The 57671-nt window shown below is 62.3% G+C and carries 49 protein-coding genes and 1 tRNA gene (1 of these 50 cut by a window edge); 23 read left to right on the forward strand and 27 right to left on the reverse strand.

The features are described 5' to 3' along the window. From argF to arcA, 3 genes are all read right to left on the reverse strand, one after another. Window positions 1-587 carry the 5' portion of an ornithine carbamoyltransferase gene (gene argF / locus PG897_RS14810; RefSeq protein ID WP_005306471.1) on the reverse strand. 418 nt of this gene lie to the left of the window's left edge, so 587 of the gene's 1005 nt are visible here — the first part of the coding sequence; it begins with the start codon at window positions 585-587; the stop codon falls past the left edge of the window. A gap of 79 nt (window positions 588-666) precedes the next feature. Then, complete coding sequence (gene arcC / locus PG897_RS14815) at window positions 667-1593, reverse strand: carbamate kinase (RefSeq protein WP_010635806.1); 927 nt, start codon at window positions 1591-1593, stop codon at window positions 667-669. Between the two features lie 62 nt (window positions 1594-1655). Then, window positions 1656-2876: an arginine deiminase gene (gene arcA, locus PG897_RS14820; protein ID WP_005306475.1), complete on the reverse strand. Its 1221-nt coding sequence runs from the start codon at window positions 2874-2876 to the stop codon at window positions 1656-1658. A 746-nt stretch (window positions 2877-3622) separates the two neighbouring features. On the opposite strand from arcA, the gene PG897_RS14825 reads away from it, so the two are divergent. The 3 genes from PG897_RS14825 (at window position 3623) to PG897_RS14835 (ending at window position 4915) form a co-directional block, all read left to right on the forward strand. Next, window positions 3623-3799: a hypothetical protein gene (locus PG897_RS14825; RefSeq protein WP_010635804.1), complete on the forward strand. Its 177-nt coding sequence runs from the start codon at window positions 3623-3625 to the stop codon at window positions 3797-3799. Window positions 3800-3897: 98 nt separating this feature from the next. Further along, window positions 3898-4545, forward strand: a complete 648-nt coding sequence (locus PG897_RS14830) for an AAA family ATPase (RefSeq protein WP_005306480.1) — start codon at window positions 3898-3900, stop codon at window positions 4543-4545. 1 nt (window position 4546) lies between these two features. Then, the gene (locus PG897_RS14835; RefSeq protein WP_005306483.1) at window positions 4547-4915 is read left to right on the forward strand and encodes a hypothetical protein; all 369 of its coding nucleotides are present in this window, start codon (window positions 4547-4549) and stop codon (window positions 4913-4915) included. Between the two features lie 601 nt (window positions 4916-5516). On the opposite strand, the gene PG897_RS14840 is transcribed toward PG897_RS14835, so the two are convergent. From PG897_RS14840 to PG897_RS14865, 6 genes are all read right to left on the reverse strand, one after another. Next, complete coding sequence (locus PG897_RS14840) at window positions 5517-7250, reverse strand: methyl-accepting chemotaxis protein (RefSeq protein ID WP_043170610.1); 1734 nt, start codon at window positions 7248-7250, stop codon at window positions 5517-5519. 51 nt (window positions 7251-7301) lie between these two features. Further along, window positions 7302-8312 carry a galactose/methyl galactoside ABC transporter permease MglC gene (mglC, locus tag PG897_RS14845; protein WP_017779549.1) on the reverse strand — a complete coding sequence of 337 codons (1011 nt, stop codon included), beginning with the start codon at window positions 8310-8312 and terminating at the stop codon, window positions 7302-7304. A 16-nt stretch (window positions 8313-8328) separates the two neighbouring features. Next, the gene (gene mglA / locus PG897_RS14850) at window positions 8329-9849 is read right to left on the reverse strand and encodes a galactose/methyl galactoside ABC transporter ATP-binding protein MglA (RefSeq protein WP_017781206.1); all 1521 of its coding nucleotides are present in this window, start codon (window positions 9847-9849) and stop codon (window positions 8329-8331) included. Between the two features lie 52 nt (window positions 9850-9901). Further along, a complete protein-coding gene (mglB, locus tag PG897_RS14855) occupies window positions 9902-10888 on the reverse strand; it encodes a galactose/glucose ABC transporter substrate-binding protein MglB (protein ID WP_094698389.1) in 987 nt (328 codons plus the stop codon). Window positions 10889-11122: 234 nt separating this feature from the next. Then, window positions 11123-14200, reverse strand: a complete 3078-nt coding sequence (locus PG897_RS14860; RefSeq protein ID WP_201881027.1) for a beta-galactosidase — start codon at window positions 14198-14200, stop codon at window positions 11123-11125. A gap of 218 nt (window positions 14201-14418) precedes the next feature. Then, window positions 14419-15423: a substrate-binding domain-containing protein gene (locus PG897_RS14865; RefSeq protein ID WP_201881037.1), complete on the reverse strand. Its 1005-nt coding sequence runs from the start codon at window positions 15421-15423 to the stop codon at window positions 14419-14421. Between the two features lie 205 nt (window positions 15424-15628). Between PG897_RS14865 and galE the strand changes: the two genes are divergently transcribed. From galE to bacA, 6 genes are all read left to right on the forward strand, one after another. Further along, window positions 15629-16642 (forward strand): UDP-glucose 4-epimerase GalE, encoded by a 1014-nt coding sequence (gene galE / locus PG897_RS14870; RefSeq protein ID WP_201881039.1) that lies wholly within the window; start codon window positions 15629-15631, stop codon window positions 16640-16642. Between the two features lie 107 nt (window positions 16643-16749). Next, complete coding sequence (locus PG897_RS14875; protein ID WP_043170604.1) at window positions 16750-17796, forward strand: UDP-glucose--hexose-1-phosphate uridylyltransferase; 1047 nt, start codon at window positions 16750-16752, stop codon at window positions 17794-17796. Continuing rightward, a complete protein-coding gene (gene galK, locus PG897_RS14880; RefSeq protein WP_005306510.1) occupies window positions 17793-18941 on the forward strand; it encodes a galactokinase in 1149 nt (382 codons plus the stop codon). The genes PG897_RS14875 and galK overlap by 4 nt, the downstream gene beginning before the upstream one ends. 52 nt (window positions 18942-18993) lie before the next feature. Continuing rightward, entirely contained in the window at window positions 18994-19986 is a 993-nt protein-coding gene (galM, locus tag PG897_RS14885; RefSeq protein ID WP_201885275.1) for a galactose-1-epimerase, read from the forward strand. A gap of 98 nt (window positions 19987-20084) precedes the next feature. After that, the gene (locus tag PG897_RS14890) at window positions 20085-21095 is read left to right on the forward strand and encodes an aldo/keto reductase (protein WP_043170603.1); all 1011 of its coding nucleotides are present in this window, start codon (window positions 20085-20087) and stop codon (window positions 21093-21095) included. A 192-nt stretch (window positions 21096-21287) separates the two neighbouring features. Then, window positions 21288-22103, forward strand: coding sequence for an undecaprenyl-diphosphate phosphatase (gene bacA / locus PG897_RS14895; protein WP_017764837.1), 816 nt, complete (start codon window positions 21288-21290; stop codon window positions 22101-22103). A 61-nt stretch (window positions 22104-22164) separates the two neighbouring features. Here bacA and PG897_RS14900 read toward each other — a convergent pair whose 3' ends face one another. The 3 genes from PG897_RS14900 to PG897_RS14910 form a co-directional block, all read right to left on the reverse strand. Beyond that, the gene (locus PG897_RS14900; RefSeq protein ID WP_043170602.1) at window positions 22165-22830 is read right to left on the reverse strand and encodes a ChrR family anti-sigma-E factor; all 666 of its coding nucleotides are present in this window, start codon (window positions 22828-22830) and stop codon (window positions 22165-22167) included. Further along, window positions 22823-23392: a sigma-70 family RNA polymerase sigma factor gene (locus PG897_RS14905; RefSeq protein WP_043170601.1), complete on the reverse strand. Its 570-nt coding sequence runs from the start codon at window positions 23390-23392 to the stop codon at window positions 22823-22825. The genes PG897_RS14900 and PG897_RS14905 overlap by 8 nt, the downstream gene beginning before the upstream one ends. Window positions 23393-23525: 133 nt before the next feature. Continuing rightward, on the reverse strand, window positions 23526-24092 hold the full coding sequence (locus PG897_RS14910; RefSeq protein ID WP_005306528.1) for an LON peptidase substrate-binding domain-containing protein: 567 nt from the start codon (window positions 24090-24092) through the stop codon (window positions 23526-23528). A 313-nt stretch (window positions 24093-24405) separates the two neighbouring features. Between PG897_RS14910 and argS the strand changes: the two genes are divergently transcribed. From argS to hslU, 4 genes are all read left to right on the forward strand, one after another. After that, window positions 24406-26151, forward strand: coding sequence for an arginine--tRNA ligase (gene argS / locus PG897_RS14915; protein ID WP_043170599.1), 1746 nt, complete (start codon window positions 24406-24408; stop codon window positions 26149-26151). A gap of 3 nt (window positions 26152-26154) precedes the next feature. Continuing rightward, window positions 26155-26994 carry an SPOR domain-containing protein gene (locus PG897_RS14920; protein WP_043170598.1) on the forward strand — a complete coding sequence of 280 codons (840 nt, stop codon included), beginning with the start codon at window positions 26155-26157 and terminating at the stop codon, window positions 26992-26994. A gap of 186 nt (window positions 26995-27180) precedes the next feature. After that, on the forward strand, window positions 27181-27714 hold the full coding sequence (hslV, locus tag PG897_RS14925) for an ATP-dependent protease subunit HslV (protein WP_017779534.1): 534 nt from the start codon (window positions 27181-27183) through the stop codon (window positions 27712-27714). 66 nt (window positions 27715-27780) lie between these two features. Next, window positions 27781-29109, forward strand: a complete 1329-nt coding sequence (gene hslU / locus PG897_RS14930) for an HslU--HslV peptidase ATPase subunit (protein ID WP_201881041.1) — start codon at window positions 27781-27783, stop codon at window positions 29107-29109. An 88-nt stretch (window positions 29110-29197) separates the two neighbouring features. Here the strand turns inward: hslU and PG897_RS14935 are convergent, their stop codons facing one another. Beyond that, window positions 29198-30622, reverse strand: a complete 1425-nt coding sequence (locus tag PG897_RS14935) for an MFS transporter (protein ID WP_201881042.1) — start codon at window positions 30620-30622, stop codon at window positions 29198-29200. A gap of 168 nt (window positions 30623-30790) precedes the next feature. On the opposite strand from PG897_RS14935, the gene PG897_RS14940 reads away from it, so the two are divergent. The 6 genes from PG897_RS14940 (at window position 30791) to mgtE (ending at window position 38812) form a co-directional block, all read left to right on the forward strand. Further along, window positions 30791-31702 (forward strand): LysR family transcriptional regulator, encoded by a 912-nt coding sequence (locus PG897_RS14940; RefSeq protein ID WP_201881043.1) that lies wholly within the window; start codon window positions 30791-30793, stop codon window positions 31700-31702. A gap of 305 nt (window positions 31703-32007) precedes the next feature. Then, window positions 32008-34554, forward strand: coding sequence for a nitrite reductase large subunit NirB (nirB, locus tag PG897_RS14945; protein ID WP_201881044.1), 2547 nt, complete (start codon window positions 32008-32010; stop codon window positions 34552-34554). A 100-nt stretch (window positions 34555-34654) separates the two neighbouring features. Continuing rightward, window positions 34655-34972, forward strand: a complete 318-nt coding sequence (gene nirD, locus PG897_RS14950) for a nitrite reductase small subunit NirD (RefSeq protein WP_043170594.1) — start codon at window positions 34655-34657, stop codon at window positions 34970-34972. Window positions 34973-35023: 51 nt separating this feature from the next. Next, entirely contained in the window at window positions 35024-35836 is an 813-nt protein-coding gene (gene nirC / locus PG897_RS14955; RefSeq protein WP_043170593.1) for a nitrite transporter NirC, read from the forward strand. Window positions 35837-35848: 12 nt separating this feature from the next. After that, window positions 35849-37255 (forward strand): siroheme synthase CysG, encoded by a 1407-nt coding sequence (gene cysG / locus PG897_RS14960; RefSeq protein WP_043170592.1) that lies wholly within the window; start codon window positions 35849-35851, stop codon window positions 37253-37255. 132 nt (window positions 37256-37387) lie between these two features. Next, window positions 37388-38812, forward strand: a complete 1425-nt coding sequence (gene mgtE / locus PG897_RS14965) for a magnesium transporter (RefSeq protein WP_043170591.1) — start codon at window positions 37388-37390, stop codon at window positions 38810-38812. 57 nt (window positions 38813-38869) lie between these two features. Here the strand turns inward: mgtE and PG897_RS14970 are convergent, their stop codons facing one another. After that, on the reverse strand, window positions 38870-40723 hold the full coding sequence (locus PG897_RS14970) for a methyl-accepting chemotaxis protein (RefSeq protein WP_026139115.1): 1854 nt from the start codon (window positions 40721-40723) through the stop codon (window positions 38870-38872). Window positions 40724-40869: 146 nt separating this feature from the next. Here PG897_RS14970 and rraA point away from each other — a divergent pair, with 146 nt between their 5' ends. Further along, window positions 40870-41355 (forward strand): ribonuclease E activity regulator RraA, encoded by a 486-nt coding sequence (gene rraA, locus PG897_RS14975; RefSeq protein WP_005306574.1) that lies wholly within the window; start codon window positions 40870-40872, stop codon window positions 41353-41355. A 270-nt stretch (window positions 41356-41625) separates the two neighbouring features. On the opposite strand, the gene PG897_RS14980 is transcribed toward rraA, so the two are convergent. From PG897_RS14980 to PG897_RS14990, 3 genes are all read right to left on the reverse strand, one after another. Further along, window positions 41626-42300 (reverse strand): 7-cyano-7-deazaguanine/7-aminomethyl-7-deazaguanine transporter, encoded by a 675-nt coding sequence (locus PG897_RS14980; protein ID WP_043170590.1) that lies wholly within the window; start codon window positions 42298-42300, stop codon window positions 41626-41628. Between the two features lie 132 nt (window positions 42301-42432). Then, window positions 42433-42720, reverse strand: coding sequence for a DUF3630 family protein (locus PG897_RS14985; RefSeq protein ID WP_043170589.1), 288 nt, complete (start codon window positions 42718-42720; stop codon window positions 42433-42435). 10 nt (window positions 42721-42730) lie between these two features. Beyond that, the gene (locus PG897_RS14990) at window positions 42731-44158 is read right to left on the reverse strand and encodes a protein adenylyltransferase SelO (protein ID WP_043170588.1); all 1428 of its coding nucleotides are present in this window, start codon (window positions 44156-44158) and stop codon (window positions 42731-42733) included. A 103-nt stretch (window positions 44159-44261) separates the two neighbouring features. Between PG897_RS14990 and PG897_RS14995 the strand changes: the two genes are divergently transcribed. Next, window positions 44262-44561, forward strand: coding sequence for a c-type cytochrome (locus tag PG897_RS14995; RefSeq protein WP_017787071.1), 300 nt, complete (start codon window positions 44262-44264; stop codon window positions 44559-44561). 89 nt (window positions 44562-44650) lie between these two features. Here PG897_RS14995 and recQ read toward each other — a convergent pair whose 3' ends face one another. After that, the gene (gene recQ / locus PG897_RS15000) at window positions 44651-46486 is read right to left on the reverse strand and encodes an ATP-dependent DNA helicase RecQ (RefSeq protein ID WP_043170587.1); all 1836 of its coding nucleotides are present in this window, start codon (window positions 46484-46486) and stop codon (window positions 44651-44653) included. 133 nt (window positions 46487-46619) lie between these two features. Here recQ and PG897_RS15005 point away from each other — a divergent pair, with 133 nt between their 5' ends. Continuing rightward, the gene (locus PG897_RS15005; RefSeq protein ID WP_029306122.1) at window positions 46620-47084 is read left to right on the forward strand and encodes a thioesterase family protein; all 465 of its coding nucleotides are present in this window, start codon (window positions 46620-46622) and stop codon (window positions 47082-47084) included. 124 nt (window positions 47085-47208) lie between these two features. Then, window positions 47209-47736 carry an AbiTii domain-containing protein gene (locus PG897_RS15010; protein ID WP_005306599.1) on the forward strand — a complete coding sequence of 176 codons (528 nt, stop codon included), beginning with the start codon at window positions 47209-47211 and terminating at the stop codon, window positions 47734-47736. A gap of 284 nt (window positions 47737-48020) precedes the next feature. Here the strand turns inward: PG897_RS15010 and PG897_RS15015 are convergent. The 9 genes from PG897_RS15015 to PG897_RS15055 form a co-directional block, all read right to left on the reverse strand. Then, window positions 48021-48097 (reverse strand) — tRNA-Pro (locus PG897_RS15015). Window positions 48098-48252: 155 nt separating this feature from the next. Beyond that, entirely contained in the window at window positions 48253-48957 is a 705-nt protein-coding gene (locus PG897_RS15020; protein WP_043170586.1) for an MOSC domain-containing protein, read from the reverse strand. A 49-nt stretch (window positions 48958-49006) separates the two neighbouring features. Continuing rightward, the gene (locus tag PG897_RS15025) at window positions 49007-49852 is read right to left on the reverse strand and encodes an ABC transporter permease subunit (RefSeq protein WP_010635772.1); all 846 of its coding nucleotides are present in this window, start codon (window positions 49850-49852) and stop codon (window positions 49007-49009) included. Continuing rightward, window positions 49849-50754, reverse strand: coding sequence for an ABC transporter permease subunit (locus tag PG897_RS15030; RefSeq protein ID WP_010635771.1), 906 nt, complete (start codon window positions 50752-50754; stop codon window positions 49849-49851). Before PG897_RS15030 ends, PG897_RS15025 begins: the two co-directional genes overlap by 4 nt. Further along, window positions 50751-51905, reverse strand: a complete 1155-nt coding sequence (gene potA / locus PG897_RS15035; RefSeq protein WP_005306611.1) for a polyamine ABC transporter ATP-binding protein — start codon at window positions 51903-51905, stop codon at window positions 50751-50753. The genes PG897_RS15030 and potA overlap by 4 nt, the downstream gene beginning before the upstream one ends. 75 nt (window positions 51906-51980) lie before the next feature. Then, a complete protein-coding gene (locus PG897_RS15040; protein WP_442866313.1) occupies window positions 51981-53060 on the reverse strand; it encodes a polyamine ABC transporter substrate-binding protein in 1080 nt (359 codons plus the stop codon). 122 nt (window positions 53061-53182) lie between these two features. Next, a complete protein-coding gene (locus PG897_RS15045) occupies window positions 53183-54280 on the reverse strand; it encodes a polyamine ABC transporter substrate-binding protein (protein WP_017779519.1) in 1098 nt (365 codons plus the stop codon). Between the two features lie 54 nt (window positions 54281-54334). Further along, window positions 54335-55696 carry an aspartate aminotransferase family protein gene (locus PG897_RS15050; protein ID WP_201881051.1) on the reverse strand — a complete coding sequence of 454 codons (1362 nt, stop codon included), beginning with the start codon at window positions 55694-55696 and terminating at the stop codon, window positions 54335-54337. Window positions 55697-55871: 175 nt separating this feature from the next. Continuing rightward, window positions 55872-57203: a glutamine synthetase family protein gene (locus tag PG897_RS15055; RefSeq protein ID WP_005306624.1), complete on the reverse strand. Its 1332-nt coding sequence runs from the start codon at window positions 57201-57203 to the stop codon at window positions 55872-55874. Window positions 57204-57671: the final 468 nt, after the last annotated feature.

A 57671-nucleotide genomic window follows, 5' to 3' on the forward strand; every position in this document is an offset into this window, starting at 1 on the left:
TCCGGCCAGAAGGCTTTCGGTGCGACCAGGCGGATGTCCATGCCCATCTTGGCGGCACCGACCATCAGGGAGTTACCCATGTTGTTGCGGGCGTCACCCAGGTAGGCGAACTTGATTTGATCCAGGCGTTTGCCCTTGCCGTGCTCCAGCATGGTCATGAAGTCGGCCAAGATCTGGGTCGGGTGGAATTCGTTGGTCAGGCCGTTCCAGACCGGGACGCCGGCGTGGGCACCCAGCTCTTCGACGATCTCCTGGCCATAGCCACGGTATTCGATGCCGTCATACATGCGGCCCAGCACCCGGGCGGTGTCTTTCATGGACTCCTTGTGGCCGATCTGGGAACCGCTCGGGCCAAGGTAGGAGACCTGAGCGCCCTGGTCGAAGGCCGCCACTTCAAACGCACAACGGGTACGGGTAGAGGTCTTCTCGAAGATCAGGGCGATGTTCTTGCCGGTCAGGTGTTTGCGCTCATAGCCACCGTATTTGGCTTTCTTCAGGTCGATGGCCAGATCGATCATGTATTGGATTTCGCGCGGGGTGAAGTCCAGCAGTTTCAGGAAGTTACGGTTACGCAGATTAAAAGCCATGATGAGTTCTCTCTATATTTGTTTCAGACCAATTCAGGCAGTAGTGTTGACTACGCATTCTCAGTACATATGTCGGTAATTACGCATTCACGGTACGGGTGGCGACGATATTGGTGCCGGCTTCGCCCTTGAGGATGGCCAGGCCATCGTCCAGTGCACCTATGCCGACCATGCCGCCGGTCGCCTTGACGAATTCACAGGAGGCTTCGACCTTGGGCCCCATGGAGCCTGCGTCGAACTTGACCCCGGCCAGCTCGTCCGGGCTGGTGATCCGCAGCGGACGCTGGGTCGGTTTGCCCCAGTCCAGGTAGACGGCATCGGCATCGGTCAGGATCAGCAGGGCGTCGGCCTTGATCTGCTTGGCCAGGTAGGCGGCAGACATGTCCTTGTCGATGACGGCTTCGATGCCGGTCAGGCTCTGGCCATCCCAGGTCACCGGGATGCCGCCACCACCGGTACAGATGATGAGGTGGCCCTGGGCGATCAGGGTTTCGATGGCGTCACCTTCCACGATGCGCTGGGGCAGCGGAGACGGCACCACGCGGCGGAAGAATTTGCCGTCAGCCTTCACCACCCACTGCTTCTCTGCAGCCAGGGCGCGGGCCTCAGCCTCTTCGTAGACGGGACCGATGAATTTGGTCGGATTGACGAAGGCCGGATCTTGCGGGTCAACCTGCACCTGGGTCAGCAGGGCGGTGACGTTGCGGCTCGGCATCAGGTTCTTCAATTCCTGGATCAGCATGTAGCCGATCATGCCCTGGGACTCGGCACCCAGCACATCCAGCGGATAGGGGGATACCTTGGTGTAGGCACTGTTCTGCAGAGCCAGCAGGCCGACTTGCGGGCCGTTGCCGTGCACCAGCACCACGTTGTACTCCTGAGCGATCAGGGCGATGGTCTTGGCGGCGGTGGCGATGTTCTTGCGCTGGATATCTGCTTCGAGCGGCTCGCCACGACGGAGCAGAGCATTGCCACCCAGGGCGACGACGACAGTTGGTTTTTTCATGAGTGTTACTCTCGAGTTTGGTGCTGTGTGGCGCCAGTCTCTGCCGGCGCCACGCCGTCTTGTTAGATGCCGTCGCGTTCCATCGGGCAGCTCATGCAGCGGGCGCCGCCGCGGCCACGTCCCAGCTCTTCACCCGGGATGGGCAGCACAGTGATGCCGGCTTTGTCGTACTTCTCGTTGGTGTAGGTATTGCGCTCGTAACCCACCACCACGCCGGGGCGCACGGTCAGCACGTTGTTGGCATCGTTCCACTGCTCGCGCTCGGCCTCGAAGGTGTCACCACCTGTGGTGATGAGCTTGAGCTGATCGACACCCAGTGCCTTCTCGATGGCGGTGACGAAGTAACCCTCTTCCTTGATGTTCATGCCGGTGGCACCGCCCGGAGTCAGGCTCCAGCAGTTCACATCCTTGCGGATGACTTCCGGATAGACGGAGAAGGTGTCTATGTCCATGTGGGTCATGACGGTATCCAGGTGCATGCAGCTGCGGTGTTTCGGCAGTTGCATGGCGATGACCTGTTTGGCCTGGCCGTGCTTGAACAGGCCGCGAGCCAGGTGCTCGACCCCTTGCGGTGTGGTGCGCTCGGACATGCCGATGAGCACGGCGCCACGACCGATGACCAGTACGTCACCCCCTTCGATGGTGGAGTTGTCGTAGTCGCGATCTTCATCACCGAAGTACTTGATGAAGTCCTGACCGGCAAACTGCGGGTGCCAGCGATAGATGGCCTTCACGTGGTTGGTTTCGCGACGGCGGGCCGGTTTGGCCATCGGGTTGATGGAGACGCCGCCATAAACCCAACAGGAGGTGTCACGGGTAAAGAGGTGGTTGGGCAGCGGCTCGATGATGAAGTCGGTCGGTGCGTGCATGCCTACTACCATGTTGACGCCGCTGTAGGGCATCTCGGAGTAGGTCAGGCCACCGGAGAGAATGCGGGCCAGCTCGCGGTGCGGCATGTCAGCCAGGAAGCAGCGCACGTCGTTGGCAAAAGAGGAGCCGAGGCGATAGTCGGAGACCTGATGTTGCAGCAGCCAGGTTTTGGCTTCCGGCACGTCCAGGGTTTCCGCCAGCAGATTGGTCAGCAGGAAAACTTCGACATTCTGATCGCGCAGTACCTGAGCGAATTTGTCGTGCTCCTGACCGGCACGTTCAACGGACAGGACGTCATCGAACAACAGATCCTGGCAGTTGGAAGGAGTCAGACGCTTCAGACTGAGGTTGGGGCGGTGCAACATGACACGGCGCAATTGGCCAACTTCAGAACCTACATAAAATTTGCTCATGATTATATTCCGTCTAGCAGTGGTCCCTGCGAGTGATTGAATAGATTCCTTCTATTCATGCTCGTGGCTAAGGCGGGATATTCTTTATGTAGGGTAATCGGCTTGTGTTCTATCCTGCCCTTGCCTTTCGAGACCGAGGTTAGACCTGCCAATCACGATAAACTTAGACATTGATCACATTCACCCAGAACTGAATAAATTCACGGTTTATTCTTTGATAGGGGTAACAGAACTGACAATCTCCCATTCACCTCTCCCGTTTAAATACGCACTTTCTTCGGCACATATTTCATATTTCACCTTGTTTCATTCACGCCAAATATCTACAAAGGGATAAACACAAAAACAAAAAACCTTTAATTTCATGAAGATAAAAACACAACCAACACAGAATGAATTTTATATGCAGATATTTGAATTTTCCGCGCTCTTTACGAGGTGCTCGCAGCAAATAAAAAGTCACGGCCAGGCTCCGCGCTGAATAATCTGTTTGTTGTTCCAGATCATGGCATCGCGTCTGTTCCGCTTGCCGGGCCAGACTACAGGCAGTGTTGCCTCTTCACCTCTTATATGGATATGCACGAATTGCGCATCTTGGCCGGCCAATTTTCAACTGGCCGGCGCAGGGGCTTTTTCAAACTTTTTTCATTAGTAGAATTTATTTCAGCAGCTTGCGTCACAAGCCGGCTCGGCTTAACTCAGAAAGTGATCAGGATCACACCTGTTATGTCACCAAGGAGATAGCCATGAAGATGAAGTCACTGCTGCTGCTTTCCACTCTGCTGCTGCCCATGACCCCGGCACTGGTCCATGCGGAGGGTGCCCCTGCCATGCCATTGGTGGTGTGCCATGTCGATCAGGCCCCCCAGATGCTGGTACCCGCCTACGTGTGTCAGTGGCACGGCGGCAGTCAGCACTACTGAGCGAAACCCCGGGAGGAGGTCTTCTCCTCCTGGCTTGTCATGGCCCAACCCCCTCCTATACTCAATGCAGCTGTTTTTCATAGGGATAGGAGACGGTCATGATCCTGCTGGTCGGTGGTGAAAAAGGAGGGAGCGGCAAGAGTTGTCTGGCCCAGAATCTGGCGGTCTACCTCAGAACCCAGTTTCACGGCGAAGTGCTGTTGGTGGACTGCGATCCGCAGCGCACCACCTCGGACTGGATCCAGGAGCGCAACGACAATCCGGATCTGCCCCAGATAAACTGCGTCCAGCTCTACGGCAACATCCGCAACGATCTGCTCAGCCTGAAGAACCGCTATGACTACCTGATCGTCGACTGTGGCGGCCAGGACAACCGGGCACTGCGTTCCACCATGGCCGTCGCCACCCATGCTCTGATCCCGCTGCGTCCCAAGCGCCGCGATCTCAAGACTCTGCCGCACATGGAAGACCTCATCACCACCTGCAAGATGGTCAACCCGACCTTGCGGGCTGCCGTGGTACTGACCCAATGCCCCGCCCTGCCCAACCAGGCGAAGCGGATACTGGAAGCCAAGGAGGTCTGCTCTTCCTTCGGTGTCGACGTGCTCAATTCCATCACCTATGGCCGCAACGTCTACGACGACAGCGAGGAGAAGGGATTGTCGGTGATGGAGATAGAGCCGGATGGCAAGTCTGCCGAAGAGATCCGCGCCATCGCCAAGGAGTTTCTGGAGCTGGGGGTATGAGATGGGACTTGCCGACCTGAAGAAGAAACACAATCTGCATCACCAGAAGAAGTTCACCATAGACGAGTTCATCGAGGACGCGGATTTTTATGCCAAGGGCAAGCCCAAGGTCGTCAGCCTGGAGCTGACTCTGCATCGGGACGAGGCTCTGACCGCACTCGCCTTCATCGAGAGCGGTGAACATCTCAAACCCAGCTTCAAGAAAGCCACCTTCTCGCTCAGCACCACGGCCATCGATGAGCTTGGCAACCTGACCCAGCAGGACGGCATGAACAAATCTCTGCTGCTGCGGTTGTTTACCCACTACTTCTCCTCCCTGAGCCCGGAAGAACGCCAGACCATCTATGAGCGACTGCAGGCACACAACTGACGCTATCTTCCTTCAGCCATGCTTCGTTGCCAGCATGGCCCTTCTCTGCTCGCTTCCCCTTTCTGAATCCCAGTTGAACAAGGTGTAAGACATTCGCCATAGACGATGTAGGTAAAGCGCCAGAAAAGATCCCGCGATAGTCGGAAGATAAGATCGTAAAACATGAACGAAAAATACCTATACCAATGAAATTAAAGGATAAATATTGAAACAAGTTTCCTTCGTAACGAGATGCGTAAAAACGTTTTTCACTCTGCCGTTGTCCCGCCCCATGAAATCCTTATAGTTACTCCTGCACGGACGCAATGAAGTCGGTCAGGAAGACTGGCTGCCAGGGTTGGGCAAATGGACTCACCACAGGATGTGGTAAAGGACACCTCCCAGGACGGAGAAAGTGCGACGGGAACGGATGACTCGTCAGGCCATGATGGCTAAAGGACACCCCAAAGGATTGGGAAGGGGAAACCTAAAGGAAGAGGTATAGTCAGGGATTGCAGGGAGCAACTTCGTTCAAGGATATGAGCGATAAGACTATCGGGGGCGACGCAAGTCGCCCCCATCTTTTTTGGCCATTTTTACCCCGGCCTACCTTTCTATCTGCTCATTCCAGCCGGAAGTGCCCCACAATCTCCCGCAGCCTGTCATAGGTCTGCTGCATCGAGCCGGCACTGGCCACCGTCGCCTCGCCGTTGTGGGTCAGCTGGCGGATCACCTCGGCAATGGCGCTCATGTTGCGATTGATCTCCTCGGCTACCGCGCTCTGCTGCTCCGCAGCCGTGGCGATATGGCTGATGAGATCGTTGATCTCCACTACCTCGCCCGCCATCAGATCCAGTGACTCGTTGACCCGAGTGGTGTTCTCGGCGGCGCCCTGACAACTCTGCTTGGTATTGCTCATGGCATTCACCACGGTCCGGGTCCCCTGCTGCAGGCTGGCCAGCATGGTCTGGATCTCCGCCGTACTCTGCTGGGTACGGGCGGCGAGTGAACGCACCTCGTCAGCCACCACGGCAAAGCCACGCCCCTGCTCGCCGGCGCGGGCGGCCTCTATGGCAGCGTTGAGGGCCAGCAGGTTGGTCTGCTCGGCTATGCTGCCGATGACCCCGAGCACCGAGCCAATCTGCTGCACATCCTGCTGCATCGCCTCGATGGAGCGGGCGGTGGTTTCCACCTCATCTACCAGCGCCATCACGCTGGCCATGGCCTGATCGACCACCTGACGGGACTGGCTCGCCAGTTGCTGGCTCTGGCCGGTGAGCTGGGCCGTGCTGGCCGCGCTCTCCGAGACGGAGACCGCGGTGCGACTCATCTCGTTGATGGCGGTCACCACCTGCTCGGTCTCCCGCACATGATCCGCCAGCAGGGACTGGGCAGCACCGGTCTGGCTGGCCAACCCTTCGATACCGCTGTTGAGCTGGCCGCTGGCCTTCCTCACCTCGTTCATCATCTCCTGCAGCCGCTCGATAAAGCGGTTGATACCGGCCGAAATCTGGCCCAGATCATCGGTACTGGTTACCGCCAGCCGACGGGTCAGATCGCCGCTGCCACGGGAGAGCTCCAGCACCAGGTCCCGCAGCGAGAGAATCGGGCGATAGGCCACATTGAGCGCCAGCACGGCGAGCACCATCACCACCACGGCCACCCCGAGCAGCGCCATGATGATCTGGCCGTTGAGTGCCTGGGTCATGGTGTGGATGTAATCGAGATCGATGTAACCGGTCAGGGTCCAGCTGCTGCCGCGAATATCCAGCGAATTGGGGCGCGCTTCGCTCTCCCCCTGCGGCTTGCTGCTGTAGAGCTCATTGCCCTGCCCGTCAGCCAGCGAGAAGTAGCGCCCTTCGCCACTGACGCTGGCCAGCAGGTTCTTGAACTCGCTCATGTCGAGGTAATAAAGGTAGGCAGAGTCGGCACCGCGCGGCACCAGAATCGAGATGACGGGCTTGCCATCCACCTGCTGCAGCGGACTGACGGTGATCTGGTTGTTGGCGGCGGGGATAAGCTTGCGCAGGGCATCGACCTTACTGCTGTCGTTGATGACGCCGCTCACGTCGAACGCCATGTCGCCGATCACCTTGACGATGTTGTGAAAGCCGGTCTCTTCCAGCGTCTTCTTGACGTTGGTCACCCCGAAGTTGAGGTTGGCTGCCAGCAGGATTTTCTGATTGATGTCGCCGGCCAGCTTCTCTTTGACCAGGGAGATCTGTTCGTTGATGTTCTTGGTCGCCTGGGTGCGGATGTAGGCGCTGATGAAGTGATTGACGCTGAACCAGGCGGTACCGATGGTGACCAGGATGGCCAGCAGCAACAGGACGTAAATCTTGACCTTGAATGGCATGGGATCCCTCCAGAAGAGAGGGCCGGCACTGCCAACCCTCCCTGCCAATCGTTATTTCTTCTTGGCGTACTTCATGGAGTCCAGTGCCACCGCCAGAATGATGATGCCGCCCTTGATGATGAACTGCCAGTAAGGGCTGACGCCGATATAGGTCAAACCATAGTTGATCAGGGTAAAGATAAGCACGCCGGTGATCACCCCGGCCACGGTACCCACGCCACCCGCAAACGACACCCCGCCCACCACGCAGGCGGCGATGGCATCGAGCTCGTACATGAAGCCCAGGTTGTTGGTGGCGCTGCCGATCCGGCCCGCTTCCAGCATGCCGCCGAAGGCGTAGAAGACCCCCGCCAGCGCATAGATCATCACCAGATTGACCGCCACGTTGACGCCGGAGACCTTGGCCGCTTCCGGGTTGCCGCCGATGGCGAAGATGTTCTTGCCAAAGCGGGTCTTGTTCCACAGCACCCAGACGAACACGCTGGCGATGGCGGCGTAGAAGGTCAGATAGGATAGCTTGAAGCCACCCAGCTTGATGAACCCCTGCGCGAAGCTCGAGAAACGGGGGTCGAAGCCAGCCACCGGCGAAGCCCCTACCGAGTCAAAGTAGAGGGAGTTGATGCCGTAGACGATGATCATGGTGCCCAGGGTGGTAATGAACGGGGTGACGTTCAAATAGGCCACGATGAGGCCGTTGACCAAGCCAATCAGGGCTCCCACTGCGCACACCAGCAGGATCACCGCCGGAATGGGCACTTCGCCCAGGCTGGGAAACACCTTGTTGACGTTGGTCAGCGCCTGCAGCATGGTCGCCGCGATGAGCGCCGCCAGACCGACCTGACGACCGGCCGACAGATCCGTCCCCTGGGTGATGATGATGCCAGCCACCCCGAGCGCAATGATGACCCGCACCGAAGACTGGGTCAGGATGTTGCTGAAGTTGGTGAGACTCAGGAAGGAGGGTTCCTTGATCACGATGATCATGAGCAGCACCAGCAGCACCACGTAGATGCCGTTCTCCTTGAGCGCCCGCATCAGATTGAAATTTTTAGCCGACTCCATAAATGTCTTCCTGTCTCTAGAGGTACAGAGATGCCAGGCGCAGTATCTCGCTCTGGTCAGTTTCTTTGGTATTGACGATCCCGGCGACCCGGCCATTGCTCATCACCATGATGCGATCCGTGATGCCGAGCAGTTCGGGCATTTCCGACGAGATGATGATGATGCCCTTGTCCTTCTTCGCCAGCTCCAGGATGAGCTGATAGATCTCGAACTTGGCCCCCACGTCGATGCCGCGGGTCGGTTCGTCCAGCATCAGGATCTCCGGCTGGGTCAGCAGCCAGCGGCCGATGATCACCTTCTGCTGGTTGCCCCCCGAGAGGGAGCCGATCTGGGTCTGCTGGGTCGGCGTCTTGACCCGCATGGAGTCGATGACCCACTGGGTGTCGCTCTTCATCTTGTTGTCGCTGAGCAGCCCCATGGAGCCCTTGTAGTTGTCCATATTGGCGATCAGGGAGTTGAAGGCGATGTCGAGGCGCGAATAGATGCCGGTGGAGCGGCGCTCCTCGGTCACCAGCGCAAAGCCGTTGCGGATCGCCTCGTGGGCGTTGTGGTTGGCCACCTCTTTGCCGTGCAGCTTGATGGAACCCTCGCTGCGGTCGCGAATGCCGAACAGGGTCTCGACGATGTCGGTCCGCTTGGCCCCCACCAACCCGGCCACCCCGAGGATCTCCCCCTTGTGCAGGTTGAAGGTAATGTCCTGGATGGAGGGCTGATTCTTCGCCGTCAGGTGCTCGACCTCGAGGATCACCTCTTTCGGCTGGTTGGTCTTCTCCGGGAAGCGCTGGGTGAGCTCGCGACCGACCATCATGCCGATGATCTGATCCATGGTCATGCCCTTGAGCGGCTGGGTCGCCACCCACTGGCCATCCCGCAATATGGTGATCTCGTCACACAGCTGGAAGATCTCTTCCATCTTGTGTGAGATGTAGACGATGCCGCAGCCCTTCTCCTTGAGCTTGTTGATGATCTTGAAGAGGTGGCTCACCTCTTTCTCGGTCAGCGAGGAGGTGGGTTCGTCCATGATGACGATCTTGGCGTCATAGGAGAACGCCTTGGCGATCTCGATCATCTGCATCTGGGAGACGGAGAGGGTACCGACCTTGACCCGCGGGTCTATGTCGATGTCCAGCTCGTCGAAGATATGCTTGGTGTCCTGATACATCTTGCCATGGTCGACGAACAGCCCCTTGGTGGGATAGCGGCCGAGCCACATGTTGTCCATCACCGAGCGCTGCAATACCAGGTTCAGTTCCTGATGCACCATGGAGACACCGTTCTCCAGCGCCTCCTTGGAGGAGGTGAAGTTGATCTCCTGCCCCTTGAAGAAGATCTTGCCCTCATCCTTCTCGTAAATGCCGAACAAGCACTTGAGCAGCGTCGATTTTCCTGCCCCGTTCTCGCCCATCAACGCATGCACAGAATGAGGACGGACCCGTAAATTGACATTATCGAGTGCCTTGACGCCAGGAAAGCTCTTACTGACGCCAATCATCTCCAACAGCCATTCTGATTGTTGCTGTGTTGTCATATCAGCCATCACATCTGGTTGAAAAAAGGGCAAGGGATCTCCCTTGCCCTGGAGGAGGGAATTATTCGAATTTGGACAGGTTGTCTGCGTCTACGCCAACGTAGGGAACACGCACTACCTTGTTGACTATGTTCCAGCTGGTGCCTTCACCGGCCGGTTTGCCTTCAGCCAGGTTCTTGGTCAGCTCAAAAGTGGCCTTGGCCTGGTTGGCGGCATCGTTCAGCACGGTACCGGCCATGGCGCCGCTTTTGACCAGCGCCAGCGCTTCAGGCAGTGCATCCACGCCGAACACAGGGATGGCGGTCTTGCCCTGGGCCTTCAGCGACTCCACGGCACCCATCGCCATGCCATCGTTGTTGGCAATGACCACTTCGATCTTGTTGGCGTTCGGGCCGGAGATCCAGGCGTCCATCTTGTCCTTGGCCATGGCGGTATCCCACATACCAGTATCCATGTGCAGCTGCTCGGTCTTGATGCCGCCATCGTTCAGAGTCTTGATGACGTAGGTGGTACGGGCTTCGGCATCCGGGTGACCCGGCTCGCCCTTCAGCAGCACGTACTGGATGACGCCATCCTTGTTCAGATCCCAGGCCGGGTTGGCTTTCCAGTGCTTGGCGATCAGCTGACCCTGAATGATGCCAGACTCCTTGGAATCGGTACCCACGTAGTAGGCCTTGTCATAGCTGGCCAGATCGGCGGCATTAGGCTCCTTGTTGTAGAACACCACGGGCACGTCCTCGCCACGGGCTTTCTCGATCACGACCGGGGCCGCCGCCGGGTCAACCAGGTTGATGGCCAGCGCCTTCACCCCCTTGGCCAGCAGCACGTCGATCTGGTCGTTCTGCTTGGACTGGTCATTCTGGGAGTCGTTCATCAGCAGCTCCACCCCCGGATTGGCAGCCGCTTCCTTCTCGATTGCCTTGCGCACTACCGCCATGAAGTTGTCGTCGTATTTGTAGACGGTCACCCCGATACGGGTTTCGGCATGGGCGGTGGCTCCTGCCATCAAGCTCATCAGTACGGCGGCAATGGTCGTGATCTTTTTCATTGTTATGCTCCGATCTCTCTATCTGTTTTTGTAGGGAATGCTGTACACCAAGTGAACTGGCGCCAGCCTAATGTAATCAGTTTGTTGTATGTCGTTCTGTGATCATGACAACAAAATGAAAACGTTTACACTCTGTTACATAGCAACAAATCAATTAAAAATCATATAGTTATGTTTATCTGGTGACACTGAGGCTCTGAACGGGACTCTTTCTTGTTAAGCAATCGCTCAGATTCAGCGTAGAACACAGTTCCAATAGTAGCCGCCCGGCTGCAACCAATATTCCGGCCGCACGCTCTGGCTCCAGGAGTCATCGCCCCCAATCCCCATATGAAAACCATCCAGACAGAGATGGAGCCCGCCTGCGGCCACCAGATCGGTCTGGTGACGAGCCTGGGCCAACTGCTGCTGGCTGAAACGGCTCAGGCTGAAATGAAACAGTCCCTCGACCTCGACGGAGCCGCATCGCAGCTGACGGGTGTCACAGCACAGCCCGTTGTCGGTCGGGAACACATACGCGGTGTGCAGCGCATCGAGCGACGACTGCCAGCGACCGAGGTCGGCAGCCAGCAGGCGATCCGGATAGTTCTCGTGCGGACCACGCCCCAGCCAGCTCACCTCCTCCCCTGCCGCCAGCACCTCGTCGGTCAGCCAGAGCAGGGCGCCGATGCGCGGCAGGGAGGGCATCTCGGCTGCCACCTCCACCTCGATGGCGAGGAGCATGGCCCCATCCTGATCGAAGGAGTGGCGCCAGCAAGTCAGCAGCTTGAGCGCCTCGCCGACAAAGTAGCCGTGGCGTACCGTCACAACCCCTTGGTCAGGGCTCACTACCAGCTCGAGACAGCGATGCTGCAACTCATTGAGCCCGGCCAGCTGCCAACGGGCGATCCAGGCGTTGGGATCGGCGTGGTCCGCCTCGCTGGTGCCGATGTCGTTGTCGAGCGGCGCCCGATAGAAGTGATCGGCGATGGCCTCTTTCAGTTGCTCGCGCCCCAGCTTGCGCCAGCTGTGGACGCGGCCGCTGGCCTTGTCCAGCCGCCACTCGCTGTTGGCCGCCCGGATCTGCCAGCTATCCGCCAGCTCGATGAAGGTGGCCGGTGTGCGGGCGGCAGGCAGCGCCAATGGCGCAGGCAACATGCATTGCTGGCGCGCCACCTCGTGACCGGCCGCTGACCAGGGCGTGGCAGCGGGCTGCACGATGGCGAGATCCAGCCAGGCGAGCACCCCCGGCTCAAAGGCCGGCAACCGCTCCAGCAGGGTCAGCGTCACACTCCCCTGCGGCGCCAGGGTGAGTGGGCATTCACCCTGGCTCACCACCACGCCGTCTTCGCACAGCCGCCACTGCAGAGTTTCGTTGTCCGTCTCGCGAAACAGGTATTCGCTGCGGATCTCGACCGTCAGCGGCTGGCGGTGTTGCAAGGTCAGTACGAAGGGCTGTTGGGCCCGCTTGGCCTCGAACAGCGACGGATGGGGCGTGCGGTCGGGGAACAGCAGACCGTTGCAGCAGAACTGGCGATCATTCGGGGTATCGCCGAAATCACCGCCATAGGCCCAGAAGTGGCGGCCGTCATCGGTCAGCTTGTCCAGCCCCTGATCGACCCAATCCCAGACGAAGCCACCCTGCAACCGGGGATGATCGCGAAATGCCTGCCAGTAGTGGGCATAGCCCCCCAGGCTGTTACCCATGGCGTGGGCGTATTCACACAGGATCAGCGGGCGGGTCTCCCCCGGCAGGCCAATCCACTTGGCCAGCGCCCACTTGGGCACCGCCGGGAAGGGTTGATCCTGATGGGTGCGGGCATACATGGGGCAGATGATGTCGGTGGCCGGCGTATCGGCACCACCCCCTTCGTATTGCACCAGGCGGCTCGGATCCGCCCCCTTGACCCAGCCATACATGGCATCGTGGGCCGGGCCGTAGCCCGACTCGTTGCCAAGGGACCAGATGATGATGCTGGGGTGGTTGAAGTCGCGGGCCACCATGCGGGTCACCCGCTCCAGGAAGGCGTTGCTCCAGGCGGGATCCCGCGCCAAGCGCCCCATGGGGGTCATGCCGTGGGTCTCCAGGTTCGCCTCGTCCACCACATAGAGACCGAGCCGGTCGCACAGCCGATAAAGCTCGGGGTGATTGGGGTAGTGGGAGCAGCGCACCGCGTTGAAGTTGTGCTGCTTCATCAACAGCAGATCCTGCTCGATGGCGGCGGGGGTCACCACGTGACCCGTTGCGGGGTGGTGCTCGTGGCGGTTGGCGCCACGGATCAGCAGCGGCTGGCCGTTGACCCGCAGCAGGCCGCCACGGACCTCCACCGCCCGAAAGCCCACGTCACAGGCTTCGCTCTCGATGGGCTCCCCCCGCTCGTCCAGCAGGGTCAGGGTGAGGCGATAGAGGTGGGGGGTCTCGGCGCTCCACTTGCGTGGGGCCGCCACCTCGAGCCAGCACTCGGCGCGATCGTCATACGCCCCTTTCTCGTCAATGGTTTGCGTGCCGATCGGCTGGCACAGGGTCGCCACCCGATCACCGCCGTCATAGAGGTTGAGCTCCACCGACAGGCCGGTCCCATTGGCTACCTGCAATGCGATCTTGAGGCGGCCATCTCGGTAGCAGGCGTCGAGCTCGGGCGTTACCCGTATATCCATCAGATGACGAGCCGGTTTGTGCAGCAGGCTGACGGAGCGGAAAATACCGCTCATGCGCCACATGTCCTGATCTTCCAGATAGGAGCCGTCGGACCAGCGCAGCACCAGCACTGCCAGCCGGTTGTCGCCGGCCTGCAGGAAGGGGGTCAGATCGAACTCGGCGGGCAGCCGGCTGTCCTGGGAGTAACCGACCCAGCGACCGTTGCAGAAGAGGTGAAAAGCGCTGTCCACCCCGTCGAAGATGATCCGGGTCTGGCCGCTGGTGAGCCAGTCGGCTGGCACGCTGAATTCGCGGGAGTAGCAGCCGGTGGGATTCTCGGCGGGCACCCGGGGCGGATTACAGGGGAAGGGGTACTTGATGTTGGTGTAGATGGGCACGTCGGTCGCAGGCCGCAACCCTGGGTAGGCCGCAGCCAGCTGCCAGTTGCCCGGCACCTGGATGGGACAGGCATCGGCCAGATCCTGCGCCAGCCACTGCTCCGGCACCTGCTCGGGCGCCGTGAAGAAGGAGAAGCACCACTCCCCATCCAGCAGGGTGCGCGAAGGCGAGGCGAGATCATCGCGCGCCGCGGCCTCGTTGCGCCAGCTGAACAAGGGGGTATGGGCGGGCAGCCGATTCACTGCGGTAATCGCCTGGGTCTGCCAGTCCTGACGGGCCACTATCTCCCTGAGCATTCGTCTCTCTCCCTGCATGAACGCCGAAAACGTATGCAGTGTAGGGGAGATTTGCCCAGTGATCGGCGATCCCGCTCACACAGATGTAAACGATTACACTTAATTTGTTAAGTAAAACAGGGTAAAAATGCGCTAAATGCAGGTAAAAGACCAAGGCTCCGGATCGAGCGCCTTAAAAGCGGCAATCCGGAGCGATAAACGGAGGTAAATGAAAGGGATCAGCTTCGAACGGGCGCCACCGAGTGGCGGTTGATCAGGGTCGGGGTGTAAATGCGGCTCTGTACCACCTCGCTTTCCCCTGCTGCCAGCTGCAGGGCCAGCTTGGCCGCCTGGGCTGCCATCAGTTCAACCGGGTAGCGCATGGTGGAGAGCTTGGGGCGCAGGTATCTGGCATAGATGATGTCATCGAAGCCCACCACCGACACCTCCTCCGGCACCTTGAGGCCGTTGTCCGCCAGCACCGAGATGGCACCCGCCGCCATGGCATCGTTGTAGGCCATCACGGCCGTGATGGGCAGCCCCTTGGCCAGCAGGTTGAGCATGGCCCGCTCGCCGCCTTCCTCGTTGGGCATGCCGCTCTCCACCAGCTCGGGGTCGGCGCGCACGCCCGCCTCGGCCAGCGCATCCTGATAGCCCTGCAGCCGCAGGATGGCATCCTCGATGGCGTGATCGGAGCTCAGGAAGGCGATGTGACGGTGGCCCAGCTCCAGCAGATGCCGGGTCGCCGTGGCCGCCCCCTGCCGGTTGTTGAGGGCGATACAGCGCCCCTTGAGTGCCGGGATGTCGCGGTTGATCAGCACCATGCCGGGCACCCGCAGCGCATAGTCGATCAGCTCCTCGTCGCTCAGCGCCTTGCTGTGCACCACCAGCGCCTCGCAGCGCTTGCCGATCAGCAGCTCGATGGATTCGCGCTCCTGCCGTGCCGTGTGAAAACCATTACCCATCAACAGGTGCAGCCCCTGTTCCACCGCCACCGCGGCGACCCCCTTGACCAGGGCGCCGAAGAAGGGATCCGCCACATCGCCCACCAGCACTCCCATGGTGTCGCAGGTCTGGCTGACCAGCGCCCGTGCGTTGGCATTGGGGGTGTAGCCCAGTTCGGCCATGGCTTTCAACACCACCTCGCGGGAGGCGGCGCTGGCCTTGGGTGAGTTGTTCATCACCCGTGAAACCGTTGCCACCGATACGTTGGCCAAACGGGCGACATCCTTGATGGTACTCATGCTGTTTTCACTTATTTCACGGTTCGGGACTAGGCCATTATACCGAGCAATGTCACTGATAACAGGGGGAAAAACCATATTGCTGAAATGATGACCACCAAAACAAGTGTAATCGTTTACACATATTTGTTAGCCAGTTCACAGTTTGCCCGCCAGCCCCTCGGCTAGACTCCTTCACAGGCTTTTTTTGAGCGTGGAGATGAGGATGAAAGTACTGGTCACCGGCGGCTGCGGTTACATCGGCAGCCACACCTGCCTGGCACTGCAGGCGGCCGGCATGGAGCCCGTGGTGGTGGACAACCTCTGCAACAGCAAGGCCGGCGTGCTGGCCCGCATCGCCGCCATCAGCGGACGCGAGCCCCGCTTCTATCGGGGGGACATCCGTGACCCGCTCCTGCTGGATCGCATCTTCAGCGAGCAACGGATCGACGCCGTGATCCACTTCGCCGCCCTCAAGGCGGTTGGCGAGTCCACCCGCATCCCCCTCGACTACTACGAGAACAACCTGAACGGCCCCCTGGTATTGCTGCAGGCAATGAAGCGGGCCGGCGTCCACAACCTGGTGTTCAGCTCGTCGGCCACCGTCTACGGTGACCCCGCCAGCACGCCCATCCGGGAAGATTTCCCGCGCAGCGCCACCAATCCCTACGGCCGCTCCAAGCTGATCATCGAAGAGATCCTCGAGGATCTGCAGCGGGCCGAGCCGCACTGGAGCATGACCCTGCTGCGCTACTTCAACCCGGTCGGCGCCCACGAGTCGGGCACCATGGGGGAGGATCCCCAGGGGATCCCCAACAACCTGATGCCGTTTTTGACCCAGGTCGCCATCGGCCGGCGCGACTGCCTCTCGGTCTTTGGTAACGATTACCCCACCGTCGACGGCACCGGTGTGCGTGACTACATCCACGTGATGGATCTGGCCGAAGGGCACGTCAAGGCGTTGCAGCACTGCGCCAGCAAGGGCGGCGTGCACGTCTACAACCTGGGCACGGGCCAGGGCCAGAGCGTGCTGCAGATGGTCGCGGCGTTCGAGGCGGCCAGCGGTCGCCCCTTGCCCTATCGCATCGAACCAAGACGCCCAGGCGACATCGCCGAATGCTGGGCCGATCCCGCCAGGGCCGAGCGCGAGCTGGGCTGGCGTGCCCGGCGGGATCTGGCCGCCATGTGCGCCGACAGCTGGCGCTGGCAATCCGCCAACCCGCAGGGGTACGAGGCGTGATGCCCGTTTTGCTCCCTTCTCCCTTTGTGGGGGAAGGGTCACAGATGAGAGGCGCACCCGCCCTCATCCCTGCCCGCATTTTCTTTTATTGAGCTTGAGGAGTGATGATGTTCAACCCGGTTGATCACCCCCACCGTCGTTTCAACCCGCTGAGCGGCCAATACGTGCTGGTCTCCCCTCACAGGGCCAAGCGCCCCTGGCAGGGTCAGGTCGAGAAGGTGAGCCAGGCGCCGAGCCAGGCCCATGACCCCGACTGCTTCCTCTGTGCCGGCAACAAGCGCGTCACCGGCGACCAGAATCCCGACTATCGGGACACCTTCGTGTTTACCAACGACTTCGCCGCCCTGATGCAGGACACCCCGGCCGCCAGTGGCGAGCAGGATCCCCTGCTCAGACTGGAAGCCGCCCGTGGCACCAGCCGGGTCATCTGCTTCTCGCCGGATCACGGCAAGACCCTGCCCGAGCTGCCTCTGCCCGCCATCGAGCAGGTGATCACCACCTGGATGGAGCAGGTGACCGAGCTGTCGGCCCAGTGGGAGTGGGTGCAGGTGTTTGAAAACAAGGGCGCCGTCATGGGCTGCTCCAACCCGCATCCCCACGGTCAGCTGTGGGGGAGCGACTTCCTGCCCAATGAAATTGCCCGCGAAGAGCAGCACCAGCGCGCCTGGCTGGCGGAGCACGGCCGCCCGCTGCTGGTCGACTACGTGGAGCGGGAGCTGCAGGATCGCTCCCGCATCGTGGTGGAGACCGAACACTGGCTGGCGGTAGTGCCCTTCTGGGCGGCCTGGCCGTTCGAAACCCTGCTGCTGCCCAAGCGCCATGTCCCCTCTCTGCTCGAGCTCACCCCCGAGCTGCAACAGGATCTGGCCATCGCGCTCAAGGAGCTCACCAGCCGCTACGACAACCTGTTCGAGTGCAGCTTTCCCTACTCCATGGGCTGGCACTTTGCGCCGCCCCGCTCCGACTGCCCAGAGGCGTGGCAACTGCATGCCCACTTCTACCCGCCCCTGCTGCGCTCCGCCACGGTGCGCAAATTCATGGTGGGCTTCGAGATGCTGGCCGAGACCCAGCGCGACCTTACCCCGGAGCAAGCCGCGGAGCGCCTGCGTACCCTTTCTCCCGTTCATTACAAAGCCAATGAGGTGACCCCATGACCCCGAGCCAGCGCGTCAGCGCCGTGTTTGCCGAGCAGTTTGAGCAACAACCCGACCTGCTGGTGCGGGCCCCCGGCCGCGTCAACCTCATCGGCGAGCACACCGACTACAACGACGGCTTCGTGCTGCCCTGCGCCATCGACTACGAGACCTGCGTCGCCATCGGCCTGCGCGATGACAGCCTGGTGCACGTGGTCGCCGCCGACTACGGCAACCAGCGCGACCTGTTCGATCTCGGCCAGCCCATCAATCATCATGCCGACCAGCGCTGGAGCGACTACATCCGCGGGGTGGTGAAGTACCTGCAGGAGCGCGGCTATCCCCTGCGCGGCCTCAATCTGGTAGTCTCCGGCAACGTGCCGCAGGGGGCCGGCCTCTCCTCTTCCGCCTCGCTGGAGGTGGCCATTGGCCAGGCCTTCAAGGAGGCGCTGGGGCTCACCATCAGCCAGGCCGAGATTGCCCTCAACGGCCAGCAGGCGGAGAACCAGTTCGTCGGCTGCAACTGCGGCATCATGGACCAGATGATCTCCGCCAGCGGCAAACAGGATCACGCCCTGCTGCTCGACTGCCGCTCGCTGGAGACCCGCCTCATCCCCATGCCCACCGACCTGGCGGTGCTGATCGTCAACTCCAACGTCCGTCGCGGCCTGGTGGACAGCGAATACAACACCCGCCGCCAGCAGTGCGAAGCAGCCGCCCGTCACTACGGGGTCAAGGCGCTGCGCGATCTGGATCTGGCGGCGCTGGAAGCGGGCAAGGCCGGGCTGGATGAGGTCTGCTACCGCCGTGCCCGTCACGTAGTGGGCGACAACAGCCGCACCCTGGCCGCCGCCGATGCGTTGGCGCAGGGGGATCTGGTGCGCCTCGGTGAGCTGATGGCCGACTCCCACGCCGCCATGCGCGATGACTTCGAAATCACCGTGCCCGCCATCGACGGTCTGGTGGAGATCATCAAGGCCAGGATCGGCACTGAGGGCGGCGTGCGGATGACCGGCGGCGGCTTCGGTGGCTGCGTGGTCGCCCTGCTGCGCCCAGAGAAAGTGGCCGAGGTGATCGCCGCGGTCGATGCCGAGTACCCGGCCCGCTTCGGCCTCAAGGCCGACAGCTACGTCTGCCGCGCCAGCGCGGGGGCGGGAAAACTATGAGCCCATGTATGATGCAGGCCTGCCGGATCGGCAACACAGGTGCAGGCAGACTATGAACGACGCCATGATTCCGTTCGAGCTGGAAAACGAGGAGGGGCTGCGCCTGCGCGGCCTCGACTTCGGCGCCACCCTCACCTCCCTCACCCTGCCGGTGGCGGGTGGGCGCCGTGAAGTGCTGCTGGGCTGCGCCGATGAGGCCTATCCCGCTCAACAGGTGTGGCTGGGGGCGGTGGCGGGGCGCTTTGCCAACCGCATCGGCAACGCCGAGCTGCTGCGCGACGGCCAGCGCTGGCCGCTGGATGCCAACCAGCCGCCCCACTGCCTGCACGGCGGACGGGCGGGGTTTCATCGCCAGCACTGGCAGATCAAGGAGCGGGAGGCGGACCGGGTCAGACTGACCCTGCTCTCCCGTAGCGGGGATCAGGGCTTTCCTGGCAACCTGCGGGTCATGCTGGAGTACCGGCTGGAGCAGTGCGATCTGGTGGTGGATTGCGTCGCCAGCACGGATGCCGCGACCCCGGTCAGCCTCACCAGCCACACCTACTTCAATCTCGACGACAACCCGGACGGTGGCGATGTGCGCGACCACCTCATCCACCTCAACGCCGACCGTTTCCTGCCCACCGACCAAAGCGGTCTGCCGCTCGCGATCACACCGGTGGAGGGGCCGTTCGAGCTGCGCCGCGAACGCCTGATCGGACAAGATTGGCTGAGCCACCCCCAGCAGCAACAGGCCAAGGGGTATGACCACGCCTTTGTGCTCAACGGGCCAAGCGCCGAGTGGGCGGCGCGGGTGGTCTCGGGGGATCGTCAGCTGGCGATGGAGGTCTACACCAACCAGCCTTCGCTGCAGTTCTACAGCGGCAACTGGCTGGCCAATACGCCGGCACGCGATGGCCGGCTCCATCGGGATCACGCCGGCTTCTGTCTGGAGGCCCAGCAGCTACCGGACAGCCCCAACCGGCCCGAGCTGGGCGATCCCTGGCTGTTGCCGGGGCAGACCTATCGCCACCAGACCCGCTATCGCTTCATCGCTGCCAGCTGACCCCGGCCCCCTCTTCTCCCGCGCAGACATGCCGAGCGAAGAGGGCTCGGGGTCACCCCTCACATCCGCTCGCAAACAATCCCACGCAAGGAGTCGTTATGGATGATCACTACCTCGCCGCCCCCGACCGTTACCAGCGCCAGCCCTATCGACCCGCCGGTCGTCACGGCCTGCGCCTGCCCGGCATAGCTCTCGGCCTCTGGCACAACTTCGGCGCCGAGAGCGATCCCGCCACCGCGAAAGCCATGATGCACCAGGCGTTCGATCTGGGTATCACCCACTTCGATCTGGCCAACAACTACGGGCCGCCGCCGGGGTCGGCCGAGCAAACCTTCGGCAGGCTGCTCAAGGGGAGCCTGGCGCCCTATCGAGACGAGCTCATCATCGCCAGCAAGGCGGGATACATCATGTGGGATGGCCCCTATGGCGATGGCGGCAGCGCCAAATACCTGTTTGCCAGCCTGCACCAGAGCCTGCGCCGGCTCGGTCTCGACTACGTGGACATCTTCTATCACCACAGGCCGGACCCGCGCACCCCGCTGGAGGAGACCTGTCAGGCGCTGGCCTTGATGGTACGTCAGGGCAAGGCGCTCTACGTCGGCCTCTCCAACTACCCGGCCCTGCTCGCCGCGCAGGCCGCCGCCCGGCTGGCGGAGCTGGGCACCCCCTGTCTGGTCAACCAGCTCAAATACTCCCTCTTTCAGCGCGACATCGAGGCTAAAACCCTGCCGGTCTGCCGCGAGCACAGCATGGGGGTGGTCGCCTTCTCGCCGCTGGCGGGCGGACTGCTGAGCGATCGCTACCTGGCGGGCATTCCAGCGGATTCGCGCGCCGCCAGTGCCAGCCCCTTCCTCAAGCCCGAGCAGATCACCGCCGACAAGCTGGCCACCATCCGTGCCCTGCATGCGCTGGCGCAGCAGCGGGGCCAACCACTGTCGCAACTGGCGCTGCAGTGGGTCCTGCGCGACTCAGTGGTGAGCTGCGCCCTGATCGGTGCCAGCAGCCCGCAGCAGATTGTCAGCGCGGTGGAGGCCCAGGCCCAGCCCCCGCTGGATACGGCGCTGCTGCAGCAAATCGAGGGGATCTTGGCCGGTCAGGGCCCCGCCTGATCGGGGCCGCTGAGCGCCGAACGCCATGTAGGCCCGAATGAAAACCAATGACCTCGCCGTCGATCCCGCCGGCGGGGCCTGGCGCCAACACAATATTCACTGGTTGCCCGCCCGATTTTCCTCCATCATTGGTCGCCCCCGGCTCGGCTCGGGGCCGACTTCAACCGGACCAATAATCAAGAGATCTGAAACATGACAGAGTCTTACGCCCTGTTTGTCGCCTTCGTGCTGGGCATAGTGGAGGGCCTGACCGAGTTCCTCCCCGTCTCCTCCACCGGCCACATGATCATCGTCGGCCACTTGCTTGGCTTCGACGGCCCCAAGGCTGCCACCTTCGAAGTGGTGATCCAGATGGGTTCCATCCTGGCGGTGGTCGCCGTGTTCTGGCGCCGCCTGTTTGGGCTCATCGGCATCCACTTCGGCCAGAAGCCGGCGCAGGGACACGCCACCCTCTCGCTGGTGCACATCATCCTCGGCATGCTGCCCGCCGTGATCATCGGCCTCGCCATCCACAGCTGGATCAAGGCCCATCTGTTCGGCCCGCAGACCGTGATGTACGCCCTGGTGGCCGGCGGCATCCTGCTGATCATCGCCGAGAAGTTCCGCCCGGCGGTACGCTCCGAAACCCTGGACGACATCAGCTACAAGCAGGCGTTCGGCATCGGCCTGTTCCAGTGCCTGGCGCTCTGGCCCGGCTTCTCCCGCTCCGGCGCCACCATCAGCGGCGGCATGCTGATGGGGATCAGCCGTCAGGCGGCGGCCGAGTTCTCCTTCATTCTGGCGGTGCCCATGATGGTGGCGGCCAGCGGACTGGATCTCTACAAGAGTCGCGACTTCCTCTCCATGGCCGACTTCCCCATGTTCGCGGTGGGTTTCGTCACCGCCTTCGTGGTGGCCATGATCGCCATCAAGACTTTCCTGGCGCTGATCCGTCGCCTCGACTTCATCCCGTTCGCCATCTACCGCTTCGTGGTGGCCTTCGCCGTCTACCTGGTGTTCGTGGCCTGATCCGGTCAGCGCACCATGCAAAAAGGGACCCGAGGGTCCCTTTTTTTATTGCTTTGTCGGCTCAGTAGAGGCGATGGCTGATGCCGTTGAGCAGCCGCGACAGCCCCTTGGTGAACTGCACCGGCGCGTCCTGCACCGTGTAGCAGAGGCAGCCGTCCGGCGTGTGTGGACTGTGGGCGTGGCTGGCATCGCGCCAGATGAAGTCCCCCGCCTGATAGCGGGTGTCGCCATCTTCGATGGTGCCGGCCAGCAACAAGGTCAGCTCGTAACCCTTGTGAGTGTGCTCAGGGATGCTGCCACCCGCCTCTATGTGCAGCAGGCTGGCACGGGCTCCCTGCTCGTCGAGCGGCAGGCTCACCTGCCGGATGGCGCCGATGTGGCGCCAGCTGGGGGCGTGGTGACGGGCCAGCACCCGCGGCAACCGGTACGACTGGCCCGCCACCTGCAGCTCGGGCCGGGCCACCGCCGACTGACTCAATGCGGCCGCAGTGGCCACCGGCTGTTGCAGGATGCCGGCCAGCATAGCATCAAATGCCGCAGGCAGCGGCTCGCACTCTTCCGCCGGGGCCAGGTATTGCCGGGCCAGCTCCTCTTCGCAGGCCCGCAGCCGGGCCGCACAGTCGGGGCAGAGTTCGCAGTGGGCGGAGACGCCGACGGCCAGCGGCAGGGGCAGTTCATCGGCGGCAAAGGCACGCAACATGGCCTGAACGGGATGGGCTTTAATCATGGCCTTGCTCCACTTGTTCCTTCAATTTCTGTAACGCCAGTCTGAGGCGGGATTTGATGGTGCCGAGCGGCACGCCGAGCCGGTCCGCCAGCTCCTGCTGGGAGAGCTCCTGCAGGTAGATGCCGCGCACCACCAGCTGTTGCGGTTCCGGCAGGGTGCCGAGGTAGTGGGCCATCTGACGGGTCAGCACCGCATCTTCACCGCCACTCAGGTGCTCCTCTTCCGCCCTGTACTCCAGCATGGGCCACAGCTCCTCGGCGCAGAGCTCTTCCTTGCTGGCGCGGCGCCGGCGCAGCATGTCGAAGCCCTGGTTGCGCATGACGGTGTAGATCCAGGTGGTGGCGGCTCCCTTGTCGGGGTGGTAGAGACGGGCCTTCTGCCAGACCAGCAGCATGGTCTCCTGCACCAGCTCCATGGCGTTGGCCTCGCTGCCGAGGTGGCGCAGCCCGTAGCTGCGGATACGCGGCGCGAAGTGCTGGAACAGGGTGGCGAAGGCAGCCTTGTCGCCATGTTCGGCAACCCTGACGAGCAGGGACTTGAGATCGCCGGCTGGGTCATCCATGGGGGGCGATATCCTGTACGGAGTCGATTGTGATTGGCCAGTATATGCCATTGCGCCATGCCTTGAAGAGGGTGGTGAGTGCCAATACGTGCGGCGCGGCAAAAGGATCACCGGCACTGCCATCAAAAACGGCTCAGTGGCTGGCGACCAGCAATCCGCTCAGCAGGGAGAGCGCCGGCTGGTTGTCTTCCGCCGCCACCAGCCACTGCTTCTGTTCAACGGGGATGGGCAGCACTTCCAGCCAGCGCTGGGCCACCCAGCTGGCATCGTCCCAGTCCGGGTTGCGATAGAGGGCCGCGTACTCCGGATAGTCGTTGAACACCTCCTGCAGCGCCCTGGCCAACGAGTGCTGATCGGCATTGAGCCGGCCGGTGCGCCAGGGGGGCAGCACCTCCACCTCCCCGACCCGCAAGCCGTCCGACTCCTGCCACAGATCGGTGATCCTGACCCGCTCCATGCCGAGCACCGTGATGCCGAGCAGACCGTCCGGCAGCTGATCGAAATCGACTATCCGTACCCGGGTGGCGATGGGGTACATGTTGCGCAGCGCATCGGGCTGGCGAGGATCCAGCATGCAGATAGCAAAACCCTGCTCTCCCGCCTCGGCGATCATGCGCTGATATCTGGGCTCGAAGATGCGCAGCGGCATGATGCCACCGGGCAGCAGGTGGGCCGAGAGGGGAAACAGCGCCAGTTTCATCGACAGATTCCTCGGTAAAAGGTACCTGTTGATACGACCGGGGCGGCGGGGCAGATCATTCAGAACGAGTTGGAATAAAAAACCCCTTAACAATCAGGGGAAAATAGCCTGGACAAGCCGCTTCGATATGCAGTAGAAATGGATAAGCACCGTAATTTCCGTCCAATATTCTGGGATCTGGTGCCAAATGCAGTGAAATATCCGCCCGACCGCGAGCGGCGGGTCATCCCTATAGTTTTCTCGGGCCGATGCGGGTAAAATTCACGCCCTTATATATCAGTCATTTTTCGACGCGCAACCTTGGTGGTCAGTTATGAAAGAGCATATTCATCATCTACTTGAACAAACGGTAGCCAATCTCAAGTCAGCGGGCATCCTGCCGGCGGACCTGGAAGCCCGCGTGCAAGTAGACCGATGCAAGGAGAAGGCTCACGGTGACCTGGCCACCAACCTGGCCATGCTGCTGGCCAAACCGGCCCGCAAGAATCCCCGTGAGCTGGCCGCTGCCATCATCGAGCACCTGCCCGCCTCCGATCTGATCGCCAAGGTCGAGATCGCCGGCCCCGGCTTCATCAACTTCTTCTTCGACCCGAGCTGGCTGGCTGGTCAGGTAGAGGCCATGGTGACCTCCGCCAACGCCAACGTGAAGCTGCCAACCCCGCAGACAGTGGTGGTGGACTACTCCGCCCCCAACGTGGCCAAAGAGATGGCGGTGCACCACATCCGCAGCACAGTCCTCGGTGACGTGGCTGCCCGCGCCCTAGAGTTCCTCGGCCACAAGGTGGTGCGTGCCAACCACATCGGCGACTGGGGTACCCAGTTCGGCATGCTGATCGCCTATCTGGAGAAGATGGCCAACGAGCACGCCTCCGACATGGAGCTGCGCGATCTGGAAGCCTTCTACACCCAGGCCAAGCGTCACTACGACGAAGACGAAGCGTTCGCCGAGCGCGCGCGCAACTACGTGGTCAAGCTGCAGGGTGGTGACGAGTACTGCCGCACCATGTGGAAGAAGCTGGTCGACATGACCATGGAGCAGAACCAGCGCAACTACGACCGCCTGAATGTCTCCCTGACCAACAAGGACATCATGGGCGAGTCCATGTACAACGACATGCTGCCGGAAATCGTCGCCGATCTGAAAGCGCGCGGCCTGGCGGTCGAGAGTGAAGGCGCCACCGTCGTCTTCCTGGACGAGTTCAAGAACAAGGATGGCGAGCCCATGGGCGTCATCATCCAGAAGAGCGATGGCGGCTTCCTCTACACCACCACCGACATCGCCTGTGCCAAGTATCGTTACGAGACCCTGGGCGCCGACCGCGTGATGTACTTCATCGACTCCCGTCAGCACCAGCACTTGATGCAGGCCTGGACCATCACCCGCAAGGCGGGCTATGTGCCGGAATCCGTGCCCCTCGAGCACCACGCCTTCGGCATGATGCTGGGCAAGGATGGCCGTCCCTACAAGACCCGCTCCGGCGGCACCGTCAAGCTGGTTGATCTGCTGAATGAGGCGGAAGAGCGCGCCGCTGCCCTGCTGGAGAGCCGCAACAGCGACCTCTCCGCCGAGGAGAAGGCCCAGGTGGTGCACGCCATCGCCATGGGCGCGGTCAAGTATGCGGATCTCTCCAAGAACCGCACCACCGACTACATCTTCGACTGGGATCTGATGCTCTCCTTTGAAGGCAACACGGCGCCGTACCTGCAATACGCCTACACCCGTATCCAGTCCATCTTCCGCAAGGCCGGCGTCGATGCCGACACCCTGGGCGGCAAGGTGGTCCTGAGCGAGGAAGCGGAAGAGACTCTGGCCCAGAAGCTGATCCAGTTCTCCGACGCGGTCAACGGCGTGGCAGACAAGGGCATGCCGCACCTGCTCTGTACCTATCTGTACGAGCTGTCCGGCAACTTCATGACCTTCTACGAAGCCTGTCCGATCAACAAGGATGGCGTGGACGAGGCGACCCGTCAGAGCCGTCTGCTGCTGTGCGCCGCCACCGCCAAGGTCCTCAAGCTGGGCCTGGGCGTACTGGGCATCCACACCCTGGAGCGCATGTAATAGATGGCGACCCGGGATTATGTCGGCAGCCGCCCGCGACGTCGGGCGGGTGGTCGCAACACCAAGAAAGCGGCACCTCGCCGCTTTCCTGTTATCCCGGCCCTGCTGGCCGTGGTGTTGCTGGCGGGGTTCGGCGGTTTCCTCTACATGATCAGTGGCAAGGGCAACGACGCCCCCACCATTGAGGAGCAGGTGAAAGCCAACAAGCCCAAGGCCCAGAGCAACGGCCTGCCGCAGGAGAAATGGAGCTACATCGAACGGCTGGAGAACAAGCAGGTCGACATCGTCGAGCCGCCGCCCCAGCCGGGCGTGCTGCCGCCACCGCCGGCAGAAACCATGACCCTGCAGCCGGAGAAGCTGCCGCAGCCGGTGCCGACCAATATTCCCCAGCCCGGAACCCCCATCGGCCAGGTGCAGCCCTACAAGCCGCAACCGGTACAACCGGCCAAGCCGGCGACCGGCGCGCCGGTAGCCAGTGCCCAGGAGCAGGTGATCGACCGCAAGGCCGAACGGGATCGGATGGAGCGGGAGCTGCGCGCCGAACTGGAGCGGGAACGGGCCGAGGCCGCCAAGGCCAAGGCAGCGACTCCGCCTGCAACGGCCGACAACGAACGCTACATGATGCAGTGCGCCGCCCTGCGTTCGCAGGATTCCGCGGAATCCCTCAAGGCGCGCATCGCCTTCACCGCCGGGCTCTCCTCCAGCCTGCAGGTGGTGAACGGGGCCGGTGGCGCCGTCTACAAGGTGATGGTGGGCCCCTTCAGCGGCAAGGCGGCGGCCGATGCGGCCAACCGCAAGCTGCAGGGCTCTGGCATCAGCGGCTGCATCCCCAAGAAGGGGTGATCGCAGCGTCCATAAACAGGGCCTGGTGGCAACACCCGGCCCTGTTTCTTTTGGTGCCAGTCGCCACCACTCCCAGCCAACCCCGTTGGCCGCGCCAGAGCGCAGGCTTGAAAAGCCGGATTGCCATCCCCATCTCTCTTGCCATGCACAGTCAGGCCGTCATTCGGCTCAAGCGAGGTAAGTAAAGTGACTACCATAGTTTCAGTTCGCCGCAACGGTCAGGTCGTCATCGGTGGCGATGGCCAGGTTTCTCTTGGCAACACCGTCATGAAGGGCAACGCCCGCAAGGTTCATCGCCTCTACAACGGCAAGGTGCTGGCAGGTTTTGCCGGCGGCACCGCCGACGCCTTCACCCTGCTCGAGCGCTTTGAAGCCAAGCTGCAGGCCCATCAGGGCAACCTGGAGCGCGCCGCCGTGGCGCTGGCCAAAGACTGGCGCACCGATCGCGCCCTGCGCCGCCTCGAGGCGCTGCTGGCCGTCGCCGACGAGCACAAATCCTTCATCATCACCGGCAACGGTGACGTGGTGCAGCCGGAACACGATCTCATCGCCATCGGCAGCGGCGGCAACTTCGCCCAGTCCGCCGCCATCGCCCTGCTGGAGAACACCGAGCTGGATGCCAAGAGCATCGTCGAGAAGTCCCTCAAGATTGCGGGCGACATCTGTGTCTTCACCAACGGCAACCACACCATCGAAGTGCTGGACTACACCGCCAAATAAGGCCGCCAGCCAAACCCCATTTTCCAAGGGGTGGGCCCTGCCCGCCCCGGATACAGGAACACCATCATGTCCGAGATGACCCCGAGAGAAATCGTCCACGAGCTGGACAGACACATCATTGGTCAAGCCGACGCCAAGCGTGCGGTGGCCGTGGCCCTGCGCAACCGCTGGCGCCGGATGCAGCTCTCCGAGGAGATGCGCCACGAGGTGACCCCGAAGAATATCCTGATGATAGGCCCGACCGGTGTCGGCAAGACCGAGATCGCCCGCCGCCTGGCCAAGCTGGCCAATGCCCCCTTCATCAAGGTCGAAGCGACCAAGTTCACCGAAGTGGGCTACGTGGGCAAGGAAGTGGACAGCATCATCCGCGATCTGACCGACGTCGCCATCAAGCTGGTGCGCGAGACCGAGATGGAGAAGATGAAGTACCGCGCCGAGGAAGCCGCCGAGGAGCGCATCCTCGACGCCCTGCTGCCGAACCCGCGCAACAGCTGGGGCGAGGAGGAGAAGGCCGACAACTCCAACACCCGCCAGATCTTCCGCAAGAAGCTGCGGGAAGGTCAGCTGGATGACAAGGAGATCGAGCTGGATCTGGCCGCCACCCCCATGGGCGTGGAGATCATGACCCCGCCGGGCATGGAGGAGATGGCCAACCAGTTGCAGGGGCTGTTCCAGAACCTGGGTCAGAACCAGAAGAAGAAGCGCAAGGTCAAGGTCAAAGAGGCCATGAAGGCGCTGATCGAAGAGGAAGCGGCTCGCCTGGTCAACCCGGAAGAGCTGAAGCAGAAGGCCATCGCCTCCGTCGAGAACAACGGCATCGTCTTCCTCGACGAGATCGACAAGATCTGCAAGCGCGGCGAGAGCTCGGGCCCGGATGTCTCCCGCGAGGGGGTCCAGCGCGACTTGCTGCCGCTGGTCGAGGGCTGCACCGTCAACACCAAGCACGGCATGGTCAAGACCGACCATATCCTGTTTGTCGCCTCCGGCGCCTTCCAGATCGCCAAGCCGTCCGACCTCATCCCCGAGCTGCAGGGCCGTCTGCCGATCCGGGTCGAGCTGACCGCGCTGACCACCGAAGATTTCGAGCGCATCCTGACCGAGCCGAACGCCTCACTGACCGATCAGTACCAGGCGCTGATGGCCACCGAAGGGGTCAACATCGAGTTCACCCAGGACGGTATCCGCCGTCTGGCCGAAGCGGCCTGGCAGGTCAACGAGCGCACCGAGAACATCGGCGCCCGTCGTCTGCATACCGTGATGGAGCGCCTGATGGAAGATATCTCCTACGACGCCTCCGAGAAGTCCGGCGAGACCTTCGTCATCAACACCGACTACGTCAACGCCCACCTCGGCAAGCTGATTGAAGACGAGGACCTGAGCCGCTTTATCCTGTAACAGCTTGATCGAAGACGAGGATCCGAGCGGTTTAATATCCTGCTCAACCCCGTAGCAAGACGCCTCCCCTGTGGAGGCGTCTTCGCTTTCAGCGCTCTCTCAGCTCGCAGCCTTCCCGCGTCGCATTGCCCGGCACGTCGCGTTCACCTCTCCCCGCCAGCCAGAGTGCGCTCATCAGCAGCAGAGCCGTCAGGGCGAAGGTGGCCCGCATGGCGAACGCCAGCTCGCTCGCGCTGGCGACGGCCGGATTGCCGCCTCCCGCCAGGGCGGCAAACAGGGCCCCCAACCCCGCCGCCCCCGTCAGCTGGCCCAGATTGCGCGACAGGGTCAGCAACCCGGCCACGGCACCACGGGTCTGTTCGTCGGCGGCGCCGATCACTAGGCTGTTGTTGGCGGTCTGGAACAGGGCGTAGCCGGCAGTCAGCAGCAACACGGGCAGCAGGTATCCCATCGGGCCCCCGCCGCTGCCCAGGGTGGCCAGCAGCACCACCGCCGCGCTCATCACCAGCAAGCCCAGTCGCACCACTGTGATGGCGCCGACCCTATCCACCAGCCAACCGGCTGGCATCCCGCTCAGTGCCGCCAGCAGGGGTCCACCCGAGATAAGCAGCCCGCTGGTCAGCGGGCCGAGCCCGAATACCCCCTGCAGATAGAAGGGACCGATCAGCAGGGTCGCCACCATCACCCCGGCCACCAGCGCACTGGCCGCCAGAGCGCCGCGCAGCCGCCGGGTTCGCAGCAATGCCAACGGCAACAGAGGGGCGGGGGAGCCCAGTTCGCTGCGCACCAGCCAGGCGGCGGCCAGCAGCGCCCCGCCCCCAAGCCAGAGGGCCAGGATGCCTGTCGTAGTGAGCGCCAGCCCGTAGCCCAGCAGCGTCACCAGCAGCCACCCCAGGCTGGCCAGGTTGAGTCGTGCCCCCTGCCCGCTCGCCCCGTCATCGGGTAGACCGGCACGGGCACAGAGCAGCGCCAGCAGGCCAAGGGGTAGCAGCGCCAGGAAGGCAGCCTGCCAGCCCGCCACCTCCAGCAGCAGGCCGCCAAACGAGGGGCCCAGCGCCGTGCCACAGGCCGACAGGGTGCCGAGCAATCCCATGCTCCAGCCCCGTCTGGCCGGCGACACCAGCTGCCCCACCATGGCCAGCGAGAGCGTCAGCATGCAGGCCGCACTCGCCCCCTGCAGCGCCCGGGCGGCGATCAACCAGCCGATGGTCGGTGCCAGCGCGCAGAGCAGGGAGGCCAGCGCAAATCCCCCCATGCCCCAGAGCAGCAGCCGACGCCGGCCGAACCTGTCACCCAGCCGGCCGGCCACCACTGTCAGGCAGGTGAGCCCCAGCAGGTAAGCCACCAGCACCCATTGCAAGGTGGCGAAGGGCAGATGAAAGGCAGCCCCCAATGCCGGCAGCAAGATGCCGCCCATGCTGGCCGCCAGCATGGGCAACAGGGTGGCGAGGCCAAGCGCCAGCAGACCGAGACGAGGCGCCGCCAGGGGCGGGAAATGGGTTGATGTTGACATGAGCAGGGCTCCACATAGGGGTGATGACGACAAGGCTAGTGGGGCCGGTGAGCAGGCGGAAGACGCACCAGTTGCAGCTTATCAATGCAGCGGACGCCATATGAGGGTACCCGTTCTCGGGTATGATGAAGCTGGCCCCTCTGCTCCCACTCCGATGAAGGCATGCACATGAGCACTCCCGACCTCAACCTGCTGATCACCCTGGATGCCCTGCTGGACGAAGGTAGCGTGGCGGGCGCCGCCAGACGACTGGGCTTGAGCCCCTCTGCCATGAGCCGGGCCCTGGCAAGATTGCGGGAGACCACCGGCGACCCGCTGCTGGTACGGGCCGGCCGCGGCCTGGTGCCGACCCCTCGAGCCCAGTTGCTGCGCGAGCAGGTCGGCCGGCTGGTGCAGGAAGCAGAGAGCATGCTGAGCCCCCGACAGGAGGTCGACCCGGCGCGGCTGGAGCGCACCTTCACCCTGCGCGCCAGCGAGGGGCTGGTGGAACTGTTCGGCGCCGCCCTGCTGAGCCGGCTCGCCACCGAGGCGCCCGGAGTACGGCTCCACTTTCTGGCCAAGCCGGACAAGGAGAGCGGCCCCTTGCGCAGCGGCGAGCTGGATTTCGAGACCGGGGTCATCAGCGCCACCACGGCGCCCGAGCTGCGTACCCAGGCCCTGTTTCAGGACCACTTCGTCGCCGTAATGCGCCCCGGTCATCCACTGTGCGACGGCCTACTCACCGCCAGCCGCTACGCCGGGGCGCGCCACGTGCTGGTATCCCGCCGCGACCAACCCCACAGCCCGGTCGATGAGACGCTGGCCAAGCAGGGGCTCTCGCGCACCGTCGCCACCCTGGTGCCCGGCTTTGCCACCGCGCTGGCGCTGGTGCGCGGCAGCGATCTGGTGGCCACTGTGCCTGAGCGTCACTGCGCCGCCCTGCTGGGGGAGCTGGTAGTTCGTCCCCTGCCCTTCGCGCTGCCAGCGATCCGGGTCGCCCTGCTCTGGCACCCCAGGCTGGATGCCGACCCGGCCCACCGCTGGCTGCGCACCCTCATCCGCGATATCTGCGCCCAGGAGCCTTACCGCCCCCTTCCCTGACGCCCCCCGGTTCTGCTGGCAACCCATGGCTGCCGCCATCCCATGAAGGAATTTTTCACGCTTTTTGACGGTACGGGCATTTCTTTGCAGGGTCAGCCAGGCAGCCCCTGCAGCGGTGGCTCCGATCCCCACGCCATAACCAATTGCACCACTGGTATACCTATTTATGTATAGCTTTGAATTATCAGGAATTACCCCTGAGGGGATATATAAATAGACACTTGATTTGCATCAATCGCCCGCCCCTGCTGACTGGGTAGCCTAGCCTCAGAATGATGTTTTATTACTCCAAACTAGAGGCAATCATGAGCAAAGTCAGACTGGTCGTTGTGGGCAACGGCATGGTGGGGCACCGCTTCATCGAAGAGCTGATCGAGCGGGCCGACCCGGGCCGCTACGAGATCACCGTCTTCGGTGCAGAACCCCGTCCCGCCTACGATCGCGTCCATCTCTCCTCCTACTTCTCCCACCACACCAGCGAAGATCTCTCCCTCGTCAAACCCGGTTTCTACGACAAGCACGGCATTCGGTTGCTGCTTGGTGAAGCGGTGAAAAAAATCGACAGGGCCAACCGCGAAGTGCACTCCAACAAGGGCACTGTGGTCGGTTACGACAAGCTGGTGCTGGCCACCGGCTCCTACCCCTGGGTGCCGCCCATTCAGGGCAGTCAGCACCACGAGTGCTTCGTCTATCGCACCATCGAGGATCTGAAGGCCATCCGCAGCGCCGCCAAGAGTGGCAAGAGCGGGGTGGTGATCGGGGGCGGCCTGCTTGGCCTCGAAGCCGCCGGTGCCCTCAAGGCGCTGGGTCTCGAGACCCACGTGGTGGAGTTTGCCCCTGTACTGATGGCCGAGCAGCTCGACGGCCAGGGCGGCCAGCTGCTGCGCCGCAAGATCGAATCCATGGGCGTGCAGGTGCACACCAGCAAGAGCACCAGCGAGATCCTGATGCATGGCGGCGAACAGGCGAAACACCGCCTAGCCTTCGCCGACGGCAGCCAGCTTGAAGTGGACGTGGTGGTCTTCTCCACCGGCATCCGCCCGCAAGACACCCTCGGTCGCTACGGCGATTTGGCCATCGCCGAGCGCGGCGGCATCGTCATCGACGATCACTGCCTCACCTCCGACCCCGACATCTATGCCATCGGCGAGTGCGCCTCCTGGCAGGGCCGCTTCTTCGGCCTGGTGGCCCCGGGCTACAAGATGGCCCAGATCACCGTCGACCACCTGCTGGGCGGCGACAGCTGCTTCGAAGGGGCTGACATGAGCGCCAAGCTCAAGCTGCTCGGCGTCTCCGTCGGCTCCATCGGCGATGCCCACGGCCGCACCCCGGGCAGCCACAGCTATGTGTTCCAGGATGACCAGGCCGGCGTCTACAAGAAAATCGTGGTGAGCGAAGACAACAGCCGATTGCTCGGCGCCGTGCTGGTGGGTGACGTGGAGGATTACGGCAACCTGCTGCAGATGATGCTCAACGCTCTGCCCCTGCCGAGCCACCCGGACACCCTGATCCTGCCCGCCTATGCCGGTGCCAAGCCGACCCTGGGGGTGGATGCCCTGCCGGAAAGCGCCCAGATCTGCTCCTGCTTCGACGTCTCCAAGGGCGACATCGCCCAGGCCGTCGCCGAGGGCCACACCACCCTCGCCGCCATCAAGCAGCACACCAAGGCCGGTACCGGCTGCGGCGGCTGCGTGCCCCTCATCAGCCAGGTGCTCAACGCCGAGCTGGTGAAACAGGGCATCGAGGTCAACAACCACCTCTGCGCCCACTTCCCCCACTCCCGTCAGGAGCTGTTCCACCTGGTCAAGGTGGAGGGGATCAAGAGCTTCGACGAGCTGCTGGCCAAGCATGGCCAGGGTCATGGCTGCGAGGTGTGCAAACCGACCGTCGGCTCCATCCTCGCCTCCTGCTGGAACGACTACGTGCTGAGCCCGCTCAACACCCCGCTGCAGGATACCAATGACATCTTCCTCGGCAACATGCAAAAGGACGGTACCTACTCCGTCATCCCGCGCATGGCCGGCGGCGAGGTGACCCCGGAAGGCCTGCTGGCAGTGGCCGAAGTGGCCCGCGACTACAAGCTCTACACCAAGATCACCGGCGCCCAGCGCATCGGCCTGTTCGGGGCCCAGAAGGATGATCTGCCCGCCATCTGGCGCAAGCTGCTGGCAGCGGGCTTCGAGACCGGTCAGGCCTACGCCAAGGCGCTGCGCATGGCCAAGACCTGCGTCGGCAGCACCTGGTGCCGCTTCGGCGTGCAGGACAGCGTCGGCCTCGGGGTCTTCCTCGAGAACCGCTACAAGGGTATTCGCACCCCGCACAAGATGAAGTTCGGTGTCTCCGGCTGTACCCGTGAGTGTGCGGAAGCCCAGGGCAAGGACGTCGGCATCATCGCCACCGACGCGGGCTGGAACCTCTACGTGGGCGGCAACGGCGGCATGAAGCCGCGCCACGCCGACCTGCTGGCGTCTGACCTCGACCGCGAGACCCTGATCAAGCTGATCGACCGTTTCATGATGTTTTACGTCACCAGCGCCGACAAACTGCAGCGCACCTCGGTCTGGCTCGGCAATCTGGAAGGAGGCGTCGACTACCTGCGCGAGGTGATCGTCGACGACAAGCTGGGGCTGGCCGAGACCCTGGAGCGCGATATCCAGACCCTCATCGACAGTTACGAGTGCGAATGGTCGCGCACCCTCAACGAAGAGCAGGCGTTGCAGCGCTTCAGCCATTTCATCAACAGCGACAAGCGCGATCCGGACGTCCAGTTCGTCGCCGAGCGTGACCAGCACCGACCGGCGACCCCGGCCGAGCGCATCCCCGTCTACCAGATCGAGGTGGAGACCAAATGATGAAATTAGCCTGCCAACTCAACGACATCCTGCCGGGCTGCATGGACGTTTGCGCCCTGCTAGATAGCCAGTCCATCCAACTCGAGGTGGAGATTAAGCGATGAAACTTGCCTGCCAACTCAACGACATCCTGCCGGGCACCGGTGTCTGCGCCCTGCTGGAAGGGCGCCAGATCGCCCTGTTCCGCCCGAACGCGGCCGCCGAGGTGTTCGCCATCGACAACCGGGATCCCTTCTTCGCCGCCAACGTGCTGTCGCGGGGCATCCTCTGCGAACACGACGGCGAGCTCTGGGTGGCCAGCCCCCTCAAGAAGCAGCGCTTTCGCCTGAGCGATGGCCACTGCTTCGATAACCCGGCCATGTCGGTGCAGAGCTATTCCGTTGAAGTGCGCGACCAGCAGGTCTGGGTCGCCGTCTAACACCATGCATATCAGGGCTGCCCACGGGCGGCCCTCTTGAAGGAAACAACGATGTATACAGACACCATCAACAAGTGCGCCGCCAACGCGGCCCGCATCAACCGCTTCGAGCGCAGCGACAAGCTCGGCTTCTGGCTCAGCTCCGCCATGGCGGGGGCCTATGTGGGCCTGGGCATCATCCTCATCTTCACCCTCGGCAACCTGGTGGATCCCACCGTCCGTCCGCTGGTAATGGGGGCCACCTTCGGCATCGCCCTGACCCTGGTCATCATCGCCGGCTCCGAGCTCTACACCGGCCACACCATGTTCCTCACCTTCGGGGTGAAGACGGGCAAGATCACCATGGGTGACCTGCTGCGCATCCTGCCGCAGACCTGGGCGGGCAACCTGCTCGGCTCCATCGTCGTGGCGCTCATCTACTCCTACGGCGGCAGCCTGCTGCCGGATGCGGGCAGTCTGGCCCACAAGGTGGCGCTGGCCAAGACCCAGGCACCGGCCCTGACCCTGTTCATGAAAGGGATCCTCTGCAACTGGCTGGTCTGCCTCGCCATCTGGATGGCGCTGCGCACCGAAGGAGCCGCCCGCTTCATCGCCATCTGGTGGTGCCTGCTGGCCTTCATCGCCTCCGGCTACGAGCACTCCATCGCCAACATGACTCTGTTCGCCCTCTCCTGGTTCGGCGCCCACTCCGAGGCCTACACCCTGGGCGGTATCGGCCACAACCTGCTGTGGGTGACCCTGGGCAACACCGTCTCCGGCGTCCTCTTCATGGGTCTGGGCTACTGGTATGCCACCCCCAAGGCTGAACGCCCTGTCGCGGTGACCGACGCCACCAACACCGCCAGCCAGACCCGAACCGCCTGATCAGGAGGCCCCATGGACTACTTGCCCATTTTTTGCCGACTCGACAACAAACCCGTGCTGCTGGTCGGCGGCGGCGAGGTAGCGGAGCGCAAGGCGCGCCTGCTGCTGGATGCCGGTGCCCACCTCACCGTGGTCGCCCCCGAGCTCGACCCCGAGCTGGCGGAGCTGGCTGCCAACGGGAGCATCGAGTGGCTGGCCGGCGAGTTTGCGCCGGCGCACCTGACGGGCAAGTGGCTGGTGGTGGCCGCCACCGATCGGCGCGAGGTGAACGCCCTGGTCTACCAGAGCGCCAATCAGGCGCGGATCTTCGCCAACGTGGTGGATGACCCCAAGCGATCCAGCTTCATCATGCCATCCATCATCGATCGCTCGCCCCTGATGGTGGCCATCTCCTCCGGCGGCAAGGCGCCGGTGCTGGCCCGGCTGCTGCGGGAGAAACTCGAAGCCATGCTGCCCCAGCACCTGGGCGCCGTGGCGACCTTTGCCGGCAGCCTGCGGGATCGGGTCAAGGCGCGCTTTGCCACCATGGGGGAGCGGCGCCGATTCTGGGAGCGACTGCTCGGGGCCGATCGCCTCGGTCAGGCGCTGGCTCGGGGGGATAGCGCCTCTGCCCACCAGCTGGCCGATACCCTGTTTGCCGAGGAGAGCAAGGCTCACGGCGAGGTGGTGCTGGTCGGTGCCGGCCCCGGGGATCCGGGTCTGCTCACCCTGCACGCCCTGCGCCAGATGCAGCAGGCGGATGTGGTGGTCTATGACCGCCTGGTCTCCGACGAGGTGATGGCGCTGGTGCGCCGGGATGCCAAACGCATCTTCGTCGGCAAACAGGCAGGCAACCACTGCGTGCCCCAGGAGGGGATCAACCAGCTCTTGCTGGACGAGGCGAAGAAGGGGCAGCGGGTAGTGCGGCTGAAGGGGGGCGACCCCTTTATCTTCGGCCGTGGCGGCGAGGAGCTGGAGACGCTCGTTGGTACGGGCATTGGCTTTCAGGTGGTGCCGGGGATCACGGCAGCCAGCGGCTGCGCCGCCTACGCCGGCATTCCCCTGACCCACCGGGATCACGCCCAGAGCGTGCGCTTCGTCACCGCCCACGGCAAGGGGGGTGCCCAGGATCTCGACTGGCCGTTGCTGGCCAAAGATCGGCAAACGCTGGTGTTCTATATGGGGCTTTCATCCTGCGGGGTAATCCGCGAGCAGCTGCTGGCCCACGGCAAGGGGGGCGACACCCCGGTGGCGCTCATCGAGCGTGGCACCCAGCCGAGCCAGCGGGTCATTCGCGGCACCCTGGACCAGTTGCCCGAGCTGGCTGTGGGTGTCGAGAGTCCGGCCCTTATCATGGTGGGCTCGGTGGTGACCCTGGCCGATCAGCTCGCCTGGTTCGGGCAAGGGGCTGCCACGGAGATGGCGCTGGCTTCGGCCTGATATCACCTCATATGCAAACGCCACCCTGGGGTGGCGTTTCTTTTCCTGCATTTACTGTCATAACCTCTTGTTTTGAGTCTGGTATCCTATGGGGTGTGTCAGCCGGACCACAGAATTCAGGAATTCAGTTTCATGTCTCTCCCCGCCAAGAACAACGCCAAGCAGCGTGAACAGGACAGAGCCCGCATCCTCACCCTGCTGCTCGCCGACGACGCCCTCACCGACAGCCTGCTCGACCCGCAAGGGGAGCAGGACGCCGAACTGCGGAACCAGACCAGCGAGCTCACCCGACTGGTCAACAGCCTACCCGCCGCCGATATCGCCGATGCGCTGGAGTCCCTGCCGCCGGACGAGCGCCACGTACTGTGGCAACAGGTGGATGCGGACAAGCACGGCCAGATCCTGGTGGAGGCCTCGGAGACGGTATGGGACAGCCTCATCAGCGGCATGAGCGACAAGGAGCTGCTGCATGCCCTGAGCACCCTCGACATCGACGATCAGATCTATCTGGGCCAGTACCTGCCCCGCAACCTGATGGGGCGGCTGCTCACCTCCATGGCTCCCATGGACAGGGATCGGGTGCGGGAGGTAATCCGCTACGGCAAGCACACGGTTGGCGCCATGATGGACTTCGACCTGGTGACTGTGCGTCCGGATGTGACCCTGGCCACCGTGCAACGCTACCTGCGCCTGCGCGGCCAGATCCCCGACAACACCGACAAGTTGTTCGTCATCGACCGTCGCAACCGGCTGCAGGGAGAACTGCCGCTCACGACCGTGTTGCTGCACAGACCCGAGACCCGGGTGAGCGACGTGATGGAGAAGGATCCGGTCACCTTCGATCCGGAAGACAACGATGAGGCCGCCGCCCGAACCTTCGAACGGGACGACCTGGTCTCCGCCGCCGTGGTGGATGCCAGGGGCAGGCTGATGGGCCGCCTCACCGTCGCCGAGGTGGTGGATCTGGTCTATGAGGAGAGCGACACCGACCTGCGCCGGATGGGGGGGATCAGCGAGGAGGAGGACGTGTTCGCGCCCGTCTCCAAGGCGGTCAAGACCCGCTGGGCCTGGCTCGCCATCAACCTCTGCACCGCCTTCGTGGCATCGCGGGTGATCGGCCTGTTCGAGCACACCATCTCCCAGCTGGTGGCGCTGGCGGCCCTGATGCCCATCGTCGCCGGCATCGGCGGCAACACCGGCAACCAGACCATCACCATGATAGTGCGGGCGCTGGCGCTGCAGCACATCCAGACCGGCAACGTCTCCTTCCTGCTGTGGCGCGAGCTGGGGGTAGCCCTGATCAACGGCCTGGTGTGGGGCGGCACCATGGGGGTCGCCACCTACATCCTCTATCAGGATGCGGCGCTGGGCGCCGTGATGACGCTGGCCATGATGCTCAACCTGCTGGTGGCTGCGCTGATGGGGGTCATCATCCCCATGACCATGAGCCGGCTGGGCCGCGACCCGGCGGTGGGCGCCAGCGTGATGATCACCGCCATCACCGACACCGGCGGCTTCTTCATCTTCCTGGGGCTGGCCACCCTGTTCCTGCTTTAATCCAGTCTGCAACAAAAAGGGAGCCTTCATGGCTCCCTTGTTCATTCTGTGCGGCCGCTATACCCGGTATTTGGCCACCGCCTGGTTGAGCAACTTGGCCTGTTCGGTCAGGCCGTGACTCGATTTGGCGTTCTCCTCCGCCATCAGGCTCGACTCCTGGGCGATGTCACGGATGTTGTTGACGTTGCGGTTCACCTCGTTGGCCACCAGACTCTGCTGCTCGATGGCGGCGGCAATCTGGGTGCTCATGTCCATGATGTGGGTGACGTCCTGGGTGATCTGCTCCAGCAGTTCGCCCGCCATACTGGCCTGCTCCGAGCTGCTGTTGCCCTGCTCGCGGCAGGTCGCCATCATGCCCACTATGTTGCCGGTCTGCTTCTGCAGCGAGCTGATGATGCCGGCGATCTCCTGGGTCGACTTCTGGGTGCGGATGGCGAGGCTGCGCACCTCGTCCGCCACCACCGCAAAGCCGCGGCCCTGATCCCCCGCCCGCGCCGCCTCGATGGCCGCGTTGAGGGCCAGCAGGTTGGTCTGCTCGGCAATGCCGCGGATCACGTCCAGCACAGAGCCGATGGTTTCACTCTCCTGCTGCAGCTGGGCCACTTCGCGGGAGGAGTTTTCCAGGTTGTCGGCCAGGGAGCGGATCTGGCTGACGGTGTTCTCCACCGCACTGCGCCCCTCCATCGCCTTGTTGTTGGTGGTCTGGGCATTGTTGGCAGCCTGCTCGGTGTTGCGGGCGATCTCCTCTATGGTGGAGCCCATCTCGGTGGAAGCGGTCGCCACCATGTCGGTCTCCTGCAGTTGGCGGGCTGCCCCCTCGCTGGTGCGGCGGACGTTGCCGGAGAGGTGATCCGCCGCCTCGGTCAGGGTGTGCACACTCTGCTTCACGTCGCCGATGAGGTGGCGAAAACCTCCCAGCATGACGTCCAGGTTGCTCGCCAGTTGCGCCATCTCGTCCGCCCCCTGCAGCTCGATCTTGAGGCGCAGGTCATTGTCCTGCCGGATGCGGTTGACGGTGTCGTTCACCCGCGAGATGGGGCGATCGATGCTGCGGCCCAGCAGCATGCTCATGATACCCATCAGCACTATGATGACGCCGCCACAGACCAGCATCAGGGTGTTGAGGCGCGAGGTCTGCCGTACCAGCTCGTCGGCGATGTGCTTGTCGACCGCGGCGAACCCTTGCTCGGTCTGGTGTACCAGATCCCGCATCTGGCTGCGCAGCCCTTCCCCCTCATTCAGCCCCAGCACCTGCATTCCCTGCACCAGGGCGATGAAGTCCTGCTTGTACTGCTCGCTGGCCTGCTCCAGCTTGCCGCGTTCAGCCTCCGGCAAAGTTGCCAGCCGCTGCTGGAAATCCTTGTGCAGGGTCTGGAAGCGCTCCAGATACTGGATGTCGGAGCGCAGCATGAAGTCTTTCTCCGCCCGCCGCAGCTGCAGCATGGTGATGAGCAGCCCCTGCTCATCCAGCTGCTTGAGCCCCTCCTCCACCTCGTGCACCGCCGTCCGCAGGCGACCATAGAGTCCATCTTCCGGCCCCAGCCCGATCTTCTGCTGCTGGACCACCAGCTCGTTGAAGGCCTTGCCATAGGCCTCCATCTGCTGATCCAGCATGGTCAGCTCGCCCTGCACGGCACTCAGGTTGTCCTCCTGGCTCAGGGTCTGGTTGAGCCGGTGAAAGTCAGCCAGCACTTCATTGAAGCGGGCAACGAAGGTCGGATCCTTGCGGATCAGGAAGTCCTTCTCCGCTCGTCGCAGGTTGAGCATGGCGATCTCGAGGCTGTCCACATTGCGCTGGGCCTCGGTCAGATGGCGACTCACCTGGTTGGAGTAGAAAAACAGGCTGCTCAATACCAGCATGGCCACGGCGACCAGCGCGGTATTCAGGATCAATTTATGACGGATGAGCACGATGAACCTCTCACAAACATGGGGTGGCATGCATTGAGCTTATGCAGAAAACGTTATCCCTGTTGTTGTTCAAGGAATATTCATTGAAATGCCAGTCCCACTCCTTATACTGGATCCCACCTGTTTCCAGCGGTGGATTTGACACAATGGAATACAACACTTCAGAACTGTGCGACATCTATCAGGACATGGTGGATGTGCTCGAACCCATGCTCTGCTCCTTCGGCGGCCGCGCCTCCTTCGGCGGCGTCATCACCACAGTCAAATGCTTCGAATCGAACGGCCTGATCCGTGAACTCGTCAAAGAGAACGGCGTTGGTCGGGTACTGCTGATCGATGGCGGCGGCTCCATGCGCCGTGCCCTGATCGACAGCGAGATCGCCACCACGGCGGCAGAGAACGAGTGGGAAGGGATCGTCTGCTACGGCTGCGTGCGCGAGGTCGACATTCTGGAAGATCTGGATATCGGCATTCAGGCGCTGGCGGCCATTCCGGTGGGGGCCGACAGCAAGGACGTAGGCGAGACCGATCTGCCGGTCAACTTCGGCGGCGTCACCTTCCTGCCGGACGACCATCTCTACGCCGATACCACAGGGGTGATCCTCTCCCCCGATGCGCTCGACATCGAGTAAGCAGAACAGAGTGAACATGGGAGCCAAGGCTCCCATTTTTTATGCCCACGTGCTGCCGGACGCGGACAAAAAAAGAGGGCCAGTAAAAACTGGCCCCTTAACTGGAAGCAATGTGAGCAATGTCGTGCCTTCACAAGAAGTCCATCACGTTGGAACGAATGAAGTCTTTCCCGGAAAACAAGGTAACAATAATCATTCTCATTTAACTAAGCAACCCTTATTTGCCATAAATGCAAAAAAATTGACCACCTCGAGGGGTGGTCAATGTCATCAGGCTTGCCGTGTGGCCGTTTGCAGGCCGCTCAAACCGGCCTCGCCCACCAGCTTGTGGCTGAGATAACGCAGCAGCACGCCGTAGAGCGGCACAAACAATCCCAGGCTTATCAGCAGCTTGAACACGTAGTCCACGGTTGCGATCTCGACCCAGTGCTCGGCCATGAAGGGATCCGTGCTGCGCCAGAAGGCGATGGTGAAGAAGGTGATGGTGTCCACCAGATTGCCGAACAGGGTGGAGGCCGCCGGCGCCACCCACCAGGCTTTCAGCAGCCGCAGCCGGTTGAACACCACCACGTCCATGAACTGGCCCACCAGATAGGCCATAAAGCTGGCCAGGGCGATGCGTGCCACGAACAAGTTGAACTCGGCCAGATTGCCAACGCCCTGGAAGCTGCCTTCGAAGAACAGCACCGACAGCGCATAGGAGATGGCCAGCGCCGGCAACATCACGGTCTGGATGATCTTGCGCGCCAGACCGGCACCGAAGATCCGCACCGTCAGATCGGTGGCCAGAAAGATGAACGGGAAGCTGAAGGCGCCCCAGGTGGTATGGAAGCCGAAAATGGTGATCGGCAGCTGCACCAGATAGTTGCTGCTGGCAATGATCAGGATGTGGAACAACGAGAGGCGCACCAGCGCCGTCTGGTGCTGAGCAGGGGTCAGATTCATATTGTGACCTTTTTGGTTAATGGGGTTAGGGAACCCATACCGCCACCATTGGCGATAATTGAGGGGCGAGATTATACGCCCCCAAATTGATAGTTCAATCTTTATGCGGTGGGTTGAGGCTGCGGCGCCTGCTCAGCCCTGATGCTGGCGGGCCAGCCAGAGCAACACCTCGGCATCGGCAAGCTGCTCCGCCGCCAGCCAGCAGCCGCTGTAGTGTTCGTACTCGAGCCGAAAGCGGCTCCCCTCGAACTCCAGCAGCCAGCTGTGACGATCGGCGCCACACTCACGCTCGAGCGCCACCAGCTCCCACTCCTGCAACAGGGCATCGGCCAGGGTTGGAAAACTGTCCCAGTCGAGCGCCGGACAGGTCAGCATCACCACCCCGGCCTCCCTGTCTATCTGCGTGATCCGCCAGTTCATCGGCTGCTCCTCAACTGCTGCAAGAGAGCTCGCCACCGCAATACCATGCTGGTTGCGGAGTAGCGAGATCCTCGTATTCGGGTTGTTCATCATAGGGATGCTGCAGGGCCGCAAACAGCCGCTCGAACGGCGCCATATCACCCTGCTCGGCAGCCTCAATCACCCGCTGGGCCAGCGCGTTGCGCAGCACATACTTGGGATTGACCGCATCCATCTGCCCCTTGCGCACAACATCCTCGCTTCCCTCCCGGGCGAGTCGCGCCCGATAGGCCTCAAGCCACCCTTGCCAGGCGGCAGGCTCCGGCAGCAGAGCCAGCAGGTTGGCGGGCCAGTCGCCCTGAGCGGTCAGCGCCCCCAGCCGACGCAGGAACAGGTGGTAATCCACCCCGTGTGCCGCCAGCAGCCTGAACAGCTCGCGAAACAGCGCCGGATCGTCGTCTTCCCACACCGCCAGCCCCAGCTTGGCCCGCATCAGCTCGGAATAGTGCAGCATCAACTGGTGTTCGTACTGGGCCAGGGCCGACGCCAGCGCGTCGCCGTCGACGTAGCCGGCCAGCGCCTGGGCCAGCTTCTGCAGGTTCCAGTAGCCGACCGCCGGCTGCTGATCCAGCGCATAGCGACCGCCCGGATCCGAGTGGTTGCAGACAAAGTCCGGCACATAGGCATCGATGAAGCCGTAGGGGCCGTAATCCAGGGTCAGCCCGAGCAGCGACATGTTGTCGGTGTTCATCACCCCGTGGCAGAAACCTGCCGCCTGCCACTTGGCGATGAGCCGCGCGGTGCGGCGCACCACCTCGGCAAACAGCTCGGCCCCGTTCGCAAGCTCCTGGAAATGATGACGCAGCGCATAGTCGATAAGGGCCGGGATCTTCTCCCCCTGCCCACTCCAGGCGAAATACTCGAAGTGACCGAAGCGCAGATGACTCGGGGCGGTGCGCAGTACGGTCGCGCCCGTCTCCACCTGTTCGCGGTAGACCGGCTCCTGGCTGCCCACCAGCACCAGTGCCCGGGTGGTGGGGATGCCGAGGGCATGCAGCGCCTCGGAGGCCAGATACTCGCGAATGCCGGATCGCAGCACAGCGCGGCCATCGCCGAACCGGGAGAAAGGGGTCTTGCCCGCCCCTTTCAGGTGCAGGTCCCAGCGGCTGCCATCCGGTGCCTGCTGCTCACCCAGCAGCAGGGCACGGCCATCGCCGAGACGCGGGCTGTAGCCGCCGAATTGGTGGCCCGCATAGACCTGGGCCACCGGCTGCATGCCAGGCAAGGGCTGGCCATGGCCACAGCAGGCCAGCCAGTCGGCCTCGCTCACCGTCCCCAGCCCCAGCTCGCCGAGCAGCGCACGGTTGAGGTGCAGCAGGCCGGGGGCATGCAGTGGTTGGGGGGCGACGGGCTCACAGGCCCAGGGCAGTTCGGTGGCAAAAGTGTTGATCAGCTTCATGGTGGTGCGGTTCGTCCCTGCGTATGCTCGTGTCACTCTTTATACCGCCGTCGGCCAGCAGTGGCTAACGGGCGATACGCTATTTCATTTCAAGGAGAAGAAGATGCAAAGATGGTTGGGCGCCCTGCCCCTGTTGCTGTTGTTGTGGGGGCCGGCCCAGGCGGCCGATGTCGAGGCTGGCAAGGCCAAGGCCGCCGTATGCGCCGCCTGTCATGGGGCCGAAGGCAGGGCTCTGATCCCCAATTATCCCCATCTGGCAGGACAGAACGCCCCCTATCTGGTGAAACAGCTGAAGGCTTTCAAGGATGGCAGCCGCAAGGAACCTTTGATGGTGCCCTTCATGGCGCCGCTCACCGAGGCAGACATGGAGAACCTGGCAGCCTATTACGCCAGCTTGAAATAATTCACGGCGTCCGGCCAACGGGCGCCACTCCCCTGATGTACCGCACGGGCCTGAGTCCGCCGCGGCCGATAACGCCTTGCGAATCTCCCCTACCGGCGGCAGTAGTCGATGACCAGGTCCATAAAGGCTTCGCCGAAGCGTTCCAGCTTGCGGTGACCGACGCCGTTGATCGCCAGCATCTCGTCTTCCGTCATTGGCATGAGCTGCGCCATCTCCACCAGGGTGGCATCGTTGAACACCACGTAGGGCGGCACCTCTTCATCCTCGGCGATCTGCTTGCGCAGCGCCCGCAGCTCCTTGAACAGCCGCTTGTCGTAATTGGCGTTGTCGAGCAGGCCGTTGCGCTTCTCCTTGCGGCTGGAGATGGGCTGCAGGCGGGGTACCGCCAATTCCAGCTTCACCTCGCCGCGCAGCACGGGGCGGGCAGCCTCGGTCAGCTGCAGCACCAGGTTGCGGGTGATGTTCTGGGTCAGCAACCCTTTGTGGATCAGCTGGCGGATGACGCTCATCCAGTACTCGTGGCTCTGATCCTTGCCGATGCCGTAAGTCGAGAGCTTGTCGTGGCCGTGATCCTTGATGCGCTGATTGAGCGAGCCTCGCAGCACCTCCACCACATAACCTACCCCGAAGTTCTGACCCACCCGCCAGACGCAGGAGAGCGCCTTCTGGGCGTCTTCGGTGCCGTCATAGCTCTTGGGCGGATCGAGGCAGATGTCGCAGTTGCCGCACGGCTTGTCGTTGTATTCGCCGAAGTAGTTGAGCAGCACCTGACGGCGGCAGGTCTGCGCCTCGGCGAAGGCCGCCATCACGTTGAGCTTGTACTGCTCCACCTGCAACTGCTGGGGGTTTTCGATGTTGTCGAGCAGCCGGCGCACCCGCCCGATGTCGGCAGGATCGTAGAGCAGCAGCGCCTCGGCCGGGGTGCCGTCGCGGCCGGCACGGCCGGTCTCCTGATAGTAGGATTCGATGTTCTTCGGGATGTCGTAGTGCACCACGAAGCGCACGTTGGGCTTGTCGATCCCCATACCGAACGCCACCGTCGCCACCACTATCTCGATGTCATCCTTGAGGAAGGCCTCCTGGGTCTGCTGGCGCAGCTCGAGGGGCAGTCCGGCATGATAGGGAGCTGCCTTGCAGCCGTGGCGGGAGAGCCGCTCGGCCACCTCCTCCACCCGGTTGCGGCTGGAGCAGTAGACGATACCGCAGTTGCCCTTCTGGCTCTGCACATAGCGCAGCAGCTGCTCGGCCGCCTTGAACTTCTCCACCAGGCTGTAGCGAATATTGGGTCGGTCGAAGCTGGCGGTGTGGATAAAGGGATCCTGCAATTCCAGCCGGTGCAGTATGTCGCTGCGGGTCGCCTCATCGGCGGTGGCGGTGAGCGCCACCACGGGCACCTGGGGGAACCACTGCTTGAGCCGGCCCAGCGCCGCATACTCCGGCCGAAAATCGTGTCCCCACTGGGAGACGCAGTGCGCCTCGTCGATGGCGAACAGGCCGAGCGGCAGCTCCGCCAGCCGGTCCATGAATTCGTGCTGCAGCAGGCGTTCGGGAGAGACGTAGACGATTTTTATCTCGCCGCGCCGCATGGCGGCAAAGTTCTGGATCATCTCCTCCCGGCTCAGGGCCGAGTTGATATAGACCGCCGCCACGCCGTTGGCGCGCAGGCTGTCCACCTGATCCTTCATCAGCGAAATGAGGGGAGAAACGACCACCCCGAGCCCGGGCCGCAGCAGCGCCGGGATCTGGTAGCAGAGCGACTTGCCGCCGCCGGTGGGTTTGAGCACCAGCGCATCGCGCCCCGCCACTATCTGCTCGATGATCTCGAGCTGACCCGGCCGAAACTGCTGATAGCCGAACACCGCCTGCAACAGGGCAAGGGGGTTCTCTGGCTGAGGGTCAGGCAGGGTTTCGGCAATGACGGTCATGGGCTCTCCTTTGGGGTCGCCATTCTAAAGCAGCCGCCGCCCACAATAAACCTGCCATTGCGACTGTTATGGAAGTGTTGCAGACTGGCTGGAGTTTTTACTCGGCTATGCCGACAGGGATTGGACTCAAGGAATGAAACAGATGCTCAAGAAGATGGCGCTCAGTGGCATTGCCAACCTGTTCGCCGAGAGGATGCCCTTCAACAAGCTGATCGGCATGCAGGTCACCCACTACGACTTCGACAAGGTGGAGCTGCGCATCAAGATGGAGGAGAAGCTGATTGGCAATCCCTTCCACAACATCCTGCACGGTGGCGTAACCGCCAGCCTGCTCGACGTGGCCGGCGGCATGATAGTCGCCGCCTCCTGCATCGACGAGCTGGAAGACTTCTCCCCCAGCTATCTCAAGGAGCGCTTCTCCCGCCTCGGCACCATCGATCTGCGGGTGGACTATCTGCGGCCGGGGCGCGGCAACGAGTTCATCGCCACTGCCCACATCATCCGGGCCGGCAGCAAGGTGGCCGTTGCCCGGATGGAACTGCACAACGAAGAAGGCACCCATATCGCCTTCGGTACCGGCACCTATCTGGTGGGCTGAACCCGCTCATTGCATAAAAACAGCGCTGCTAATCTGATTTTAATCATTAGAAACCTTACCCCCTCTGCCGCCACGGGGTTCATACTGAAAGTCGGGATTGTGTGCAGAGGGAGGATTGCAGGCGATGAGTGCGAAACTGGCCACCAAACCATCCAGAGCCTTGTTGAGGCAGCTCGAGTCCATGCTCGACGAGGTGCAGACACCCGAGTGTCGCCACTGGCTGGAACAGGAGCTTGAGGGATACTCTCTCTGTTCGCCCCTGCCCTGGTATCGCATCATAGCCTGTCGGCAACGCGGTCACTTCTTGGATCTGAAGACGGGAAAATACCTGACCTGTCACATCAACAGTCAAACGCTAAGCCAACGCGATCTGGCCCAGATTCAGTTCATCTATGCCCGTGAACCCGCCGCCCACTATTTGCTGCAACGCAATTCCGGTATTGAGCCCTGGCCAGAACAGCTGCTGGAAGATTATCAGGAGCAGCTGATCCCTGGCCATCTGTGCCTGCAAGCCTGGCATGAGCCCGTGTCTTCATTACGCGAACAACTGATGGAGGGAATAGAACATTTCATTAGTGAGTACCCCAAGCACGCGGCCTTGCAACCTCAACACAGCTTCAAGGCATTGCGGCATCAGCACTGGCATATCTAACAGGCGCCTGGCGCGCAAGGAGGGCACCATAGACAGAACCCAACGAGAGATTGCCACAATCTAGAGTGCCGGAGTCAGGATCAGACTCCACCCTGGGCCACCGAGCGGTGGCCCTTTTATTGTCTGACACAGGGCAATCCTGCAAACGAGATAGGCGAGGCTGCGAGGCTGCGAGGCTGCGAGGCATCGCATACCATCGTACGACTGCCAGCGTTGGAGCCAGCCTCTGCTTAGGCGAAAGCCAAATGCAAAAAGGCCGCTCTATTGAGCGGCCTTTTCTAATGTGGTCGGTGTGAGAGGATTCGAACCTCCGACCCCTTCGTCCCGAACGAAGTGCGCTACCAAGCTGCGCTACACACCGATGTCTGCGGGACGGGAATTTACCGAAAGCCCCGACCCGACACAAGCCTTTTTTGCATTAAAAAGGAAAAAAAGTGCTGTTCGCTCAACTATTCAGCACTCCCCCCGCCGTTTTACCGAAATGCAGCCGGACGGTGACATTTCGCTAACCCAGCCTCAGGGCAGACGAAGCGACTCAGGCCCCAGCAACCGGCGTTGCCAATCCGCAATCGTGCCGTGCTCCAGCCAGTCCGCCGCATGCTTGCGCCAGTTGGGCGAGAGGGCCGGATTTTCCAGCAGCAACAGCAGGTCCGCCTCGTTGCGTAGCTGATTGAACAGGATATCGGCGGTACGCTTCACCGTGAGCTCAGGGTAGGGTCTGTCCACCAGCTCCAGTCGCTCCTGCGGCATCACCATCCCCTCCTCCAGCACCCGCAGCAACCAGCCGCAGCGGCCACTGAGCTGCATCACCTGCGACATCTGGCCATAGCCGAAACGCTGGTTGAGCTTGAAACAAGGCGATCTGGGCTGGCTTATCTGGATCAGCGCCTCGCCGAGCCGATAGACATCGCCGATGCAGGCCTGCGCCTCGGTCAACCCGACCCCGGAGAGGTTCTCGCCAAAGGCGGCGGGCTGCCAGGGGGTACGCGGGGCCGCTAGGCCCAGCGCCGTCTGCCAGTTGTGCCACCAGGGGTAGTGATCGGCGGGATAGTAGTGCAGCGCCCGATCCGGGCCGCCATGGTGGCGCTGGTCGCACTGTTCGTCGCCCGCGAGACCGCTGACGCCGCACCAGAGCGGTATGGTGGTGGCTTGTTTGTGGATGGCACTGACAAGACCGGGAACCAGTTCGGCACCCTGGCCGCTAAAGATGGAGATCCGCATTCTCATCCTCCGGATTGACGAGAGAATGCGGATCTTATCATGTGAGGGGTCAGGCGACTGCCTGCATCTGTGTGGTCATGGCGATCTCGGCACGGCGGCGTTTCTCAGCCTTGGCCATCAGATACCAGCTGCCGAAGGTGAACAGCGATACCGACAGCAGGATCAGGCTGGCCACCGCGTTGATCTCGGGCTTAACCCCAAGCCGCACCGCCGAGAAGACCTCCATCGGCAGGGTGGTCGAACCCGGGCCGGAGACGAAGCTCGCCAGCACCAGATCATCCAGCGACAGGGCAAACGACATCATGCCGCCCGCTGCCAGCGAGGGGGCGATCATCGGAATGGTGATCAGGAAGAACACCTTCCAGGGTTTGGCCCCCAGATCCATGGCCGCCTCCTCGATGGAGAGATCCAGCTCCCGCAGCCGCGCCGACACCACGATCGCCACATAGGCGGTACAGAAGGTGGTGTGGGCTATCCAGATGGTCACCATGCCCCGCTCGGCAGGCCAGCCCACCAGCTGGGCCATGGCCACGAACAGCAGCAGCAAGGAGAGACCGGTGATCACCTCGGGCATCACCAGCGGCGCCGTCACCATGCCGCCGAACAGGGTCCGACCGCGGAAGTGCGGGATCCGGGTCAACACGAAGGCCGCCACCGTCCCCAGCGCCACCGCCGAGATGGCGGTGTAGAAGGCAATCTCCAGCGAGCGCAACACGGAGCTGATCAACTGCTTGTTGTCGAGCAGGCCGAAGTACCACTTCAGCGACCAGCCCCCCCATACCGTCACCAGCTTGGAGGCGTTGAAGGAGTAGATCACCATGATGATCATGGGCAGGTAGATGAACAGCAGCCCCAGCCACAGCATCAGCTTGGCAAAACCGAAACGTCTCATCATGCCTTGCCCTCCAGCTCTTTGGCCTGGTTACGGTTGAACAGGATGATGGGGATGATCAGCACCGCCAGCATCACCACCGCCAGCGCGGAGGCCACCGGCCAGTCGCGGTTGTTGAAGAACTCCTGCCACAGCACTTTACCTATCATCAGGGTCTCGGGGCCGCCCAGCAGCTCCGGAATGACGAACTCGCCCACCACCGGAATGAACACCAGCATGCAGCCGGCGATGATGCCGTTCTTGGAGAGCGGTACCGTGATCCGCCAGAACCGGGTCAGGTTGCGGGCCCCCAGATCGGAGGCCGCCTCCAGCAGGCTCTGGTCATGCTTGACCAGGTTGGCGTAGAGCGGCAGCACCATGAACGGCAGGTAGGAGTAAACGATGCCGATGTAGACCGCCAGGTTGGTATTGAGGATCTGCAGCGGCTCGTCGATGAGGCCGATGCCCATCAGCAGGCTGTTGAGCAGGCCGTTGTTGCTGAGAATGCCCATCCAGGCGTAGACCCGGATCAGGATCGCGGTCCAGGTCGGCATCATGATGAGCAGCAGCAGTACGGTCTGGGTCTCCTTGTTGGCCCGCGCAATGGAGTAGGCCATGGGATAACCGATCAGCAGGCAGAGAATGGTGCTGACCAGGGCCATCTTGAGGGAGCCGAGATAGGCCGCAATGTAGAGCTCATCCTCTCGCAGCAGCAGGTAGTTGCCCATGTTGAGCAGTATGGTGAGCTGATTGTCCGCCCAGCTCACCACGTCGGTGTAGGGCGGGATCGCCACGTCCGCTTCGGCGAAGCTGATCTTCACGACGATGATGAAGGGCAGCAGGAAGAACAGGAACAACCAGAAGAACGGGATGCCGATCACCAGCTGCCGCCCCCCCAACGACTTCAGTCGTTTCAATGCCATCATGATTGCAGCACCACGCCGCTGTCATCTTCCCAGTAGAGGAACACCTGGTCATCCCAGGTCGGCCGCTTGCCGTGGCGTTCGGCGTTGGCGATGAAAGCCTGAACGATTTTGCCCGAGGGCAACTGGATGTAGTAAACCGAATGACCGCCCAGATAGGCGATGTCGTAGACCTCGCCCTTGGTCCAGTTGAAGTCCGGATGCTCGATCTCCACCGGCTTTTGCAGGCTCATCAGCAGCTTTTCCGGCCGCAGGGCGTAGGTCACCTTCTTGTTCTCGGCGCGGGAGCTGATGCCATGGCCCACGTAGATGGGCTGCTCCAGATCGGCGCAGGCGATGGTGGCGTGGTCCTGCTCATCCTCCACCAGCAGGCCGTCAAACAGGTTGACGTTGCCGATGAACTCGCACACCAGCCGGCTGGCCGGGGTTTCGTAGATATCCATCGGGCTGCCGATCTGCTCGATGCAGCCCAGGTGCATGATGGCGATCCGCTCGGCCATGGTCATGGCTTCTTCCTGATCGTGGGTCACCATGACGCAGGTAACCCCGACCCGTTCGATGATCTCGACCAGCTCCAGCTGCATCTGGGAACGCAGCTTCTTGTCGAGCGCCCCCATGGGCTCATCCAGCAACAGCAGCTTGGGCCGCTTGGCTAGCGAGCGCGCCAGCGCCACCCGCTGACGCTGGCCACCGGAGAGCTGATGGGGCTTGCGGCGGGCATACTGGGTCATCTGCACCAGCTTGAGCATCTCCTCTACCCTGGCGTCGATCTCCGCCTTGGGCAGGTTGTCCTGCTTGAGACCGAAGGCGATGTTCTGCGCCACCGTCATATGGGGGAACAGGGCGTAGGACTGAAACATCATGTTGATGGGACGCTCATAGGGCGGCATGTCGGTGATGTCGACGCCGTCGAGGAACAGCCGCCCCTCGGTGGGGCGCTCGAACCCCGCCAGCATCCGCAGCAGGGTCGACTTGCCGGAGCCGGACCCGCCCAGCAGGGCGAAAATCTCGCCCTTGTGGATGTTGAGGGACACGTTGTCGACCGCCAGCGTTTCATCGAACTGCTTGCTTACCCTGTCTATCTTGACCAGCACTTCTTTGCGTTGCTGGCTGCCCTCGAGGGCTTTCTTGTAGGCACTGGAGGCTATCGCCATTACCAAACTCCCAAAGGTAATACCGGCCGGGGCCGATCCATAAAACAGTCTGGCGCCCCGGGACGGGCGCCAAGGTTAGGTTCCGGACTTGATCCTGGTCCAACTCCGGGTGATCAGACGCTGCACCGCACGGGGATGTGCCTGCTGCACATAGAGCCGTTCCAGCACCGCCTGGGGTGGATAGACGGATTCGTCTTCGCGCACGCGTTTCTCCATGAACTCTCCCGCCCTGCTGTTGGGGTTGGCATACCCCACGTAATCGCTCACCTTGGCGATGACGTCAGGCTCGAGAATGTAGTTGATGAGGGCGTGCGCCTCTTTCACGTTGGTGGCATCGGCCGGGATCGCCATCATGTCGAACCAGAGGTTGCCCCCCTCCTTCGGAATGCTGTAGGCGATCTTGATCCCCTTGCCCGCCTCCTCGGCCCTCGCCGCCGCTTGCAGGATGTCACCGGAGAAGCCGGCCGCCACGCAGATGTTGCCATTAGCGAGATCACCGATGTACTTGGAGGAGTGGAAGTAGGCCACGTAGGGGCGCACCTTGAGCAGCTGCTCTTCGGCCTGCTTGAGGTCCGCCGGCTCATGGCTGTTGGGGTCGAGCCCCAGATAGTTGAGCGCCGCCGGGATCATCTCGTCCGCCGAATCGAGGAAGGCCACCCCGCAGTGGGAGAGCTTCTTCATGTTTTCCGGCTCGAAGATGGTCGCCCAGGAGTCGATCTTGTCGACCCCCAGCACCGCCTTGACCTTCTCGACGTTGTAACCGATGCCGTTGGTGCCCCACAGATAAGGCACGGCGTATTGATGGCCCGGATCCACCTTGTCGAGCTGCTTGAGCAGCACGGGATCCAGATTGGCCAGATTGGGCAACAGGGCGGGATCCAGCTTCTGGAAGGCCCCCGCCTTGATCTGCTTGGCCAGGAAATTGTTGGAGGGCACGACCAGATCGTAACCGGTACGGCCGGTCAGCAGCTTGCCTTCCAGCGTCTCGTTGGAGTCAAACACGTCATAGACGGTCTTGATCCCGGTCTTTTGCTGGAAGTCGCTGAGGGTGGTCTCGCCGATATAGTCGGACCAGTTGTAAAAATGAACCACAGGGGCTGCCTGGGTCAGATTTGCAAACCCCAGGGTCAGGGCCAGCGTAGCTATCTTGGTCATGTGCACTTACTCAGTCCTCTTTATGTGTGATTTGCCAGTGCGCATCCATACGCGCCGTCCAACCTGTCGGGTGGGTCACCACCCTCCCGGCCGAACTGCGGACCGGGAGGGGCACTCTTCACTTACTTGCCTGACTTGATCTTGGTCCAGCTACGAGTCATCAGACGCTGCACCTTGGCCGGCAGATCCGGGAAGGTGTAGATCTTCTTGAGGGTCTCATCGCTCGGGTAGATGCCCGGATCGTTGCGGATCTTCTCGGACACCAGCGGCACGGAGGCCTTGTTCCCGCTCGGGTAGCTGACGGCGTCGGAGATCTGGGCGATCACCTCGGGCTTCATCAGATAGTTCAGGAATACATGGGCCGCTTCCACGTTCTTGGCATCGGCCGGAATGGCCAGCATGTCGAAGAAGCTGCCTGCCCCCTCTTTCGGGATCACGTAGGTCAGATTGATGCCGTTCTTGGCCTCGATCGCCCGGGACTTGGACTGCTGCAAGTCACCGGAATAGCCGACCGCCACACACAGGTTGCCGTTGGCCAGATCCGAAATGTACTTGGAGGAGTGGAAGTAGGCGGTGTAGGGACGGATGGAGAGGAACAGCTCCTCCGCCTTCTTCAGCTCGTCTGGCTTCTGGCTGTCCGGCTTGAAGCCCAGGTATTGCAGGGCGGCCGGCAGCATTTCAGTCGGCGAGTCGAGGAAGGAGACACCGCACTCCTTCAACTTGGCCATGTTTTCCGGTTTGAACACCAGATCCCAGGAGTCCACCGGCGCCTTGTCACCCAGCACGGCTTTCACCTTCTCCGGGTTGTAGGCATAACCGATGGTGCCCCACAGGTAAGGAATGGAGTACTGGTTACCCGGGTCGCTCGGTTCGAGCGCCTTGAGCAACGAGGTATCCAGGTTTTGCCAGTTGGAGAGCTTGGACTTGTCCAGTTTCTGGAACACGCCCGCCTTGATCTGCTTGGCCAGGAAGGGGTTGGACGGCACCACGATGTCATAGCCCGAGCTGCCTGCCAGCAACTTGGCTTCCAGCACCTCGTTGCTGTCGAACACGTCGTAGACCACCTTGATGCCCGTCTCTTTCTGGAAGTCTTCCAGGGTGTTTGGCGCGATATAGTCGCTCCAGTTGTAGACGTGCAACACCTTCTCTTCGGCCATCGCCGCGCCGCTCATCATGACCAGCGCCACCGAGGCTGCAATCATTCCCGTTTTGAAAGACATCGTCCTTGTCTCCTAAGCAAATTGTATGCGCAAGCCAACCTGCCCGGCGCCCGCCTATCCCCGCAGCTTTGCCGCCGTCAGATCCAGACTGAGCCTGGCCAGATTGACCAATTCATCCACCTGTTCCTCGGTGATCACCAAGGGGGGCGATATGATCATGGTATCGCCGACCGCCCTCATCACCAAGCCATTGTTAAAGCAGAACTCCCGACAGGTCATACCGGCCTGCAGCTCAGCCGGGAAGCGGCTGTTGGTCTGCTTGTCCTGCACTATTTCCAGCGCGGCCACCAGGCCTTTACCACGGGTTTCGCCCACCAGCGGATGGTCCGCCAGCTCCGCCCAGCGACGCTGCAAATAGGGGCCGATACTATCATGAACTCGCTTAACTATGCTTTCGTTTTGCATAAGCGTAATGTTGGCAATGGCCACGGCGCAGGCCACCGGATGACCGGAGTAGGTGAAGCCGTGGTTGAATTCGCCCCCCTCTTCCACCATCACCTTGGCGACCCTGTCCCCCACCATCACGGCCCCCATCGGCAGGTAGCCGGAGGTGATCCCCTTGGCCAGGCACATGAGGTCCGGCTTGATACCGAAGCCTTCACTGGCAAACCAGTGACCGGTGCGGCCAAAGCCGCAGATCACCTCGTCGGCGATGAGCAGGATGCCGTACTTGTCGCAGATGTGCTGGATCTCCGGCCAGTAGCTGTCGGGCGGGATGATGACACCGCCGGCGCCCTGGATCGGCTCGCCGATGAAGGCGGCCACCTTGTCCACCCCCAGCTCCAGAATCTTCTCCTCCAGCTGACGGGCACGAGCCAGGCCGAATTCGTGGGCGCTCATCCCCTGCCCCTCGCCGAAGTGATAGGGCTGATCGATGTGCACTATGCCGGGGATCGGCAGCCCGCCCTGGGCGTGCATCCCCTTCATGCCGCCCAGGCTGGCCCCGGCCACGGTGGAGCCGTGGTAGGCGTTGTGGCGGCTGATGATCACCTGCTTGTCCGGCTGCCCCTTGCTGGCCCAGTAGTGGCGCACCATGCGCAGCACGGTATCGTTGCACTCGGAGCCCGAGCCGGTGAAGAAGACGTGGTTGAGGTGCGGCGGCGTGATCTCGGCCAGCAGGGTCGCCAGCTCGGCAGCGGGCGGGTGGCTGGTCTGGAAGAAGAGGTTGTAGTAGGGCAGTTGCTGCATCTGGCGGGTGGCGGCGTCCACCAGCTCCTGGCGACCGTAACCCAGGTTGACGCACCACAGACCCGCCATGCCGTCCAGAATGCGCTTGCCTTCAGAGTCTTCCAGATAGACCCCCTCGGCACGGGTGATGATGCGGCTGCCTTTCTTGTTCAGCGCCTGAAAATCGGTAAACGGATGCAGATGATGGCTGGCTTCCAGTTGCTGCCACTCACGGGTGGTGTGCTGCATTGCTTGCTCCTCGGTTCCTTCGATGTAAGCGATGTTTGTTCGTCAACGGATGAGGGAGGGGGGCTCCCCCACTCACGCGTGGGAGAGCCTGACCTTGGCCCCGGCATTGTCGATATGAGCGGGAACGCCCTCGGGCGCTCCCGGCAGGCCGATGCGCGTCAGGCGCGCACCCGGGTCACACGTTCAGCAGCAGGAACTCCCGTTCCCAGCGGCTGATCACCCCGAAGTAGGTTTCATACTCCTTGCGCTTCACCGCCACGAAGGCGCGGGTAAAGCGCTCGCCCAGCATCTCCTTGATGGGATCGCACTGCTCCAGGTGGCTCAGTGCCTCCTCCAGCGAGCGGGGCAGGCTGTAGGGCAGCTCGTAGGCGCTCGACTTCATCTCCGGCAGCGGCTCCAGCTTCTCCATCATGCCGAGGTAGCCGCAGGCCAGGGTGGCGGCCAGCGCCAGATAGGGGTTGGCATCAGCGCCGGCGAAGCGGTTCTCCACCCGGCGGGCGCTGGCCTCGGAGAAGGGCACCCGCAGCCCGCAGGTGCGGTTCTCCACCCCCCACTGGACGTTGCGCGGCGCGCTCTCGCCGAAGGTGAGGCGGCGGTAGGAGTTGACGTTGGGGGCCAGCAGCGCGGTCACCGCCGGGGTGTATTTCTGCAGGCCGGCGATGAAGTGCATGAACAGCTCGGAGTTGCCGCCGTTCTCGGCCCCGAACAGGTTGCGACCGTTCTCATCCTCCAGGCTCTGGTGAATGTGCATGGCGGAACCGGGCTCGTCGCTCATCGGCTTGGCCATGAAGGTGGCGTAAATCCCGTGACGGTGGGCCGCCTCGCGCATGGTGCGCTTGAACAGGAACACCTGGTCGGCCAGATCGATGGCATCCCCGTGCAGGAAGTTGATCTCCATCTGGGCGGCACCGGATTCGTGGATCAGGGTGTCCACCTCCAGCTCCTGCGCCTCGCAGTAGTCGTACATGTCCTCGAAGATGGGGTCGAATTCGTTCACCGCGTCGATGCTGAACGACTGGCGGGCCGTCTCCGGGCGACCGTTGCGGCCGGTGGGCGGCACCAGCGGATAGTCGGGGTCTTCGTTGCGCTTGACCAGGTAAAACTCCAGCTCGGGGGCAACCACCGGCTTCCAGCCCTGCTTCTCGTAAAATGACAGGACCCGACGCAGCACGGAGCGCGGCGCTATGTCGATCAGCTTGCCATTGATGTCGAAACAGTCGTGGATCACCTGGGCGGTGGGCTCCAGTGCCCAGGGTACGAAACGAATGGTGTTGGGATCTGGATAGAGCTGCATGTCCCGCTCCAGCGGGTCGATCATGCTGTCGTCATCCGGATACTCGCCGGTCACCGTCTGGGTGAAGATGACCTCGGGCAGGCGCATGCCCCCTTCGCGCAGAAACTTGTTGGCTGGAATGATCTTGCCTCGGGCATTGCCGGTGAAATCCGGAAACAGGCACTCCACTTCCGTGATGCGATTGCTCTCCATCCAGCCCTTGATACTGTCCATGTTAAACCCCGACTCTACGGTTGCCATTGGCAAGGGTGTCTAATATATGGAACACCCTTGTTATCAAATTGTAATCGACACCACCATAAAAGCCCGCCATCAGGGGCAATGTCAAGCGGTGGTGTTTAAAAAACTATAAATAACGGCGCATATAATGACCATGGCGGGAACAAATACTAAACACCCTGTCATGGTAACGACCCACTGCAAAGCCGGTGCCAACGAGGCGTGTTACTCCCGTATGTTCTCAGTCAGACCCTGTCGGAATCGGGCCATTTTTTTGCAAGGGCGCACAATCCTTGTCCTCTTTGCTTTGCATGCCTGCATTTTTTTGGTACAAGGCCCGCCCTGATTTGCACTCTCCTGCATGGATTTGGTGCAAATACAGGACACAGGGCTTGGTCTGCAGGCAGACAGCCCCCATAAACAGGGATAATTGGGTTAGTAAACTGACTGGTAGTAAATCGT

Source organism: Aeromonas sp. QDB20, from assembly GCF_027707805.1.
GTDB lineage: Bacteria > Pseudomonadota > Gammaproteobacteria > Enterobacterales > Aeromonadaceae > Aeromonas > Aeromonas dhakensis.

Excerpts from the sequence above, each read along its gene's own strand:
- PG897_RS14905 (WP_043170601.1), bottom strand. The coding sequence starts at position 23,392 with ATGGATGACCCAGCCGGCGATCTCAAGTCCCTGCTCGTCAGGGTTGCC.
- PG897_RS15010 (WP_005306599.1), top strand. The coding sequence starts at position 47,209 with ATGAGTGCGAAACTGGCCACCAAACCATCCAGAGCCTTGTTGAGGCAG.
- mglA (WP_017781206.1), bottom strand. The coding sequence starts at position 9,849 with ATGGCTGATATGACAACACAGCAACAATCAGAATGGCTGTTGGAGATG.
- PG897_RS14990 (WP_043170588.1), bottom strand. The coding sequence starts at position 44,158 with ATGAAGCTGATCAACACTTTTGCCACCGAACTGCCCTGGGCCTGTGAG.
- recQ (WP_043170587.1), bottom strand. The coding sequence starts at position 46,486 with ATGACCGTCATTGCCGAAACCCTGCCTGACCCTCAGCCAGAGAACCCC.
- PG897_RS14890 (WP_043170603.1), top strand. The coding sequence starts at position 20,085 with ATGGATGATCACTACCTCGCCGCCCCCGACCGTTACCAGCGCCAGCCC.
- PG897_RS14980 (WP_043170590.1), bottom strand. The coding sequence starts at position 42,300 with ATGAATCTGACCCCTGCTCAGCACCAGACGGCGCTGGTGCGCCTCTCG.
- argS (WP_043170599.1), top strand. The coding sequence starts at position 24,406 with ATGAAAGAGCATATTCATCATCTACTTGAACAAACGGTAGCCAATCTC.
- nirC (WP_043170593.1), top strand. The coding sequence starts at position 35,024 with ATGTATACAGACACCATCAACAAGTGCGCCGCCAACGCGGCCCGCATC.
- galK (WP_005306510.1), top strand. The coding sequence starts at position 17,793 with ATGACCCCGAGCCAGCGCGTCAGCGCCGTGTTTGCCGAGCAGTTTGAG.
- PG897_RS15045 (WP_017779519.1), bottom strand. The coding sequence starts at position 54,280 with ATGTCTTTCAAAACGGGAATGATTGCAGCCTCGGTGGCGCTGGTCATG.
- PG897_RS14840 (WP_043170610.1), bottom strand. The coding sequence starts at position 7,250 with ATGCCATTCAAGGTCAAGATTTACGTCCTGTTGCTGCTGGCCATCCTG.
- PG897_RS14920 (WP_043170598.1), top strand. The coding sequence starts at position 26,155 with ATGGCGACCCGGGATTATGTCGGCAGCCGCCCGCGACGTCGGGCGGGT.
- PG897_RS14865 (WP_201881037.1), bottom strand. The coding sequence starts at position 15,423 with ATGAGTACCATCAAGGATGTCGCCCGTTTGGCCAACGTATCGGTGGCA.
- mglB (WP_094698389.1), bottom strand. The coding sequence starts at position 10,888 with ATGAAAAAGATCACGACCATTGCCGCCGTACTGATGAGCTTGATGGCA.
- bacA (WP_017764837.1), top strand. The coding sequence starts at position 21,288 with ATGACAGAGTCTTACGCCCTGTTTGTCGCCTTCGTGCTGGGCATAGTG.
- PG897_RS14995 (WP_017787071.1), top strand. The coding sequence starts at position 44,262 with ATGCAAAGATGGTTGGGCGCCCTGCCCCTGTTGCTGTTGTTGTGGGGG.
- nirD (WP_043170594.1), top strand. The coding sequence starts at position 34,655 with ATGAAACTTGCCTGCCAACTCAACGACATCCTGCCGGGCACCGGTGTC.
- PG897_RS14910 (WP_005306528.1), bottom strand. The coding sequence starts at position 24,092 with ATGAAACTGGCGCTGTTTCCCCTCTCGGCCCACCTGCTGCCCGGTGGC.
- PG897_RS14860 (WP_201881027.1), bottom strand. The coding sequence starts at position 14,200 with ATGCTCAGGGAGATAGTGGCCCGTCAGGACTGGCAGACCCAGGCGATT.
- PG897_RS15030 (WP_010635771.1), bottom strand. The coding sequence starts at position 50,754 with ATGATGGCATTGAAACGACTGAAGTCGTTGGGGGGGCGGCAGCTGGTG.
- galE (WP_201881039.1), top strand. The coding sequence starts at position 15,629 with ATGAAAGTACTGGTCACCGGCGGCTGCGGTTACATCGGCAGCCACACC.
- PG897_RS15025 (WP_010635772.1), bottom strand. The coding sequence starts at position 49,852 with ATGATGAGACGTTTCGGTTTTGCCAAGCTGATGCTGTGGCTGGGGCTG.
- PG897_RS15055 (WP_005306624.1), bottom strand. The coding sequence starts at position 57,203 with ATGGACAGTATCAAGGGCTGGATGGAGAGCAATCGCATCACGGAAGTG.
- PG897_RS14825 (WP_010635804.1), top strand. The coding sequence starts at position 3,623 with ATGAAGATGAAGTCACTGCTGCTGCTTTCCACTCTGCTGCTGCCCATG.
- PG897_RS14940 (WP_201881043.1), top strand. The coding sequence starts at position 30,791 with ATGAGCACTCCCGACCTCAACCTGCTGATCACCCTGGATGCCCTGCTG.
- PG897_RS14875 (WP_043170604.1), top strand. The coding sequence starts at position 16,750 with ATGTTCAACCCGGTTGATCACCCCCACCGTCGTTTCAACCCGCTGAGC.
- PG897_RS15020 (WP_043170586.1), bottom strand. The coding sequence starts at position 48,957 with ATGCGGATCTCCATCTTTAGCGGCCAGGGTGCCGAACTGGTTCCCGGT.
- hslU (WP_201881041.1), top strand. The coding sequence starts at position 27,781 with ATGTCCGAGATGACCCCGAGAGAAATCGTCCACGAGCTGGACAGACAC.
- arcC (WP_010635806.1), bottom strand. The coding sequence starts at position 1,593 with ATGAAAAAACCAACTGTCGTCGTCGCCCTGGGTGGCAATGCTCTGCTC.
- potA (WP_005306611.1), bottom strand. The coding sequence starts at position 51,905 with ATGGCGATAGCCTCCAGTGCCTACAAGAAAGCCCTCGAGGGCAGCCAG.
- PG897_RS14985 (WP_043170589.1), bottom strand. The coding sequence starts at position 42,720 with ATGAACTGGCGGATCACGCAGATAGACAGGGAGGCCGGGGTGGTGATG.
- PG897_RS14935 (WP_201881042.1), bottom strand. The coding sequence starts at position 30,622 with ATGTCAACATCAACCCATTTCCCGCCCCTGGCGGCGCCTCGTCTCGGT.
- PG897_RS15040 (WP_442866313.1), bottom strand. The coding sequence starts at position 53,060 with ATGACCAAGATAGCTACGCTGGCCCTGACCCTGGGGTTTGCAAATCTG.
- cysG (WP_043170592.1), top strand. The coding sequence starts at position 35,849 with ATGGACTACTTGCCCATTTTTTGCCGACTCGACAACAAACCCGTGCTG.
- PG897_RS15050 (WP_201881051.1), bottom strand. The coding sequence starts at position 55,696 with ATGCAGCACACCACCCGTGAGTGGCAGCAACTGGAAGCCAGCCATCAT.
- PG897_RS14835 (WP_005306483.1), top strand. The coding sequence starts at position 4,547 with ATGGGACTTGCCGACCTGAAGAAGAAACACAATCTGCATCACCAGAAG.
- mglC (WP_017779549.1), bottom strand. The coding sequence starts at position 8,312 with ATGGAGTCGGCTAAAAATTTCAATCTGATGCGGGCGCTCAAGGAGAAC.
- mgtE (WP_043170591.1), top strand. The coding sequence starts at position 37,388 with ATGTCTCTCCCCGCCAAGAACAACGCCAAGCAGCGTGAACAGGACAGA.
- PG897_RS14830 (WP_005306480.1), top strand. The coding sequence starts at position 3,898 with ATGATCCTGCTGGTCGGTGGTGAAAAAGGAGGGAGCGGCAAGAGTTGT.
- nirB (WP_201881044.1), top strand. The coding sequence starts at position 32,008 with ATGAGCAAAGTCAGACTGGTCGTTGTGGGCAACGGCATGGTGGGGCAC.
- PG897_RS15005 (WP_029306122.1), top strand. The coding sequence starts at position 46,620 with ATGAAACAGATGCTCAAGAAGATGGCGCTCAGTGGCATTGCCAACCTG.
- arcA (WP_005306475.1), bottom strand. The coding sequence starts at position 2,876 with ATGAGCAAATTTTATGTAGGTTCTGAAGTTGGCCAATTGCGCCGTGTC.
- PG897_RS14900 (WP_043170602.1), bottom strand. The coding sequence starts at position 22,830 with ATGATTAAAGCCCATCCCGTTCAGGCCATGTTGCGTGCCTTTGCCGCC.
- galM (WP_201885275.1), top strand. The coding sequence starts at position 18,994 with ATGAACGACGCCATGATTCCGTTCGAGCTGGAAAACGAGGAGGGGCTG.
- rraA (WP_005306574.1), top strand. The coding sequence starts at position 40,870 with ATGGAATACAACACTTCAGAACTGTGCGACATCTATCAGGACATGGTG.